51 protein-coding genes, 3 pseudogenes and 1 riboswitch (1 of these 55 only partly in view) are annotated in these 57,671 nt (G+C 42.3%); of the genes and pseudogenes, 44 read left to right on the top strand and 10 right to left on the bottom strand.

Translation table 11 applies throughout. The features are described 5' to 3' along the window. Positions 1–140 precede the first annotated feature (140 nt). From ACZ5N7_RS11690 to ACZ5N7_RS11620, 15 genes and pseudogenes are all read left to right on the top strand, one after another. Entirely contained in the window at positions 141–1,178 is a 1,038-nt protein-coding gene (locus tag ACZ5N7_RS11690; RefSeq protein WP_464654345.1) for a glycosyltransferase family 2 protein, read from the top strand. Positions 1,179–1,248: 70 nt separating this feature from the next. Further along, a complete protein-coding gene (locus tag ACZ5N7_RS11685; RefSeq protein ID WP_464654344.1) occupies positions 1,249–2,778 on the top strand; it encodes a lipopolysaccharide biosynthesis protein in 1,530 nt (509 codons plus the stop codon). 22 nt (positions 2,779–2,800) lie between these two features. Then, positions 2,801–3,064 (top strand): annotated as a pseudogene (locus ACZ5N7_RS11680) (LbetaH domain-containing protein); the annotation flags it as partial. A gap of 93 nt (positions 3,065–3,157) precedes the next feature. Beyond that, positions 3,158–3,310 (top strand): annotated as a pseudogene (locus tag ACZ5N7_RS11675) (DapH/DapD/GlmU-related protein); the annotation flags it as partial. Positions 3,311–3,493: 183 nt separating this feature from the next. Beyond that, positions 3,494–4,549 (top strand): UDP-glucose 4-epimerase GalE, encoded by a 1,056-nt coding sequence (gene galE, locus ACZ5N7_RS11670; RefSeq protein WP_464654343.1) that lies wholly within the window; start codon positions 3,494–3,496, stop codon positions 4,547–4,549. Positions 4,550–4,616: 67 nt separating this feature from the next. Further along, positions 4,617–5,213 (top strand): sugar transferase, encoded by a 597-nt coding sequence (locus ACZ5N7_RS11665; protein WP_464654342.1) that lies wholly within the window; start codon positions 4,617–4,619, stop codon positions 5,211–5,213. Continuing rightward, a complete protein-coding gene (locus tag ACZ5N7_RS11660) occupies positions 5,210–6,193 on the top strand; it encodes an ATP-grasp domain-containing protein (protein WP_464654341.1) in 984 nt (327 codons plus the stop codon). Before ACZ5N7_RS11665 ends, ACZ5N7_RS11660 begins: the two co-directional genes overlap by 4 nt. Continuing rightward, on the top strand, positions 6,190–6,858 hold the full coding sequence (locus ACZ5N7_RS11655; RefSeq protein WP_464654340.1) for an HAD family hydrolase: 669 nt from the start codon (positions 6,190–6,192) through the stop codon (positions 6,856–6,858). The genes ACZ5N7_RS11660 and ACZ5N7_RS11655 overlap by 4 nt, the downstream gene beginning before the upstream one ends. Positions 6,859–6,889: 31 nt before the next feature. Continuing rightward, entirely contained in the window at positions 6,890–8,050 is a 1,161-nt protein-coding gene (locus ACZ5N7_RS11650; protein ID WP_464654339.1) for a DegT/DnrJ/EryC1/StrS family aminotransferase, read from the top strand. Between the two features lie 251 nt (positions 8,051–8,301). Continuing rightward, complete coding sequence (locus tag ACZ5N7_RS11645) at positions 8,302–8,961, top strand: hypothetical protein (RefSeq protein ID WP_464654338.1); 660 nt, start codon at positions 8,302–8,304, stop codon at positions 8,959–8,961. Positions 8,962–9,160: 199 nt separating this feature from the next. Beyond that, positions 9,161–9,520, top strand: coding sequence for a cupin domain-containing protein (locus ACZ5N7_RS11640; protein WP_464654337.1), 360 nt, complete (start codon positions 9,161–9,163; stop codon positions 9,518–9,520). A gap of 9 nt (positions 9,521–9,529) precedes the next feature. Beyond that, positions 9,530–9,631, top strand: a complete 102-nt coding sequence (locus ACZ5N7_RS11635; RefSeq protein WP_464654336.1) for a VanZ family protein — start codon at positions 9,530–9,532, stop codon at positions 9,629–9,631. Between the two features lie 34 nt (positions 9,632–9,665). Beyond that, positions 9,666–10,538 carry a hypothetical protein gene (locus tag ACZ5N7_RS11630; RefSeq protein WP_464654335.1) on the top strand — a complete coding sequence of 291 codons (873 nt, stop codon included), beginning with the start codon at positions 9,666–9,668 and terminating at the stop codon, positions 10,536–10,538. 31 nt (positions 10,539–10,569) lie between these two features. Next, a complete protein-coding gene (locus ACZ5N7_RS11625) occupies positions 10,570–10,872 on the top strand; it encodes a helix-turn-helix domain-containing protein (RefSeq protein WP_464654334.1) in 303 nt (100 codons plus the stop codon). Positions 10,873–10,913: 41 nt separating this feature from the next. Then, a complete protein-coding gene (locus ACZ5N7_RS11620; protein WP_464654333.1) occupies positions 10,914–11,135 on the top strand; it encodes a hypothetical protein in 222 nt (73 codons plus the stop codon). On the opposite strand, the gene ACZ5N7_RS11615 is transcribed toward ACZ5N7_RS11620, so the two are convergent. Beyond that, the gene (locus tag ACZ5N7_RS11615) at positions 11,112–11,474 is read right to left on the bottom strand and encodes a metallophosphoesterase (protein WP_464659244.1); all 363 of its coding nucleotides are present in this window, start codon (positions 11,472–11,474) and stop codon (positions 11,112–11,114) included. The two genes, ACZ5N7_RS11620 and ACZ5N7_RS11615, sit on opposite strands and share 24 nt — an antisense overlap. Positions 11,475–11,650: 176 nt before the next feature. Then, a complete protein-coding gene (locus ACZ5N7_RS11610; RefSeq protein ID WP_464654332.1) occupies positions 11,651–12,343 on the bottom strand; it encodes an acetyltransferase in 693 nt (230 codons plus the stop codon). 269 nt (positions 12,344–12,612) lie between these two features. Here ACZ5N7_RS11610 and ACZ5N7_RS11605 point away from each other — a divergent pair, with 269 nt between their 5' ends. The 3 genes from ACZ5N7_RS11605 to ACZ5N7_RS11595 are packed head-to-tail and all read left to right on the top strand — an operon-like array spanning position 12,613 to position 16,006. After that, the gene (locus tag ACZ5N7_RS11605) at positions 12,613–13,320 is read left to right on the top strand and encodes a response regulator transcription factor (protein WP_464659242.1); all 708 of its coding nucleotides are present in this window, start codon (positions 12,613–12,615) and stop codon (positions 13,318–13,320) included. A 38-nt stretch (positions 13,321–13,358) separates the two neighbouring features. Beyond that, the gene (locus ACZ5N7_RS11600) at positions 13,359–14,687 is read left to right on the top strand and encodes a sensor histidine kinase (RefSeq protein WP_464654331.1); all 1,329 of its coding nucleotides are present in this window, start codon (positions 13,359–13,361) and stop codon (positions 14,685–14,687) included. 17 nt (positions 14,688–14,704) lie between these two features. Then, positions 14,705–16,006, top strand: coding sequence for an O-antigen ligase family protein (locus tag ACZ5N7_RS11595; protein WP_464654330.1), 1,302 nt, complete (start codon positions 14,705–14,707; stop codon positions 16,004–16,006). Here the strand turns inward: ACZ5N7_RS11595 and ACZ5N7_RS11590 are convergent. Beyond that, positions 15,975–16,739 (bottom strand): tyrosine-protein phosphatase, encoded by a 765-nt coding sequence (locus tag ACZ5N7_RS11590; protein ID WP_464654329.1) that lies wholly within the window; start codon positions 16,737–16,739, stop codon positions 15,975–15,977. The genes ACZ5N7_RS11595 and ACZ5N7_RS11590 overlap by 32 nt on opposite strands. 174 nt (positions 16,740–16,913) lie before the next feature. Here ACZ5N7_RS11590 and ACZ5N7_RS11585 point away from each other — a divergent pair, with 174 nt between their 5' ends. From ACZ5N7_RS11585 to ACZ5N7_RS11515, 15 genes and pseudogenes are all read left to right on the top strand, one after another. Then, a complete protein-coding gene (locus ACZ5N7_RS11585; protein ID WP_464654328.1) occupies positions 16,914–17,579 on the top strand; it encodes a hypothetical protein in 666 nt (221 codons plus the stop codon). Between the two features lie 274 nt (positions 17,580–17,853). Next, on the top strand, positions 17,854–20,271 hold the full coding sequence (locus tag ACZ5N7_RS11580) for an S-layer homology domain-containing protein (RefSeq protein ID WP_464654327.1): 2,418 nt from the start codon (positions 17,854–17,856) through the stop codon (positions 20,269–20,271). Positions 20,272–20,369: 98 nt separating this feature from the next. Next, a complete protein-coding gene (locus ACZ5N7_RS11575; protein WP_464654326.1) occupies positions 20,370–21,122 on the top strand; it encodes a YveK family protein in 753 nt (250 codons plus the stop codon). Then, positions 21,103–21,795 carry a CpsD/CapB family tyrosine-protein kinase gene (locus ACZ5N7_RS11570; protein ID WP_464654325.1) on the top strand — a complete coding sequence of 231 codons (693 nt, stop codon included), beginning with the start codon at positions 21,103–21,105 and terminating at the stop codon, positions 21,793–21,795. Before ACZ5N7_RS11575 ends, ACZ5N7_RS11570 begins: the two co-directional genes overlap by 20 nt. A 483-nt stretch (positions 21,796–22,278) precedes the next feature. Then, entirely contained in the window at positions 22,279–22,896 is a 618-nt protein-coding gene (locus ACZ5N7_RS11565; RefSeq protein WP_464659240.1) for a sugar transferase, read from the top strand. Between the two features lie 389 nt (positions 22,897–23,285). Further along, positions 23,286–24,593, top strand: coding sequence for an oligosaccharide flippase family protein (locus ACZ5N7_RS11560; RefSeq protein ID WP_464654324.1), 1,308 nt, complete (start codon positions 23,286–23,288; stop codon positions 24,591–24,593). Then, positions 24,584–25,540 (top strand): glycosyltransferase family 2 protein, encoded by a 957-nt coding sequence (locus ACZ5N7_RS11555; protein ID WP_464654323.1) that lies wholly within the window; start codon positions 24,584–24,586, stop codon positions 25,538–25,540. The genes ACZ5N7_RS11560 and ACZ5N7_RS11555 overlap by 10 nt, the downstream gene beginning before the upstream one ends. A 4-nt stretch (positions 25,541–25,544) precedes the next feature. Continuing rightward, positions 25,545–26,201: a CatB-related O-acetyltransferase gene (locus tag ACZ5N7_RS11550; RefSeq protein WP_464654322.1), complete on the top strand. Its 657-nt coding sequence runs from the start codon at positions 25,545–25,547 to the stop codon at positions 26,199–26,201. Between the two features lie 518 nt (positions 26,202–26,719). After that, the gene (locus tag ACZ5N7_RS11545) at positions 26,720–27,877 is read left to right on the top strand and encodes a glycosyltransferase family 1 protein (RefSeq protein ID WP_464654321.1); all 1,158 of its coding nucleotides are present in this window, start codon (positions 26,720–26,722) and stop codon (positions 27,875–27,877) included. Between the two features lie 46 nt (positions 27,878–27,923). After that, positions 27,924–29,390, top strand: coding sequence for an O-antigen polysaccharide polymerase Wzy (gene wzy, locus ACZ5N7_RS11540; protein ID WP_464654320.1), 1,467 nt, complete (start codon positions 27,924–27,926; stop codon positions 29,388–29,390). Between the two features lie 455 nt (positions 29,391–29,845). After that, positions 29,846–30,955, top strand: a complete 1,110-nt coding sequence (locus tag ACZ5N7_RS11535) for a glycosyltransferase family 4 protein (RefSeq protein WP_464654319.1) — start codon at positions 29,846–29,848, stop codon at positions 30,953–30,955. Positions 30,956–31,360: 405 nt separating this feature from the next. Further along, positions 31,361–32,452, top strand: coding sequence for a UDP-glucose 4-epimerase GalE (gene galE / locus ACZ5N7_RS11530; RefSeq protein WP_464654318.1), 1,092 nt, complete (start codon positions 31,361–31,363; stop codon positions 32,450–32,452). Between the two features lie 268 nt (positions 32,453–32,720). Further along, positions 32,721–33,732 (top strand): annotated as a pseudogene (locus ACZ5N7_RS11525) (IS110 family transposase); the annotation flags it as partial. 264 nt (positions 33,733–33,996) lie between these two features. After that, positions 33,997–34,488: a VanZ family protein gene (locus tag ACZ5N7_RS11520; protein ID WP_464654317.1), complete on the top strand. Its 492-nt coding sequence runs from the start codon at positions 33,997–33,999 to the stop codon at positions 34,486–34,488. Between the two features lie 206 nt (positions 34,489–34,694). Next, a complete protein-coding gene (locus tag ACZ5N7_RS11515) occupies positions 34,695–35,717 on the top strand; it encodes a copper amine oxidase N-terminal domain-containing protein (RefSeq protein WP_464654316.1) in 1,023 nt (340 codons plus the stop codon). Positions 35,718–35,790: 73 nt separating this feature from the next. On the opposite strand, the gene ACZ5N7_RS11510 is transcribed toward ACZ5N7_RS11515, so the two are convergent. Both ACZ5N7_RS11510 and ACZ5N7_RS11505 read right to left on the bottom strand, forming a co-directional pair. After that, a complete protein-coding gene (locus ACZ5N7_RS11510; protein ID WP_464654315.1) occupies positions 35,791–36,126 on the bottom strand; it encodes a transposase in 336 nt (111 codons plus the stop codon). Positions 36,127–36,249: 123 nt separating this feature from the next. Further along, positions 36,250–37,023, bottom strand: a complete 774-nt coding sequence (locus ACZ5N7_RS11505) for a metallophosphoesterase (RefSeq protein ID WP_464654314.1) — start codon at positions 37,021–37,023, stop codon at positions 36,250–36,252. Positions 37,024–37,224: 201 nt separating this feature from the next. On the opposite strand from ACZ5N7_RS11505, the gene ACZ5N7_RS11500 reads away from it, so the two are divergent. From ACZ5N7_RS11500 to ACZ5N7_RS11480, 5 genes are all read left to right on the top strand, one after another. Beyond that, complete coding sequence (locus tag ACZ5N7_RS11500) at positions 37,225–39,090, top strand: AfsR/SARP family transcriptional regulator (RefSeq protein WP_464654313.1); 1,866 nt, start codon at positions 37,225–37,227, stop codon at positions 39,088–39,090. Between the two features lie 126 nt (positions 39,091–39,216). After that, positions 39,217–39,639, top strand: coding sequence for an ATP-binding protein (locus ACZ5N7_RS11495; protein WP_464654312.1), 423 nt, complete (start codon positions 39,217–39,219; stop codon positions 39,637–39,639). Positions 39,640–39,644: 5 nt separating this feature from the next. Continuing rightward, a complete protein-coding gene (locus ACZ5N7_RS11490) occupies positions 39,645–40,016 on the top strand; it encodes an STAS domain-containing protein (protein ID WP_464654311.1) in 372 nt (123 codons plus the stop codon). A 153-nt stretch (positions 40,017–40,169) separates the two neighbouring features. Continuing rightward, positions 40,170–41,789: a stalk domain-containing protein gene (locus ACZ5N7_RS11485; protein ID WP_464659239.1), complete on the top strand. Its 1,620-nt coding sequence runs from the start codon at positions 40,170–40,172 to the stop codon at positions 41,787–41,789. An 18-nt stretch (positions 41,790–41,807) separates the two neighbouring features. Beyond that, positions 41,808–45,740, top strand: coding sequence for a YbhB/YbcL family Raf kinase inhibitor-like protein (locus ACZ5N7_RS11480; RefSeq protein WP_464654310.1), 3,933 nt, complete (start codon positions 41,808–41,810; stop codon positions 45,738–45,740). 11 nt (positions 45,741–45,751) lie between these two features. Here ACZ5N7_RS11480 and ACZ5N7_RS11475 read toward each other — a convergent pair whose 3' ends face one another. The 3 genes from ACZ5N7_RS11475 to ACZ5N7_RS11465 form a co-directional block, all read right to left on the bottom strand. Further along, on the bottom strand, positions 45,752–47,689 hold the full coding sequence (locus ACZ5N7_RS11475) for a PP2C family protein-serine/threonine phosphatase (RefSeq protein ID WP_464654309.1): 1,938 nt from the start codon (positions 47,687–47,689) through the stop codon (positions 45,752–45,754). A 382-nt stretch (positions 47,690–48,071) separates the two neighbouring features. Beyond that, positions 48,072–49,205 carry a hypothetical protein gene (locus tag ACZ5N7_RS11470; protein WP_464654308.1) on the bottom strand — a complete coding sequence of 378 codons (1,134 nt, stop codon included), beginning with the start codon at positions 49,203–49,205 and terminating at the stop codon, positions 48,072–48,074. Positions 49,206–49,385: 180 nt separating this feature from the next. Beyond that, positions 49,386–50,057: a L,D-transpeptidase family protein gene (locus ACZ5N7_RS11465; RefSeq protein WP_464654307.1), complete on the bottom strand. Its 672-nt coding sequence runs from the start codon at positions 50,055–50,057 to the stop codon at positions 49,386–49,388. Between the two features lie 227 nt (positions 50,058–50,284). Between ACZ5N7_RS11465 and ACZ5N7_RS11460 the strand changes: the two genes are divergently transcribed. The 3 genes from ACZ5N7_RS11460 (at position 50,285) to ACZ5N7_RS11450 (ending at position 52,232) form a co-directional block, all read left to right on the top strand. Then, entirely contained in the window at positions 50,285–50,755 is a 471-nt protein-coding gene (locus tag ACZ5N7_RS11460) for a polysaccharide deacetylase family protein (protein WP_464654306.1), read from the top strand. Positions 50,756–50,829: 74 nt separating this feature from the next. Continuing rightward, positions 50,830–51,042, top strand: a complete 213-nt coding sequence (locus ACZ5N7_RS11455; RefSeq protein WP_464654305.1) for a hypothetical protein — start codon at positions 50,830–50,832, stop codon at positions 51,040–51,042. Between the two features lie 104 nt (positions 51,043–51,146). Next, positions 51,147–52,232, top strand: a complete 1,086-nt coding sequence (locus ACZ5N7_RS11450) for a Gfo/Idh/MocA family protein (protein ID WP_464654304.1) — start codon at positions 51,147–51,149, stop codon at positions 52,230–52,232. 249 nt (positions 52,233–52,481) lie between these two features. On the opposite strand, the gene ACZ5N7_RS11445 is transcribed toward ACZ5N7_RS11450, so the two are convergent. Together ACZ5N7_RS11445 and ACZ5N7_RS11440 are read right to left on the bottom strand one after the other, a co-directional pair. Then, the gene (locus tag ACZ5N7_RS11445; RefSeq protein ID WP_464654303.1) at positions 52,482–53,540 is read right to left on the bottom strand and encodes a DUF916 domain-containing protein; all 1,059 of its coding nucleotides are present in this window, start codon (positions 53,538–53,540) and stop codon (positions 52,482–52,484) included. A 76-nt stretch (positions 53,541–53,616) separates the two neighbouring features. Further along, positions 53,617–54,276, bottom strand: coding sequence for a WxL domain-containing protein (locus ACZ5N7_RS11440; protein WP_464654302.1), 660 nt, complete (start codon positions 54,274–54,276; stop codon positions 53,617–53,619). Between the two features lie 28 nt (positions 54,277–54,304). After that, positions 54,305–54,390, bottom strand: a riboswitch (cyclic di-GMP riboswitch). Between the two features lie 154 nt (positions 54,391–54,544). Between ACZ5N7_RS11440 and ACZ5N7_RS11435 the strand changes: the two genes are divergently transcribed. The 3 genes from ACZ5N7_RS11435 to ACZ5N7_RS11425 form a co-directional block, all read left to right on the top strand. Further along, positions 54,545–54,712, top strand: a complete 168-nt coding sequence (locus ACZ5N7_RS11435; RefSeq protein ID WP_464654301.1) for a hypothetical protein — start codon at positions 54,545–54,547, stop codon at positions 54,710–54,712. Positions 54,713–55,227: 515 nt separating this feature from the next. Further along, a complete protein-coding gene (locus tag ACZ5N7_RS11430) occupies positions 55,228–56,451 on the top strand; it encodes a phosphodiester glycosidase family protein (RefSeq protein ID WP_464654300.1) in 1,224 nt (407 codons plus the stop codon). Positions 56,452–56,842: 391 nt separating this feature from the next. Then, positions 56,843–57,671: the start of a bifunctional aldolase/short-chain dehydrogenase gene (locus tag ACZ5N7_RS11425; protein ID WP_464654299.1), read on the top strand. Its footprint extends 1,241 nt past the window's final position; only the first 829 of its 2,070 coding nucleotides appear in the window; it begins with the start codon at positions 56,843–56,845; its stop codon lies off the right edge, out of view.

Below are 57,671 nucleotides of genomic sequence, written 5' to 3'. Positions count from 1 at the left end.
GAACAGAAGTAACGGCAAAAATCACTACTGAACCTGAGAAACATGTGATATTGGTCTTAATACTATAGTTGCAATTTTTGGATCAAATGGAATTTTGTATATTCCATAATAAATAAAATATAAGTAAGCGGGGCTAAATTATGAATCCATATTTAAGTATAATTGTACCAGTCTATAAAGTTGAACCTTATATCCACCAGTGTGTTGATAGCATATTAGCACAGACTTTTGCTGATTTTGAATTGATTTTAGTTGATGATGGTTCACCTGATAACTGTCCACGAATTTGTGACGAATATGCGGAATTAGACCCAAGGGTAAAAGTCATACACAAAGCTAATGGAGGTCTTGTAAGTGCACGTAAAGCAGGGCTAAGAGCTGCTCGTGGAAAGTATATAGGTTATGTTGATAGCGATGATTGGGTTGAGGCAAAAATGTTCGAGTTATTATGCAATGCAGCAAAGGAATATGACACCGATATTGTTATGTGCGATGTAATACACAGTTATCCTGATCAAAACATTAGAAGTCAACAAATGATAGAGCCTGGGTTATACGACAAAAAGGATATGACAAAAAAGGTCTATCCCATCATGCTGTATTCAGGGAAATTTTATCAATTTGGTTTGTATCCAGCAGTTTGGAATAAAATATTTAAGAAGGAGTTATTAGAAAAAAATCAATATAACGTTGATGACATAATAAAAATGGGAGAAGATGCAGCATGTACTTATCCTTGTTTATTAGATTCAAATTCAATTTATGTATTAGATAATAAATTCCTTTATCATTATCGTCAAATTGAATCTTCTATGACAAGAAAGTACGATGATAAATATTTAGAACGAGTTTTAGTTTTAAATAATCTATTAAAAGAGAGAGTTAAGAAAAACAGTGTATTCGACCTATCAGAACAGGTAAATTATTACCTTACTTTCTTAGTGATTGGGGCATTAAATAATGAATTTAGTAAACAAAACACAAAGAGCAACGGTGAAAAACGGAACTTTATTAAAAAAATGCTTTTAAATGATGATATAAACGAAGCATTAAATAATATTAAAATAAAAGGTATGTCTTTGAAATCAAAAGTATATATTACGTTATTAAGAAATCAAAATTTTTTAATGAACTTTTTGATTATGTTTAAGATGATTGCTAACAAAAAGAAAGTTTAATCTAAAAAATAAAAGAGAAAGAATTATAGCTCTGGTCCAATTCTTCTCCTTTGGAGTTAGGAGATCAAACATGAGAACAAAAAGAGCAATAATAAATCTTATTTCAAACCTTTTACTTCAAAGTGTATCTGTAATGATTGGTTTTATTTTACCCAGGTTTTTTATTACTAACTACGGATCATCTATATTTGGACTAACATCATCCATTAACCAGTTTTTGAGTTATTTAAAAATAATAGAAGCAGGTGTGGGTAATGCATCAGTTGCAGCATTATACAAACCCTTAAGTGTAGATGATCGGAGTAAGATCAACGGAATTCTGTCAGCGACAAACTACTTTTATAGGCGCTCAGGATATATATTTATTGTTCTTGTATTTATTTTATCCTTTTGTTTTCCACTAATTGCTGCCGACAAGGTAGATGTTTCTTTAGCTTTTTATTTGGTATTCATATTAGGGGTTAGTGGTATAGTTGAGTACTTTTTATTAGGCAAATACATAGTATTACTTACTGCTGATCAAAAAAGTTTTGTTATATTTTATATACGATCTGCTTTAAATATAATAAGTGCGATTTTTTCAATATTATTTATTAAATTAGGTTTTTCTATTGTCATGGTTATTGCTGTTTCAACTACTATCACAGTGTCAATCGTCCTCTTTTTAAGAATTTATGTAAACAAGTTTTATCCATTCTTCAATATTAAAGTTAAGCCTGACACTGTTGCGATAAAGAGTAAATGGGATGCGTTAATTCACCAAATTGCAGGTTTAGTTATATTTAATACTCCTATAATAATTATTACTATATTTGCTGGACTTGAGGAAGTCAGTGTATACACAATATACAATATGGCATTTAATGCAATATTATTAATAATCTCAACTTTTTCATCTGCAATGCTGGCCGCATTTGGAGATTTAATAGTTAGAGATGAAAAGGAAGTTTTGCATAGGCATTTTAGCAACTTTGAATATATATTTTATGCTGTTGTTGCAATTTTTTATACATGTGCAGCATTGTTAATATTGCCTTTTGTACAACTTTATACTTCCGGGTTTCACGATGCAAATTATGTTAGACCGTTGCTAGCTACTTTGTTTATTTTAGTTGGAATTGCAAACGCAATACGTATTCCTGCAAGTATTTTAGTTAATTCTGCTGGGCACTTTAAAGAAACAAAGTGGCGTGCAATCATTGAAGCAGCAGTTAACATCGTTGCATCTCTAATTTTTGTCCACTATTTAGGTGTTGAAGGTATTCTTTTGGGTAGTCTATGTTCTTATGCATACCGTACCACTGATTTTATAATATATGTATCTCGTAATATCTTAAAGAACTCTCCAAGGCATACAGTAAATAAACTTTTTCGTAATATGATTTTTTCAATAATCGCTGCAGCTCCGTTTCTTATTTTTGTTAAAGTTGAAGCACATAATTTTCTTGACTGGTTAAGTTGGGCGTTCCTTGTTGGATCATGGACATTAGTCGTTATTTTAATAGGTAATTCCATTGTGGACCCTAGGACAATGAGTGAAATCTGGAGACAAATTAAGAAAAATACTTTGAAGCGTAAAGAATTAAATAAGGCAGTTTGAAAAAGGTAAATGGAGATAAATTATGAAAAAAAAACTAATGCTTTATTTTTATAAAGTTTTCGCAACTTATTTACCTAATTCCGATTCACGATTTATAGGTGAGCCAAGTAAAAAAATAAGAGGTTTTTTATTTAACCATATAACAGAGAGCAATAGTTTTAACATAAACATTCAAAGAAAGTCCGTATTTTCATCAAATGTGAAATTAGGAGATAATTCTGGAATTGGCCCAAGATGCTATATTCAAGGACCAACAACAATAGGTAATAATGTAATGATGGCACCTGAGGTTTTAATCTACACCACTAATCATGAGACATCTGATGTAGAAACTCCTATGTGCCAACAAGGGACAACGGTACCTAAAGAAGTGAAAATAGGAGATGATGTATGGATTGGCTCAAGAGTGATTATGTTACCTGGCGTCACAATTGGAAACGGATCAATTATTGCGGCAGGTTCTGTCGTGACAAAAGATGTACCTCCTCACTCTGTTGTAGGAGGAAACCCTGCTAAAGTATTAAAAAACAGAAAAGCTTAGTAATAAGGATTTTTTGTATAAATATATTTTTAAAGTAATAACTTATGAAATCGAATTGTATCATGCAATCTCGCCCTAATTTAGAGCGGGATTTTTTGCTTTTCAAGGGGCTGTAGTTAATGTTTAAGCTTGGTAGATTGCTGTTTTGACACTTATTTCGGGAGGTGTATGCTCATGGTTATACTCGTAACCGGGGGAGCAGGTTATATTGGTAGTCATACATGTATCGAGTTATTAAACGCTGGTTATGAAATCGTTGTACTAGATAATTTATCGAACAGCAAGATTGAATGCTTACAGCGGTTGACTACTGTCACAAGCAGGAGGATAAAATTTTATAATGTAGATCTATTAGATGTAGAAAGTGCAGAAGCCGTTTTTTTAGAAAATAAGATTGACGCTGTAATCCATTTTGCCGGATATAAAGCGGTTGGAGAGTCCGTTGAAATGCCTCTGAAATATTATCATAACAATGTAACTGGTACATTAATTCTATGCCAGCTTATGCAAAAGTACGGTGTAAAAAGGATGGTGTTCAGTTCTTCGGCTACTGTGTATAGTACAAAAACAGATGGTCCTATTTCTGAGGATTTTCTTCTCAAAGCATCAAATCCCTACGGCCGTACGAAATTGATGATCGAAGAGATTCTGCGTGACCTATATATTTCGGATAATGGATGGAGTATTTCCCTTTTAAGATATTTTAACCCGGTTGGTGCTCATCTTAGTGGTTTAATCGGAGAGGATCCCAACGGCATTCCGAATAATTTATTGCCCTACATTACTCAAGTAGCAGTAGGAGAGTTAAACGAGCTTCGTGTGTTTGGAAATAATTATCCTACTCCTGACGGAACCGGGGTTAGAGATTATATCCACGTAGTGGATCTTGCAAATGGTCATCTCAAGGCAATCGAGAAGGTGATGTCAACAAGCGGTGTAAATGCTTATAATCTTGGCACAGGGAAGGGGTGTAGTGTACTTGAAATGATTCATGCTTTTGAAAAGGTATCTAACAGGAAGATCCCATATAAAATTGTTGACCGAAGACCCGGTGACGCAGCAGTGTGTTACGCCGACCCTTCAAAAGCAAAAAAAGAGCTGGGTTGGGTTGCAGAGAAAAGTATTGAAGAAATGTGCGCGGATGCTTGGAGGTGGCAGTTCAACAACCCAAACGGATATATTGTAAAAGATCATATTTCGCAAGAGAAAGTGAAAGTAGAGATAAGATAGTATCTGTATTTTAGATATAATCTTATCTTTTTTAATTTATAAAAAACCAAAGTGGGGCCGAATTAACATGAAAAGGTTTTGTGATCTGTTAGTTTCTACAGTTCTATTGCTTGTTTTATCCCCTGTGATCCTTATGGTTTATATTATGGTACGTTGGAAATTGGGAACTCCCGCCATATTTAAACAGCAACGTCCGGGGCTAAATGGACAACCATTCTATATATTGAAATTTCGTAGCATGACCGATCAACGAGATCAGGATAGTAACTTATTGCCTGACGAGGTTCGTTTAACACCCTTTGGAAAGATGTTAAGGAAATTCAGTCTAGATGAATTACCTCAGTTATTAAATGTAGTACGGGGAGACATCAGTTTGGTGGGCCCCAGGCCATTACGAATGGAATATCTTCCGTTATACACGCCGGAACAAATTAGACGTCACACAGTAAAGCCGGGTATAACGGGTTGGGCACAAGTAAACGGAAGAAATGCGATTACTTGGGAAGAGAAGTTTGCTCTAGATGTCTGGTATGTTGATAACCAATCCTTTTTATTAGACGTTAAGATTCTATGGTTAACCTTCTTAAAAGTAATTCGATCAGAAGATATTAATCAGAACGGGCATGCAACAATGCCCTTCTTTAAAGGAGTTGAAAAACAATGAATACACTAAACATATTATTTACAAGTGCGGGTAGAAGAGTCTCGTTGATTAAGCATTTCAAAAATACTTTGGATCAACTTGGAATAAGGGGACGCATAATTACTACAGATATTAAAAGAAATGCACCTGCTGCTTTCATATCGGATGTGCATGAATTAGTTCCAAGAGTAAATGATCTTAATTACATCTCTACATTAAAAGAGTTGTGCATTAAATATGAGATTGGCCTTTTAATCCCATTGATTGACACTGAACTTAACATATTGGCATCAAATAAGAAAGAATTTGAGGAAAGTGGTGTAGAAGTATTAATTTCTTCACCAGCAGTAAATGAAATTTGTTTTGATAAGAGAAATACATATAGCTTCTTTAGAGACATAGGAGTTGATACGCCTGAAATTTTAAACCCAGATGTCATTTTAGGCGAATCTAACTCTAATTATCCTTTTCTCATTAAACCATCTAATGGCAGTTGTAGTGTTGGCGTTACAAAAATTAATAACGAACGGGAATTACGTTTTTTTAAAGATTATATTCCTAATGCAATCTTACAAGAGTTCATCACTGGTGAAGAATATACATTAGATGTATTAGTGGACTTTGAAGGAAATGTTCGTTCTATAGTTCCCAGACTACGCTTAGAGACTAGAGCTGGGGAAGTGAGTAAAGGATTAACAGTTAAAAATTATGACATTATAAATGCTACAAAAAAGGTAGTAGAAGCATTACCGGGAGCATTAGGATGTATAACTGTTCAGTGCTTTTTAACAGCAAATAAAGAAATTAAGTTCTTGGAGATTAACCCTAGATTTGGTGGTGGATTTCCTTTGTCCCTTGCAGCTGGAGCTGACTTTCCTTTATGGATCATTAAAATGCTGCTCAATGAGGAAATTAATATTGCTCTTGATGAATGGAAAGAGGATGTTGCCATGTTAAGATTCGATGATGCCATCTTTACTACAAAGGATATGATAGTGTGATCAATGTTGTCGTATTTGATTTGGATGATACATTATACCCCGAACATGACTATGTTCGCAGCGGATTTACAGCTGTTAATAGTTGGATAGAGGAAACTTACTCTACTATTGGATTTTATGATATAGCTTCCAGTCTGCTTAAATCTGGGCAGAGTGGCAACATATTTAATCAGACCCTTGATTATCTGGAAATTTCCTATGACGGAGAACTTATTAATACACTCGTCAACATTTATAGACGACATTCACCCAAGATTAACCTATATGAAGACGCAACATGGGCTATTAATCATTTTAAGAATAAAAAGCGTCTGGCAATCATCACCGACGGTTATCTTGAGGCTCAGGAGAATAAAGTACGATCACTAGGTTTAGAAAGTTTGTTTGATTTAATCATCTGTACTGATAAGTTTGGACGCGGGAATTGGAAACCTAGTCCAATGCCGTATGAAAAGATTATGGAAACATTTGAATGTGAAGGCACTGATTGTATCTACATTGGTGATAATCCTAGGAAGGATTTCATTGCAGCGAAAAAACTTGGATGGAAAACGATACAAATCAATCGACCTAACGGAGTATACAGCAATCTTGAAGTAGACATCACATATCGAGCGGACATTCAAATAAAATCGTTAATGGAATTAGATTATATAGTTAGTTGATTTTAAAGAAAAAATACTAGGAGTGGGTTTTATGTCACTTAATCAGAAAAGAATCTATCTTTCATCTCCCCATATGGGCGGTGATGAGCAGCAATTTGTTTCCGAAGCCTTTGAAACCAACTGGATTGCGCCTCTTGGCCCAAACGTTAATGCTTTTGAGGCTGAGTTAGCGAATTATGTTGGAAGCAAAGGTGCTGTAGCCCTAAGCTCTGGAACTGCGGCTATTCACTTATCGCTTCGTTTGTTGGGTGTTGGACCGGGAGATTTAGTCTTTTGTTCATCGCTTACCTTTATCGCTAGTGCTAATCCAATTCTATATCAGATTGCCGAACCTGTGTTTATAGACTCAGAACCAGAAAGCTGGAATATGTCGCCACAGGCACTGCAGCGGGCATTTAATGAAGCCGAGAAGTCGGGCAAGCTGCCCAAGGCTGTCGTTATTGTTAATTTATATGGTCAGAGCGCTGACATGCAGCCATTGTTAGAAATCTGTGACCATTATAACGTGCCTGTTGTTGAGGATGCGGCTGAATCATTAGGTGCTAACTATAAAGGTCAAGCAAGCGGCACCTTTGGCAAATTTGGCATTTATTCGTTTAACGGAAATAAAATTATTACAACATCCGGTGGTGGAATGTTAGTATCCGATGATTTGGAGGCTCTTAATAAGGCTCGATTCTGGGCTACGCAAGCTCGTGATACCGCCAGGCATTATGAACACAGCCAAATGGGCTATAATTACCGCTTAAGTAATATCCTTGCCGGAGTAGGTCGGGGACAATTACGGGTATTGAACGAACGCGTAGCGGCGCGCCGGGCTGTTTTTGACCGTTATTATGATGCGTTCAATCAGATTGAGGGTATTCGTTTTATGCCGGAACTTGATTGTGGTCAATCAACAAGGTGGCTTACGGCTTTGACCATAGATCCGCAACATTGTGGGGTTAGCTCCATTGAAATTGTAGATTATTTAGCAGAGCAAAACATAGAAGCACGGCCTGTATGGAAGCCATTGCACTTACAACCTCTTTTCAAAAATAATCAATACTTCTCTCATACACCGGATTATAGTTTTTCAGATCAATTATTCCAATATGGAATGTGTCTTCCATCTGGCTCTAATATGACCTTAGAAGAACAAGAACGAGTAATAGATTCTATGAGTAAGTGTTTAAAAATAGCGGTGCTTTAATGAATGCTTAGGGAAAAGGTTTATATTATTTCTCTCGTTTGTTTATTGCCTATAATTTTAGCGATGTTGTTTGCTGGGCGATTTTTGGTATTAGATGAAAAACCCGAACGATCTGATTACAATTGATGAATACATTAAACTTGCAGGAAATGCTTTTGGTTTTAATGGCCCGGATGCAAAGAGAGTGCTTAACAAAGTAAAACTATAATTATAAGCATAAAGGAAGCGTTAATTAAATAGGTGATTATCTTATGAAATCAATTAAAAAAAAGTGGATTTTTATTTGTTCAATACTGCTAATCATTCTTATTTCCGGATATTACGTATTGGACAAGTCAGCCAATTACATTATTCATTCCTTTCTAATTCCCAAAAACACTTCAACACAGCAAAGTTTAAAGAAAGAAACATCCAAGGCTAAAGAGCTAACGCCAACCGAAGCTTCATCAGAAAGCCAATCTCAAGAGTCACCAACCACGATTTTGAAAACAAACAAAGATGTTGAGGCTCAAACACCAGCAGCAGATGTCTCACCAAATAGCAGCCCAAAACAAGAACCTGGCACACTAAGTACATCCAACCCAGCTGCTAAACCACCAGAACAACCAAAACTTAAGTATGAAGCGGAGATCTCACCGGAGAAAGCTCAAAGTGCTGAAAACTCAGTGTCTGCTAAAGATAAAGCCAAGATAATGTCAATTTTACTTAGTAAATTATCCGTAGAGGAAATTAAGCTATTTACGCAATTAGCCGCAGGCGGTCTTTCGGTTGAGGATAAGAGGCAGGCCAAGAAGGTATTTTTAGTGAAGCTTTCAGAGAAGGAATATAACGATCTCATTGCCATAGCATCCAAGTTAGGCTTGAGTGAAGGAAAGTCGTATCAAGATTCGCTGAAAGAAAATCTAAAATAACAACTGATCTTGAAAGAAGATTTCTGGATTGGGAAATATATTGAAGTATGTCATTTCATTGAGAAACCCCGCGATGAAGAAGCACATGCCTTGATTGAGGCAAATGCGCTTTGGAACAGCGGGGTTTTTGCATTCAAGCTGGATTATTTCATTAATGTGTTAATCAATAGAAAACTATTGATAAAGGGGATATATAGAAATGGAGAAAACAGAAATCGTAAATTTCACAAAATTAAATGAAGGGGAAGAAGTGCTGACCAGCGTTGTTAAAGTCCAAGCAGGCCATAACCTAAGTTATTCTATGCATAAAAATCGCGATAAATGCTGGATTGTCGTGTCCGGCGTCGGGGAGTTCGTGTTAAACAACGGGTTTCTTCATGTCAAGGCAGGAGATGTGCTGCAGATCCCCTCAGGTTCGATTCACAGCATGAATGCTATTTGCGATATGGAGTGGATTGACATCCAGACCGGCAAAGATCTTGCGCTGGATGATAGCGTGTGCCTTCTCAAACAATGGGATGAGATCGTTAAGTACTGCCGCTTGGTGGGGGTTGGCTAAAAGCCGAACATGAAGCATCAGACGTTTACTGTTCACCGAACACCGCTCTTTGCTGATGTCATTCTGGACACTTGTGGAGCGGCATTACGCATTATGTCTCTCTTTACTTGATCAAGCATTTTAAGAAGACGGACGGTGATTGTGTATGAGTAAGAATTTCGATTCATCACAGAGTGGGGCGTGGTTGAAATGTGGCGGGATTGTCGTTCTCATCGGATGTATAGTTTTTTTAAGCTATTTTTACTGGCAGCGTGAAAACATCACTGCGGCAGAGAATAGCATCAAGCTTGTGGACAATCACCAGCAGCACACCAAGGATATCAAGGAGCAAGGGGACCCGCAAAAACAGCAAACTATAGTGGAGAAACCAATGCATAGCAAGACGGAAAATACGGCTACCTCTATTAGTACCCCAGTAAACCAGGGTCCGCCATCTGTGAAGGATGAAAGCAGCACCACTAAGCAGACGAACTCTCCAGCAGTCCAACAGCAAGAGATTCAAACAGATAATCAGGCAGTAAACTCGGTCCAACCTAGCAATCCTGCTCCAACAGAAGAACCATCGCAGAACAATCCTGCTCCCGCATCAGCGTCTAAACCAGCGGCAGATTCAACTTCCAGTGGAACACCTAAGCCGGAAGCAGATTCTACACCCAATAAACCCGCAGCAGCTAATCCGGATATAGAAGCAAAATACAGAGCGCAGCTGCTAAGCCTTAAAGGCCAGTGCGAAGCCCAGGCGAGCTCCATTGTCGGAGAGATTGCTGCCTACTTGTCCAGCCAGAATTCCACGGACGGCATTAATGGATCAAAATCAAAATACCTATCACGAATCTCGGCAGCCGAGGCTTCCTGCGACCGGCAGGTAGGCTCGATTATTGAGAAGGCTAAAGATGAGCTTCGTCAAGCGGGACTGGATGACTCCGGACCGGACGGCTGGCGTCAGGAGTATGAGGCGGTCAAAGGAGCTGCACAAGCAAGGGCTTTAACCGAATTGGAAAAACAACATCCCAAATAGGGTCGATATTATATAAAATAAGGTGATCTAATTGATAGGCAACCGTATTCAAAAGCTGAGGCAGCAAAAGCGTTTATCCCTGACTGAATTATCACACCGCTCGGGTGTGGCTAAATCTTATTTGAGTTCGATTGAGCGCAATCTTCAGAGGAATCCGTCTATTGAAATTCTTCAAAAGCTGGCCCCCGAGCTTGGGGTCGATATACATAGTCTGGTTAGTGAAGAGTATTCACCCGAATTTTTGAGTAAGGAATGGATTGAGCTGGTCCAAGAAGTGAAGGCTTCTGGAGTGAGCATTGAAGCCATACGTGGGTATCTGAAAAGCAATAAATAAATGCAAGCGCTTTAGTTATACCTAAAGATAAGGGTGGAAATATGGCGGCAATTAAAATGAAACTGGTTTGCAATCTCAGAGAGCTTTTGAAGCGGGAAGGAAAGTCGATGAACTGGCTCGCTAAAATTGCCGGTGCTTCTTCGCGTTCCCAGGCGCAGCGCTGGTGCAGCGGCGAAATTCCCCATCCCGGTTATCTGCTTCGAATCAGTAAGGAAACCGGTTGGACGTTGGAAGAGATGCTAGAGGAAATAGTAGAATCTTGACAGACTGGCGGTTAAGCGGTAAAGGCAGTAGTTTACAAGTAATGCATAGTAGCCTCGCTGCGGACTAGGAATCTGATGTTGATACCGGTTTGGCCCATTCCTTTTGAAATGTAATAAGTGCCATAGGGAGTGCTGTGCAGACCCGTGTAAAACGTGAATAAGCCTGCGGAGTTTTAGTTGCTGATGATCATGGTTGCCAAGTACGGCGTAGGTGGGGATTTGGGAGTCCCTAACAACGGCCAAATATTCTTTTAACCTCGGGAGTCTGCCCGGGAGCTTGGTAAAATCGCCAGTGATAAAGATATAGTCTGGTTTTTCTTTTCCAATGACCGCTTGCAGTTTCTTCGTATTAATCCTCAGTCTTTCCTACCCGAAAAATTCATTTATTTGATACGTAGTGTACCATATAAAGTAGCCCTCTGCCTGTAAGGCGGATAAGAAATAAATAAGGATTAACCGCTTTAATTATAACGGTTAATCCTTCATACATTTTTGAAAGATGAGTGTCACAAAATTTAAGAAGTAATGGCATTCAAAGATAGATTTGACTTTATAGGTTTTGCGGGTGATCCCACTGCCGTACAATTTGCAGGGATATTCTTAACGGCGGTAGAGCCCGCACCAAGGATTGAATTTGATCCTATCACCACGTGTGGTAATATGGCGGCACCCAATCCAATAAAGACCCCTTCTTGAATATGGACATAACCGCCTATATTGACGCCAGGAGATATTTGCGAATAATCTTCCAACAATGTATTATGGCCAATTGTCGCAGTTTTATTTATAGTTACATGACTTCCTATTTCAACTTCCGGATCAATAATAGCGCCAGGTAGAATAATGTTGCCTGTTCCCATTTTAGAAAATGGAGAAATAATTGCTGTTGGGTGTATAGCATTAATAAAATTAAGATTTGAATATTTAGCAGAAATTCTCCTTCTTAAATTAGTATTCCCTACTGCAATGATAAACTTGTAATGTTGAAGTTCATTTGATGATAAATTATCAAGAAACGTTTCAATTGGTCCATGAACCGGAATAGTGTGCTTATTTTTATTAATTAGATTTTCATTATCATCAATAAACGCGATATTTTTAATATCTATTTGATTATCAATCAAGATATTAACTGTCATTAATCCGAGGCCGCCTGCTCCAATAATAAATATTTTTTCTGAGTTTGCGTTTACTTCTGTTTTGTTCATTAACTACCATCCTTTGATTTCAAAATAGAAAAAAATTATGAGACACTGGAAGAAGAAATGGAAAAATGTTAAATACTTGCTATTGTCCGAATATAAGATAAAAATGTGGCAGAAATATGATACAAACTGTATCATCCAACATTTTCTAATCGTTTCCAGCGAGAATTTAAGACAATTTTGGTGTGCTCTGGTAATATTAAATTATGCAAAAATACAAGCTTGATAGTGCTGGTAGGATACGGAGTAAAAAAGGATGTGCAGAATGCAAAATGTCGACGCCTACAATAGCAATAGTTGAAGACGATACGAATATTCGCAATCTGGTCGAATCGTATTTGCTTAAGGAAGGGTATGAAACGATTGGCTTAGTATCGGCGGAAGAGGCTGAGGATCTATGGCGGAAGGATCCGCCTGATCTATGGGTATTGGATATTATGCTGCCCGGAATGGATGGCTATGAATTCTGTCAACGGCTTAGAAAGAAATCGGAGAATCCGGTCATCATGATTTCCGCGCTGGATGAAGAGATGAGTAGAATTAAGGGGATTAAGTTAGGCAGTGACGATTATTTAACGAAACCTTTTAATCCGCAGGAATTGGTCGCAAGGGTAAATCGATTGTTATATCGCTGGAGAATGTTCAGTAAACACGAAGAGGTTTTATCGAAAGGACCAAGTCAAAACACGGGCGAAACTTCTGTTCCAGGACTCCAAATTTTTGAAGACGAACACCGGGTGGTTTGGAAAGGAAGCGAAATTGAGGTAACCACAAAGGAATTTCAATTCCTTCTTTACATGGTGCAGAATATCAATCGTCCTTGTTCTCGGGAAGCTTTGCTGGATAAAGTGTGGGGATACGATTTTGCCGGCTCGGACCGGAATGTCGACCATTTTGTGAAGAGACTGCGTAAAAAGATGGATGGACTTATTCTTGAAACCGTATGGGGATATGGCTATCGCTTGAGAGGCCAAGTATAAACGAGTGTGCGTGGGCATGTTGCTAAAAGGAGTACGAAATGAAGGTGAAGCTTTATACGTCGAGAAATAAACTTTTTATTGGATTTGTCATTATTGTTTTCATTTGTATCCTTGTCATTCTCGCCAATCAAACATTGAAAGATAAGCAGCTTCAAATGAAAAATGAACTGTTGGCGGAAAAAAACATATTGATCGAGATACAGAAAATCAACCGTCTTGGTCTTGTAGCGGACAATGAAGGAGCTTATTACTTTTTAAGTACTGCTGCTCGGGACAAAAACGGGCATCTGCAAAAGTATAAGAATAATGTAGAAGCGGTAAATAAAGAGCTGGAGCGTTTTCGAGCTTTACTAAGTCGGCCAGAGAATATGCAGTCATTATCCGTCTTCGAGCAAAATTGGAACAACTACGTGCAGGATAACGAGAGAGCGTTCCAATTCGAAAAAGAAGGAAGGGTGGATGAATCAAGGGCTGCCTTTATTGAGATCAGTTTTAATGAAACCAGACAAAGCCTTAACAGCATGAGAGAGCAGCAGAAGGAACTCGCTGACAAGAAAGAGCTTTATATTAATCGGACTAATTTTATTATCCAGCAGGTAGATACGGCTATCACGGTGGCTTTTATCTTATTTACGATTGCTTTGGGGTGGATTCTGTCGAGAAAAATTGAACTGGAACATCATATGAAAGCTCAAAAGCAGTTTTTTCAAAACACGTCACATGAACTTAAGACTCCGCTGATGTCGATTCAAGGCTATGCTCAAGCCATTCTTGATGGAACCATAGATGGTGAACAAGCGGGTGATTCTCTTAAGATTATTATAAATGAGAGCGACAGGCTCAAAAAGATGGTCACCGACATGATTCTTCTTTCCAGGATAGAGAACGAAGAGAATAGCTTTGAATGGCAGGCTGTACCTTTAGAATATTTACTGGAGGAATCGATATTCCGCATTAACCCGCTGCTTAAAGAAAAGGGAGTAAGGGTTGATATACATCAAACTTTTTTAAATGGTACAAGGTCGCCTTTGGTTAAAGTGGACTCGGAAAAATGTTTGCAAGCGCTCCTGAACATATTAAGCAATGCCCTGCGGCACGCAGCTCATGCGATTGATATTTCTATATTGGAAAGAGAACGGCAGGTTTGGATTGACATCAAGGATGATGGTGAAGGAATTCCTGAAGAAGTGCTTCCAAATCTTTTCCAGCGGTTTTTCAAGGGGAAGAATGGAGAGAATGGCTTGGGACTCGCTATCTCCCGCGCAATTATCGAACAGTCTGGTGGAAGTATTGCGGCTTGGAATGATCAGGATGGAGGCGCTGTTTTTCGGATTATGCTGCCGACCATTCATGAGAAAAGAAAGTGAACAAAGGAGTACACACGGTGCAAAAATTCATTCGATCCCTTTTTTTTATCTTCATCTTTTTATTTCCGTTTCTGATCTATCCCTGGGGAGCCGAAGTTTATTATGCGAACGCTAAAGCTTATTATTTTATTGGGATTCTCTTTATAATATGTACCGCAAGTATATTCAACGGTAGGAGAAATGGACGATCCTTTCGTAAAGTAACCGGAATAGAGTGGCTCCTGCTTGTTTTTCTATTACTCAATGCTTTGTCTACTTTTTTTTCGGTGAAAATGTCACTCGTAGGTTATCTAACCGAGCATCAAGGTTTTCTGGTCATGACTTCTTATGTGGCTTCATTTGTCTTTGTTTCCCGCACAAGTGCGTACATAGAACAGAGAAAGATCTTTTATTTCATGTCAGTATCCGCCTTCATTGCGTCGCTATATGGTATTCTTCAGCATTTCCATAGGGGATTTTTGCTGCAAGATCATATGATGGAATTTGGCTCGAGGAATTTTTCCTTCTTTGATAATCCCGATTATTTCGGGTCTTATTTAGTCCTGATGCTTATTATAACGATGGGCTTATTCTTATCGGAGAAGGAGTGCAAAGGAATCGCCCTTTTATTGGTCATCCTGTGTGTTCTATATATTGCCTTGCTTGAATCCGAAACACGGAGCGCGTGGCTGGGAACTGGGGTCGGTTTGTTCATCCTAACCGTATTTACTGTAAGACAAAAAAGATATTTATGGAGAAGGTTGGGCGTTATGTTTCTGGCCTTCGGGTTAATCTTTACCCTAATGAATATCGTTCAGAAGCATGGATATGTTCAGCGTGCCGTTACGGTTGCAGACGATGTACAAAAGATCGTAGTCAATCAAGACAGGGGTTCGGCAGGAGCAAGCCGTTGGTTTATTTGGCAGGAATCCATGCCGCTTATAGAGGAGCACTTTTGGCTAGGTACGGGTCCGAATACATTCCGGGAAGTGTTCAAACCGCACGATCTGCCTGCTTACAATAATTACATTGGGAACAGCATTATTTATGATGAAAATAATGAGTATTTACAAATTGCTCTAACGATGGGAGTCCCTGCACTACTTATTTATTTGATGTTTCATTGGATGATTATTTACAGGGGATTTAAAAAGGCACAAGAAGGGAATGGAGAAGCACAAATCTTGAAGTATAGTTTATTAGCCGCAGCAATTGGTTATATGGTACAGGCTTTTTTCAATATTAGTGTTGTATCTGTTGCCCCTTATTTCTGGGTTATTCTTGGTCTGCTTGCGAATAGGGAATATATCAAGACCAAAAACGATACCATTGTTTCTTAGTCTTCTCCGGCTCCCGTATGGATAAAGGTACAGAATCAAGGATCTGCTGTGCATTGTTTTTATAGTAATCGGCGTAGTCGGGACCTAATCGAGTGCCGATCAAGTCAAAGGCTTGCTGCAGCCCATAATCTCGGGGGCCTGTATTGTGTACGTCTGAAGCAATCACATGCGCCAAATTTCTCTCACAAATATCTAAAGCCGCCCGCTGCACCTTCTTGCCAAAAAGGCCGTTAATTGAATGCGCCGTAACTTGGGATCTCGCCCCTGATTGCACTAATTCCCATAAACGATCCGGGTTATTCGCAAGTTCGAGATTGCGTTCCGGATGTGCCATAACCGGTGTAATGTTGAGAATCTGAAGCTCATATAATAAATTTTCTATATTTTGCGGTACACGATTGGAAGGAAACTCCAAAAGTACATAATGAGAATTCGCCAGCGTCAGGAGTTTTCCCGCCTCGTAGTCTTCCAATAAATCCGCATATACTCGAATTTCCTGGCCGGTCCGCACAGAGAGCTCTATGTTGTTTATCTGCAGCTGTTCCTGCAGGGACAGCACCTGATTATTCACTAACTCAGCTTCATTGTAGTATTGTCCGTTCGCATGGTGAGGGGTTGCAATTATTGTGGTAATGCCCTCTGTAACCGCCATTTCCGCGAGTCGAAGCGATTCTTCCATGTCCCGCGAGCCATCATCCAAGAATGGGAGAATGTGTGAATGAATGTCAATCATGAAGTCTCCCCCTTTAATACCGCCTCTTGCTCATTGTAAACTATTCCCGCCTGACTTTCATTATTTATTTTTAGATTTTCGACATTTAATTTGAGATTTTGACGAATCTTGTCGACAGTTTGTTCGCTGTCAAGAATTATGATAAAATTACCTGCACTGGAAGGAGGAATAATAATGAGAAAATTTACAAAAATTGGTATTATTGTAACTTCCCTTGTCGTCCTTGGCGGCGCAGCGTGGGGAGCAAAGATCTATGTTTCTAACAAAATCTATTCGACGATAACCAGTGCAGCTTCATCGCCGGATTTTCAGAAGCAATTAAATTCAGCAGTGGACTCTCTTAAGAGTGACCCGTCGGTGGAGAGTATGATCAATAATGCAGCTGTCGGCGATTTATCTAAATCGCTCCCGAATTCAGCCGATAAATCAGTTCAAGGCGGCTCCAATTCGACTGATAAATCAAGTCAAGAAGCTGCTTCTGCTCCAGCAACAACAGGAACCGCTAACGCACAACGAACGGACGACGCTCCGCGTTCAACCCAAGAACAGACGGACAAAGCTCAGAATTCAACCCAACCGAATGCAGCAGGAAAAACGTCTCCTTCCAACTCAACTGCACAGAATGAAAGCCCCAAACCAGTCCCGCAGTTTAAAAACCAGAACGATGCCATGAATTACGCGATAAAGAAATTCAATGCCCAAGAATTGACACATTACATGGCAAGCTATTCAAACAAAAATGAGCTAAGCGCGAAAGAAAAGGAACAAATTAAATCAGAGGTTCTTTCCCGTTTTTCTGCAGAGGAACTAAAGGCGCTTATGAAGGCAGCCAATAAATAAACCGGATTTTCTCCCAACCCCTAATAAAAGTGCAAGCTGCACCGTTATTGTGAAAACGGCAGAGCTTGCACTTTTTTTTGGTATCAGGGCAGCCCTTTCTTGCTTCAGATCGGACAGATACTGTATGTATCATTAAACTTTTAATAATACAAAACGTATCTTGTTCTACTTTTTCTAGCTATGGTATTATTTGCAAGGAAGTTAATTCGATTAAGTATTACATATTTGATGTTTATAAATATACTTACCACAGCAAAGGAGAGATTAAGAAATAATGAAGAACAAGATTATCAAATCGACACTGGCAGCAAGCTTGGTGTTCGGTTCATTGGCGGGCCTTCCTTTAAGCGCCAAAGGTTTTGGTGAAAAGCTAGGTCTCGTATCGACTGCATCCGCAGCAGCATCGGATTACGGCTCAACCAAGGGATTAGTAAACTCTGTTGCCGGCAAACTGTGGGAGGAACAAGCTGCGGTTGACGCTGCTCTCACAAAATTGAGTTCGGTTGACGAAAACGATTATCTTCTGATCGATGCTGTTTCCGGCAAGATATTTAACAAAAAAGGTTTCAGCTCCACTAAATACCCTGATGTTACCCATCAGAAAATGATCAAATTCATCAAAGCAATGGGTGCGGGCTATGATACCGACTTCACGAAGTGGGATCAACTGCGAGTGGATCCAACCTTTAGACCGATGCTGCAACAATTGTCACAATTTGCAGGTACAGGCGACATCACATTTAATGATCTTGCCGAGTTCCAGGCTGCTTACCAGACTGCCGTAACGAGCGAGCTTCAGAAAAACACATCGATCACGGATCTCCTGGCGCTTGCCAATGGAACCGGCATGACAACCGTCTCTAAAAATGCGTTGGATAAAGTCCTCACCGATAATAAAACAAAATTTGCCCAGTTCTTAAATTTCTTCTCGATAACTTCCACTGATATCATCACTGTCAAAAATAACTTCGCCGCAAAAGTAGATACTCAGGATCGCGCTGCTCAGAAGGCTTTGGCTCTTGCTTTCGTGCGTTCACAAACAACCGCCGTTGCGCCTGTTGTATCTTCGAATGGACGCATCATGACTCCACCGGCATTGAAAGTATTGGGCTACGATGTACCTGCTGAAGTTGTAAAATGGGAAACGGTAAACAACTCCAATATCTCGGTTGATAGCTCCGGCAAAGTCACATTGAACAATACCGCAACTTCCGGCTCCGGAACTTTGCAGGCGAGAATATTGAACAAGCTGATTTACAAACAAGACATTTCGCTGAAAGCAGTTGACGGCGGAACTTCCAGCGGCAGCGGAAGTGTAACTCCTTCTTCTGGCAGTGTTGGGGGCGGAGCCGTAATTCCTTCTTCTGGTGCAACTCCTGCTTTGGATGTAACCAAGTCTGTTGAGAAATTGAATAGTGTAACTCAAAAATTGGCAGATCTTCTGAAGGATAATTCGAACAGCGGTCTTGCCAAAGTGGTTGAAACTGTTACCGCAGCACTCCGCGAAGCGGCAGTCATCGATCTTTCGAAGACCGTTATTGTGCAAGGCGATGTGGCCAAACCTGCTATTGATGTGAACAAGATGGCAGATGTCTTTAAGAACGTGAAAGATCTTGCGCAAAAAGCGAATGAACTGCTAAAGGGTTCTGTACCTGATGCTAAACCAGTCAAGGTTATCGCGACATTGGACTTGGGAACCGTTAATGCCAAGACCTCTGAAATACCGATTTCCAAAGATTTGTTGAACAAGGCGAAGGAGAACGGGATCGATGCACTTGCAATCCAGGTGAATGGAGTTTCCCTTACTGTTGATGTCGACCAATTAGCATCGGATACCACACTGACTGTTACCAAGCAAGATAAATCCGTTGCTTCGAGCGTAACCAATAAGACCGTAGCTTCGGACGTGTTTGAATTTGATTTCACATCAGGCGGACAGAAAATCAATAACTTCAGCAAACCGGTTGAAGTTCGTTTGCCGGTCACTAACGCCAATCTGGTGGATACTGAATTACTAGTGTTAACCAAGATTGATAAGGGCAGCCTTATTTTTAAGGGCGGTAAATATAACCAGGCCAGCAATGAATTTATCGCACCGAACAAATCTTTTTCAACTTACGCGATTATTGAAAATAAAGTGCAGTTTGCGGACACTGCAAGTGTGAATGACTGGGCAGGGCGGCAAATCACCGTTTCCGCAGCCAAAGGAATTCTTGAAGGTCGGGCTGACGGGGTATTTGTGCCAAATGCACAAGTAACCCGTGCGGAATTTGCGAAAATGATCGTCAAAGTATTCAATCTTGAGGATGCTTCAGCTACTCAGAGTTTCTCTGATGTGAAAACTTCTGATTGGTTCCAAACTTATGTTGCTGCTGCGGTGAAGGCCGGGATTGTAGACGGACGCTCTGCTGACAAATTCGAACCAAACGCTTATATCTCACGCGCCGAGATGGCTACAATGGCCTCCAGGGCATTGGTGAAAATTCGTGACTTTAAGAAACCGCAGAACCTGGAAGCGGCTTTGAAAAGCTTTGTGGATGCAGGCGTAATCCATTCTTCGCTTAAGGAAGGCGTGGCTCAGGCCGCTGCAGAAGGAATCGTAGTTGGCGAAGAAAACAACAAATTCAATCCAAATGCAGATTCGACCCGTGCTCAAGCAGCGGTTGTGATTTACCGGTTACTAAATAAATAATACAAACACCCAGACATGTCCTCCTCTCACATTCGCGGTTGGGAGGAGGATTTTATATTTACTAACTTTGGGACTTACTTCAAGAGTGGAGGATCATAATGGAATCAGATTTAAAGGATTATCTTCAAGTAATCCGTAAAAGATTGTGGCTTATTGTTAGTTTGGTGCTAATTTCCACTGTAACATCCGGGGTAGTGAGCTTTTTTGTTATCCAACCTGTGTATGAAGCCAGTACCAAATTAATTGTGAACAAGTCTAATGATCAAGTAGGAGTTAATCAATTGAATAGTGACCTTATCAACACCCAGATTCGATTGATTGAAACGTATAAAGAAATAATTAAAACTCCGGCAATAATGGACATTGTAACTAAAGAGCATCCCGAGTTTAACCTTACTTCAGATCAATTAAGCAGTTTAGTGAAGGTTAGCACCGTGAACAATACACAAGTAATGACACTGTCCGTACAAGGTAAAGACCAGGCGAAAGCAGCAAATATCGCCAACGCCATCTCCAATACTTTTAAGCAGGAAATACCGAAGATTATGAAGGTAGATAATGTCTCGATATTGAACGAAGCGAAGATTGAGAAACAGCCAGAGCCCGTTAAGCCAAATAAAACATTAAATATCGCGATAGCATTTGTCGTTTCCTTAATGGTCGCTGTCGGATTAGTCTTCTTGCTTGAATATTTGGATGACACAATTAAAACCGAAGCGGATGTCGAACGTATTCTCGAATTGCCAACCTTAGCCGCTATAACAAAGATGAAACCGGAAGACCTACAGGCAGCAAGAAGCACACAAGCAAAGCAGATCAGGGGAGAAAATCATGTCACAATCAACAGTTAAAAGGCCGATCATTACGCACGAGAATCCAAAGTCCCCAATTTCCGAAGCTTATCGCACTTTAAGGACGAATATTGACTTTTCATCTATTGATGATCAGCTGCAGGTATTAATGTTAACCTCAGCCGGACCAGGGGAAGGCAAATCGACGACTGCGGCCAATCTGGCTGTGGCCTACTCGCAATCAGAAAAGAAAGTCGTCTTGTTGGATGCCGATTTAAGGAAGCCAACGATGCACCATACCTTCCAAAGGTCTAATCGGCAAGGACTAACCAACATATTAGCAGGTCAATCGGACTGGCAGGACGTGATCACAGCCACGGATGTCGATCGACTGGAAATTATACCCTCAGGCCCTATCCCGCCGAATCCTTCCGAAATGTTATCTTCCAATAGAATGACTATGCTGCTTAACTCTCTGAAAGAAAATTACGATGTAATCATCATAGACACACCACCCGCTTTAGCTGTGACCGATGCGCAGGTTGTGGCTACTAAATGTGATGGCGTTATTCTGGTCATCGATTCGGGTTCAGTGAAAAAAGAAGCTCTGCTGAAAGTAAAAGCGAATCTAGAGCATGTCAAAGCACGAATTCTAGGTGTCGTTCTCAATAACCTGGATCGTAAAAATAGTGGAGCTTATTACTACTATTATTACGGCAATAGAGAGAATTGATTTTTGGTGAACTATTGGGGATCGGTTCCCGAAAATATTTTACTAATTCCTCAAAATATTTACTTTTATGGTAATGTCTGCTGCACCTTTATCACTGCGGGCACTCGATCAAGCTGTGGGTGAATCACCTTAGACGTTAATCGTCAAGGGTTTGATGTGAGGATGGGTTTGATGCCCTTTAATAATTAACCATTTAATAATAGTTTGAAACACTCAAATGTTATTTTTTTAGAATTACACGTATAGACACACTAAGTGAGCTAATTTTAAAACCTGTGGTCTTCTGTTCTAGGGATTTTAAAATTAACTCATTTAGGGGATCATTTAGGGGAGTGTCTAATCAAGACAAATGTTGATTAGTTCTATTATTTACTAAAATCAAACCAATAGAACTAAAACTTTAATAAATAGGGGCTGGAGGTATGGGTGGAAATGTTGGCTCAAAAAATTGAGGGAAATTTCTATAGTGATTATGCTGCTATAATGGAGCAATCAAATGTACACAATGGAATTGGAAAAGTAGGATTTTACCCATACATAAAAAGGACCATGGATATTTTTATGGCTTTAACTGGGTTATTTCTATGTTTACCTGCATTAATATTTTTTATCATAGCTATCAAGTTAGAAACTCCAGGTCCAGCTTTTTACTTACAAGAGAGAGTTGGACTTAATGGCAAATATTTTAAAGTGATTAAACTGAGATCCATGCTTATTGATGCGGAAAAAAATGGTGCCCAATGGGCTACAAAAAACGATAAAAGAGTAACAAAAATTGGTTCTTTTATTAGAAAAACTAGAATTGATGAAATCCCGCAGCTAATTAATGTGCTTAAAGGTGAAATGAGTTTAGTTGGACCACGTCCAGAAAGGCCGGTGTTTACTGCTCAATTTAATGAGGAGATCCCGGGTTTTATAAATCGTTTATTGGTGAAACCTGGGCTGACTGGATGGGCTCAAGTTAACGGTGGGTATGAGATCACACCTAAGGAAAAATTAGAACTTGATTTATACTACATTAGAGAGCTTTCCGTTTGGTTAGATTTAAAGATTATTATGAAGACGGTTAATGTTGTTTTAACAGGGGATGGAGCGAGATAAAAGGGCAATATACATATTCGAACTTTTATGTTGGTGCTTCTCGAAAGATTAGTGACGGTAGACTATTTGATTGAGTGATAAATTTTTAGAATAGTTTTAAGTTAAACTAATAAGGCTACCTTCAAATGCAAAGGCGATAGATGATATTTATTAGATTTTAAATAAAGTTATCAATGAAGGCTTGAACTTTTTTACGGATCTCTGAGGTGATATCGTGCGACAAACGCTGAGTTTTCCCGTACTTTAAACACGTTTTAACTTCTTGTAACTGTTGAATCATTGTTTCGATGACACTTTATCCATCCACAGGTGATCATAACATATCAGACGAGTGATAAGTAGGAATCCTTTCAGATGCAAATAGATAATCAGTTATAGGGTGTGGGAATATGTTTTTACATATTACAAAGAGTAAATTATTGATCAGATTTATAGATGGTGTAAAGTGGAGTTTTCTCGCTTCTGTGATATCTCAAGGAAGTGTATTTGCCAGTTCTATTATTGTCGCACGATTACTTGGGACAAAGTTATTTGGAGAAATTGGAATAATTCAAAGTACAGTTGGGATGTTAAGCGCAGTTGCTGGTGTAGGATTAGGTTCAACTGCTACTAAATATGTTTCTCAATTTAGAATCAGTGATCCTAAAAAAACAGGAAAAATCATTGGATTGTGTTCTACAATAGCTTGGGTAACTAGTTTGTTATTCTCAGTAGGATTATTATTCTTTGCACCTTTATTAGCTACACATAGTTTAAATAATCCAGACATCACTAACCAACTTCGTATAGCTTCAATATATGTTTTATTCTTTACGATTAATGGTTATCAATTAGGAGCATTAATTGGGTTTGAATGTTTTTCATCAATTGCAAAAATTGGCGTTTTTCAAGGTGTTACTTCATTAATTATCACCTATATATTTACGTCGTCATTTGGTTTAACGGGGGCTTCTATTGCATTGGGGATTTCAGCATTTGTAAGTTGGATTTTATATCTAGTAAAGTTACGAAACGCATGTAATTACTACCGTATAAAAATACAATATAACCGTTTGTGGTCCGAAAGTTCTATATTTACTACTTTTGCTATACCATCCGCAATTTCAGGAATTATTGGAGGAATTGCAATTTGGGAAACAAATGCACTTCTTGTACAACAAACTGATGGATTTTTACAAATGGCAATTTATAATGCAGCAAATAACTTTCGAATCATTATCTTATTTGTTCCAGGACTTATATCACGTGTTGCCTCACCTATTTTGTCAAATCTTATCGGTCAAAAAAATAATGCTGATTATCAGAATATGTTTTGGATGAATTTGTGTGTCACGGCTGGGATATCTTTAATAGTTGCTATTTTAATTTCAATTGGTGCACCTTTTCTATTAAACATCTATGGACGAGATTTTGTGGGTGGTAGGACATTAGTAATGCTTTTATCTTTCTCAACATTTATAGAAGTTATTGCTACAGCTTTGTTCCAGACACTATTCGTACATGGAAAGATTTGGTGGCAAGCATTGATTTCTTTTATTTGGAGTATGATACTTGTTGGTTTTACCATAGTAACTATAAAAACAATGGGTGCAATGGGATTGGGATTTGCCTTTTTACTAGCACATATGTTTAGTGCAGCATCATATTATTCAGCTTCATTGCTTATTAATAAGAAGGAGAAAATTAAATGCAGTTAATAGAGGAGTCTAATGATTTAAAAACTTACTTTAGTATTATTATACCAATGTACAATCGTGAAAAGGAGATAAAGCGTGCAATTCAAAGTTGTTTAACACAAACTTTTAGGGATTTCGAAATTATCATCGTTGATGATGCTTCCTCAGACAATTCTATACTAGAAGTAAATAACTTTGATGATCCCAGAATTAAACTTATAAGGCATGATGTAAATAAAGGTGTATGCCCTGCAAGAAATACTGGAATAGAACATGCTAGTGCAGATTGGATTATATTTTTAGACAGCGATGATGAATTTCTACCTGGTGCTCTTGAGAATATAAGTACAAAAACAAAGGAAGTTTCCGATGATATTGACCGAATAGGCTTTATGTATCAATGGGATGATGGAAGAGTTTCTCCTGATCCAATACCTAATAATGAGATTTTTGATTATGAGGGGTATATGAGATGGACTGAAAGTATTGGTTTGTCGGATTTTAATAATTGTATAAGAAAGAAAACATTTACCCATGTTAAATTACCTGAGGATCGAAGTTATGAGAGTATATATCATTTGGATTTTGCAAAAAATTATAAGACACTTATGGTACCTGAAATAGTTGCTATTGAGCATACAGATGCAATAAATCGGACAAGTAATCTAAATAAAAGGAAATTAGTTGACAAAACGTTGCTTGATGCTCCGGATAGCGCGAAAGGGATTGAACTATTACTTTTAAGACATGGAGATGCTCTGAAAAAAGTAGCTCCGGTTAGGTATAAAACGTTTTGTAAGATGAGAATTTTGTTTTATTTGTTAGCAGGGGATAGGTTGAAAGGGATAAAATTTTTTATCAAACAGTTAACCTTTAATCCCTTCTCGTTATCGGTATGGATAATATTAATATCGGGGCTAATAAGTTCTAGATTATTGGCATGGGTTTTGGTAATAAAAAGGGGCTGATGAATTGTTAATTAAAGATTTGATTCCCAATGGAATAAAAGAATATATTAAGCTTCTCAAGCTCAAAAGAAAATATATTGGTAGAAATATTGAATCTCACTTGATAGAGGGAAATGTTAAATTAGGGTTAAATGTTTCGATCTCTAGGGGGGTCGAAATAAATGAGGGGGTAAGTATAGGAGAGTGTTCTTATATAAATAGGGGATCTATTATTGCATCAGGTATAATAGGTAAATTCTGTTCTGTAGGATATTATTGCCAAATCGGACTCCCAGAACACCCTATAAATTATATATCGACCTCTCCGTATACTTACGGAAAAAAGAATATATTTAAGATGCATCAGCTTTATGATGATTATAACTCCCCGCCAATTATTGAAAATGATGTATGGGTGGGAAGTCAATCAGTAATACTACAGGGAGTAAAAATAGGTAATGGGGCAATTATTGCTGCAGGGGCAGTTGTAACTAAAGACGTTACACCGTATACAATAGTGGGAGGAGTCCCCGCAAAAGTTATTAGAAGTAGATTTAATGATGAAGAGATAGAGTATTTACGAACGTTGAATTGGTGGGATAATCCATGTGATAAAGAAAAATTACTTAAAGATTTGCTTACTTCAAAAGAAAAGTGGTTTTCTAAAATTAAAATACAATAATTTTTTTCACCAAATTCTTAGGGATAATCGCGGATTTTTATTTGCTTTTAACGAGGAAATTAAATACTTTAGGACTTGGGTTACTGTCTTTCTATATGGCTATAATAACAAGTTATTAAAATATTTACCTACGCTCAGGGGATAAAGTTTATGATAACTCGAATTAATTATATTTAAAAACCAATTGGCTCAGTATGTTGTTGCAGTGCTAACTTTTAAGAGAAATGATGATTTGAATCATCAGGCTACGAAGATAAGTTCCAGATTTATTGGTAAATGGTTTTTGTTGCACCCAAGCGAGTATTATTACGAGTTTTAGGTTGTAATAATAGTGTGTTCACCGTGGATAATCCTCTAAATGGTTGATATAACATAACTGAGAATTAATGGATTTTTCATATGGTAATAATGCGAAGATCCTTATTTTTATAGGCAAGTTTGAATATAATATAACAACAGCAGTCGACCATTATCAAGATTTCTTGATAATGAAAATATGTTAATAATGGAGTAATGGAGTGAAGATATTGAAGAATAATTGCGTTCGAATTCTTCATGTTGTAAGTGCCATGAATCGTGGCGGTGCAGAGACATTAATTATGAATTTATATCGCAATATTGATCGGAGTCAAGTTCAATTTGACTTTGCAGTGAATAGCAACCAGCCTTGTGATTTTGATAATGAAATTTATAAACTTGGAGGCAGGATTTTTCCGCATTCTAGTCCTACCGATGTTGGATTAATTGCTTATGGAAAAGTTTTAGCACATATTATAAATGAATATGGACCTTTCGCTGGTGTACACAGTCATGTACATCATTTTAGTGGATATGTTTTAAATATTGCGAATAAATCGGGTATATCGCTTCGTTTGGCTCATAGCCATACAACTCAAGATGATAAGAAAGATACATTGCTACGAAAAGTTTATCGATGGTATATGACTAATATGATATTAAAAAATGCTACTCATTTACTAGGATGTTCTCAAAATGCCTGTGAATCATTGTATGGTATTAATTGCCGGAATGATCTTCGTACCAAGGTATTAAATAACGCAATTGATTTAATTCCCTATAACATATCTCCCCCTGAGAAAAAAGTATTACGAGAAAAACTTAATCTTCCAATAGACGTTCCTTTAATTGGGCATGTTGGTCGTTTTAATTCAGTTAAAAATCATCGCTTTTTAATTAATATTTTTAAAAATCTTTTAAGAAAGTTACCTAACGCACAGTTAATATTAGTAGGAGACGGACCATTGAGAAATGAAATTGAAGATCTAGTGAAAGACAATGAAATATGTTCAAATGTTCACATGCTTGGTGTCCGTACTGACATTCCACAAATCATGCATTGCTTCGATGTATTTGTATTTCCGTCTCTGTATGAGGGAATTCCATTAGTTACTATTGAAGCGCAGGCGGCAGGAGTACCTTGTGTGATAGCAAGTACAGTTAGTAGAGATGTAGATATTAACATTGGTCTAGTACAGTTTGTTGATTTGCAGAGTAATATTGACTTTTGGGTTAATCAAATTTTAAAAAGCCTTGAAACAGATCGACCAAATTGGTCTGTTCGACAATTTGCTTTAAAAGCAGCGGGTTATGATATTACCGAAGTATCGCTGAAGATGCAAAGTATTTATACTAATGAAATTAGCTATCAAAGATAATAGATCAAGTTAAGAAATTTTATTTGCATTCAATTGGAGGCTTTTTATGCTCGATAATAAGAAGTACGAAACAACAATAGACAATAATTTTAATAATCCATCCAATATTAATAATATTTTCCGGTCAAATTTTGCTTTTTCAATTCTATGTAGGTCATCATGTTTAAAATGGGGATCTGCTTTAACTACATTGAGTATAGTGATTGCATTGATTAGTTTATGGTTATCAAACATAATCCAATCAAGTGGTGTTTTGGCAATAAGTTTCATCCTTACAATTGTAAACCTATATATCATATATGTAAACGTAAGGAAGAATGCTACCGGATCTATATTCACAAACCTTCTCGTATTGTTTATTTTGTCTTTTACACTATACATGATGACAACACCACTTGATTTTGTAACCGGGGCCTTAACAAACACTTCAAAATCAGATTTACTCAGTGCACTCACGCTATATTGTGTAGCGGACGTTTCACTTATTGCGTCGATATGGCTCTTCGGAAACATAAGTATGTCTCAATTAAAAGAACAAAACATAGAGTTTACGCCAAAACCTAATAGTTCGCGAAAAGTTGCAATATTTTTCATTGTCCTCGGATTAGTATTGATGATTTACACCCAAATGATGACAGGAGGTCTAGCTACATTTGGAATAACCAATCGTCTGAAAGCAATTTCCGATTCTCTCCAAACGTCTGGCACCTATTTATGGGTCCCCTGGCAAGCAGTTTTAGAAGTAGGACTGTTTTTATTAGCCTTTACAGTTAACAATAAAAAAGATACACGACGGTTCTTGCTATTGTTAGCAATGTTAGCCGCATTTTTCTTTTTGGGTTTTGGAAGTCGGTCAACTATTTTACTAGTTTGTTTTCCTGCTGTCGCCCTACTAATTGATCGTGGAGTTGTTCGTATAAATAAAATATGGACAGTTATCGTTGTTGTTCTGATACTTGTCACAGTTTCGCCAGTAATGACCAATTTTCGGGATGCACTTATGTCGGGTCAATCCCTTTCAACGTTTCCGGCGAGTGCTTGGGCATTTTCTAGTGGAGAGACCGGCGGTGCATTTCAAGTCACAGAACAAATCGCCCAAAGTAACGACTATTATGGCTCATATCCGTCATATATCCACGCGATTCTGTATGTGATTCCATCATCGATTTATACGTTTTTCTTTGGTCATGAAAAACCGCCTACATTGGAATTGTGGTACGTCGCACACTATTTCTATAGTATATTTATCAGCGGAGGCGGGCTTGGCTTTTCTCCAGTAGCTCAGGCTTGGATGAATGGAGGGTATGGTGGAATCATCGTAGTGTTCGCACTCATTGGTTTTATCTTGACCAAGTTACGCTCGAATTCACCAATGAAGTATTTTGCACTTCCGGTGATCATGATATTTCAGCGTGACTCATTGTCTCAAGTCGCAAATAACATCATATTTGCTTTAGTGTTCTATTGGATTGCTCTGTTGATAATCACACTGATTAATCGTCCGATACGGTGACAACAGTAGTTAAATGAATTCGAATGGCTTACATTGTTAATTCAGCCGATTAATGCAATATGTAAAAAAACATTGAACTATCGCTAACGGGCGCCCTTGCAACAAGTGAAAGAGGATCTTTAAACGCAAAAGACAGAGATACACCAACAGGAATAAAATAATCCAATAGTTGGAAGTATTTTTTTATATATCCGGTTCAAGTATTTTCTGATTAAAAAAAAGTGATAAATTTTTAATTATTATATAGATCTTAATCTCTTGTACATCATTAATTTCCTCATTATACATTAATAAATCTATATTATTTTCTATATTGTTCTCAAATTTAAAATCCATTTTTAATAATCTTGATTACCTTCAAAGACGATAATCTTTGCAACAAAAGCTAATTTTAAAAAATGTAATATTTCATAATAGAGAGGAGTAGAACTTTAATAAATAAAGTTCTTAATAAAATGAAAAATATAAGACTCTTAGTTATTGTTCTGAATTCAAGTTTCGGTGGAACAGAAAAACACGTGATTGATATTATTAGAAATATTGATAAAACTTTATTCGAGCTTAATGTTGTTATCCCCAGTCATTCGGAGATCTGTACAAGGCTAAAATCAATTAGTGGAATAAATGTGTTCGAAATTGATAGAGGTATAAGTTCGATATTTAAGATAAAAAAAATAATAAAAATGATAGAACCCGATATCGTACATCTACATAGTCCTAGAGCAACTTTTTTAGGTGGTATAGCGAGTTTCTTAGCTGGGAAGAAATTTAAAATAATGTCTACTGCACATGGTTGGATTCCTGAAAGATTGAAGTTAAAACGTCTCTATCAGTTTTTATATATTAATCTTCTCAAATATAATGATAAGATTATCGCAGTGTCTAATAATGTAAAAGAACAGATCATCTCAACAGGTGTTAATAATGAAAATGTTGTTGTGATATATAATGGTATTCCAATAGACGGTGAAACAACTCTTACTATAAAGAGAAACGATCCCAAAAAATTCATTTTCCTTGGAAGGTTTATTGAAGAAAAAGGATTAGTTTACTTGATTGAGGCAATAAAATATTTAAATAACAATTATAATAATAAGTATTATGTTGATTTGTACGGTGATGGACCTTTAATTGATGATATTAGAAGTTTAGTAAATTCATACAAATTACGGAATGTTAATTTAAAAGGCTTTGTGGAGCCTAAAAATGTTTTTAGCATTCTAAAAGAGTATGATTCATTTTTAATGCCATCCATTCAGGAAGGTTTTCCATATACCTTAATAGAGGGATTCTCTGCAGGGTTAATAGTAATAGCAAGTGAAGTTGGAGGTATTCCTGAAGCTTTAATAGATGGTGTGAATGGTTATTTAATTAAACCTAAGGATTCGCTTGATTTAGCTGCTAAAATGGAAAACGTTATAAATTTAACAGAACTTAAATATGACCAACTAATAATGAATTCAATAGAAAGTAGCAAAAAGTATAGTATAAAAAAAATGATTGAATCTTTAGAGAATCAGTATATAGAGATGTTAGGGATAAAACTTAATTTAATTAATCAATAAATCCCATGTTTGAATGCAAATCAAATTTTTGAGTCTTATCTCGAGTTTGGAACCATATATACCAGGTCCTTTAGCTATCTTATTTGATAATTGAGCGGATAATGTAGATAAAATTTCGTTCAACACTATAAGTATATTTGCAAATTCTATTTTGGTAACGATTATAATCCTAAGGCGTTATACATGGTAGATTGTGTATCAATGTCCTGTAATTGTAGATTCTCAATTGTTGTTTTCATTAAACATTACCTGTCCATATATTCTGCCACAATATACTTGATGTGTGATGCTGGTTAAAAATTATTTCTAGTAGCTGTTTACTTTAGTATTCAACAAATAAATTAAAACAAATTAAAAAGTTTCATAGATTACATATATTCAAAAAATATTAATGGAGGAAAATATATGTCAATTTTAGTAACAGGAGGAGCAGGTTATATTGGAAGCCACACTTGTGTGGAACTCTTAAATTCAGGTTTCGATATTTTAGTTGCTGATAACTTTTCTAACAGTAAACAAGAATCATTGAGACGTGTTAAAGAAATAACTGGAACGGATTTTGCAGTTTATGACATTGATTTATTAAATCAGCAAGAGTTAGAAAAGATTTTTATGGATAATAACATTGATGCAGTCATCCATTTTGCAGGACTTAAAGCAGTCGGTGAATCAGTGCAAATACCGCTCAGATATTATCATAACAATATTACTGGGACTCTTATCCTATGTGATGTTATGCAAAAATATGGAGTAAAGAAGATAGTATTCAGTTCATCGGCCACCGTGTATGGGATGTCGGAGAGTGTTCCCATCTCAGAGGACTTTCCATTAAGTGCTACTAACCCTTACGGACAAACCAAGCTCATGATTGAGGAGATAATGAGAGATATACAGAGATCTGATAATGAATGGAGCATTGCACTTCTCCGTTATTTTAATCCTATCGGAGCGCATAAAAGTGGGCTTATAGGAGAAGATCCGAATGGCATCCCGAACAACCTTATGCCATATATCACACAGGTAGCAGCTGGTAAGTTGGATAAACTAAGGGTATTCGGAGGTGATTACCCTACAATTGACGGCACTGGAGTGAGAGATTATATCCATGTAGTAGATCTAGCGAAAGGGCACTTGAAAGCCCTGGGAAAAATAATGTCAACTAAAGAAATTGCTGCCTATAATCTGGGTACAGGAAGAGGATATTCTGTGCTTGAGATGGTTGCAGCATTTGAAAAGGCTTCTGGTAAAAAGGTTCCCTACTCCATCGTAGAACGAAGACCTGGTGATGTAGCAATATGTTATGCAGATCCAACAAAAGCAAAACAAGAGCTTGGTTGGGTTGCTGAAAGGGGAATTGAAGAAATGTGCTCAGATTCTTGGCAATGGCAGTCAAATAACCCTAATGGATATAATGAATTTCTAGGAATTCCTATTAAAGTTGGAAATTTATTCACTACGAGTAAAGGGAAATTGTCGTTTAGTAAATCTTTTACTTAAGTTAATATAGTTACTACATTGTGATGTGCTGTGTTTAACATCTATAGGATCTTCATTGTGAGGAACGCAGCTTTTATCGTAAGCGCACATCGCATATGGCAACTATTTGATCATAGTAAAGAGAAGAGATTATAATTAATATGAGAAACCATATATATATGGAGCAATTCCTGTAATGAAGTAATTTGGGCTTTGAACGAAAAAAGCGCCTCTAGTATACTGGGATACGTTCAGGCAAGAACAATCCCATACGAAAAGAGGCGCTCACATGAAGTATAAGATGAAGCAGAAACAGATTCAACGCATTACACGAATTACCGAAAAAACGCTGATCGTCGGCGCGGACATCGCCAATAAGATACACGTAGCTCGGGAAGTGGATTTCCGCGGCATTGAGCTCGGGAAGGACTACGTGTTCCACAACGATCAGGAAGGGCTAACGAAGCTGGCATCGTTGATGAAGGAGCTAGGCCAAGCTCATGAGAAAACAGACATCGTATTTGGTATTGAGCCTAACGGACACTACTGGTTCCCGTTAGCGGTGTTTCTGAAGGAGCAAGGCATCAAAATCGTCGTTGTCAATCCGCATCATGTCAACAAAAGCAAGGAGCTAGAGGACAACTCACTAAGAGCGACTATAAGGATGCGAAGGTCATTGCCGACCTCATTCGGAACGGGAAGTATTCAGAGCCCAACTTACCGACTATGGAAGTGCAGAACTGCGCATTCTGATGAATTTTCGCGAGAAGATCATGGTGAGTTTGAATCAAGTGAAAGCTCGAATCGCAAACTGGTTTGACCGCTACTTTCCGGAGTATCCACAGGTGTGAAGGACTGGGAAGGCAAAGCATCACTCATGACCATGCGTCAGTTTCCAACTCCAGAGGAAATCATCTCTACAGGCGCCAAAGGCGTTCTCGCATATTGGAAGACGGAAATCAAGCGTGGAGTGGGCATCAAGAATTGAGCTTGCTGGCTTGCTGCAGCAGTTCGACCTGTTGACTGACCAGGAAGAAACCATCATGTCAGAAGTTTTGTGGATTCTTGAGAAAATCCCCGGGACGGTGCAAATGCTGAGCATCCCCGGGATTGGCGTACTAAACAACTACGACCACGGACAGCAGATCATCCGCTTGGCCGGACTGAATCTGACAGAGAACAGCTACGTAAAACGGAAGGGAAAGACCGAGTTTAGCAAGCGGGGGCGTTCTCGACTTAGAGGCATCTTGTTCCGCGCTATGGTGGCCAAGAACGAAGAATTTAAAGCGCTCCACCAATACCCCTTGAGAGATAGAACGAAGGAATGTAAGAGCATAGACCCAGCGTGATATGGGAGGGTAAACCCCGAGGGCGGATGTGGAGATCCACTGTGCGATCCCACCTTTTTATCCACAGTCTGGAATCTGGTAATTACAGGCTCTATTCCCGCCACCGGCCCTTACAGAAAAATATGTATCTACATCAATTCTCATCCAATACCCTCAAGGCGTCAAAGTCGAAAACCTAAGGATAAGTGAGAAAACAGGAGAAAACAATACTTTATAGTGGGAGGATGTTCTGCTATAAAATTTCTAAAATATTGGTTTCCAGTTATCGTTTTTATGTTAATTATCTTTTATTTTTCTTCTCAACCATATCAGAAGCAAGATCTTAGACCAAGATTACAAAAAGTGATTTCCCAAGAATTTGTTCAAAACCATTTTTCTTCTGTACAAATCCGTTACGGTCATGAAATAATTAGCGTGAATAATAATGGGCCCTATGGATTTATTGAGTTTTTTATTCGAAAAGGTGCCCATTTGATGTTATATTCTTCATTAGGTTTTTTAGCTGCAAGGGCTTTATACAATGCTCGTGTGCGGCATGCATTTTATTTGGTGCTTTTTGGCTGCTTTGTCTATGCGGGGTCTGATGAATTTCATCAATACTTGACCGGGAATAGAACGCCTTTGTTTGCAGATGTGCTGCTGGATACCTGCGGGGCATTAGTAGGTGCCTTTTTTTATTTTGGAACTATTAAAACTCGAGCTGTATAGTTCCCCTGGATCGTAAAAAGGATTGGGGATGATGAATACGGTGAACAAACCAAATGGCTTGGATTTTTCGAAAGGTTGTTTATCCGGGATACTTCTCAGTCTTCCATTGTGGATTCTAATAATCTATCTTGTCTATAGATTTATACATAAATGAGGGTTTAATACGTTTAAGAGTGCTTGTTAAACTACAGAAAAAGGTGAATGAATTGAAAGCCCATTATATCAGAAGCGCCGCTCTTTTACTCATTTTGTCCACGTTCTTGATCGGTACTGCGGATGCCGTACAAAAGTCCAGGCCGGTTGATGTTTACTATCCCTCTATGCATTTTATATTTGACGGATCCGAGTTGGTTCCATCTGATGGTCAAAAAGGTTTTATTTACGAGGGGAGCACCTATGTGCCTCTGCGGTTTGTGGCATATGCATTGAATTATTCGGTGCAATGGGATAACGACACGTACACTGTATCCTTATCGAAGCCAATTGCCCAGGACAAGCAACTGATCGATGAATATCGGATCAATCATCTTAACCGGGATGTCACCAGCGTGAAAAGGGATAATAGATATCTGACGCCTCAACAGATTGATGTTTATTTTGAACAGGTATCTTACCGTTTTCAAGGTGAAGCTAAACAGCCTTCTTCCGGATTGCCGAGCGGATTTATCTACCAGGATACGCTTTATGTTCCAATTCGCTTTATCTCGGAAATGGTGGGCCAAAAGATCGAGTGGGATCAGGAAAGCTATTCTGTTATTTCCACATCAACGGATAACTCCAAACAAGAGAGGGTTGTCGCGGATTCCGCTCCGCCTGCTCAGAGTGCGGCCACTCCATCTCAACCAATTGCACCGTCTGCATCCAGCTTGGCTGCTCCATCGTCTTTGCCTTCGATAGCTGGAGGCAATGGAGGAAGCACAACTAAGCCGACTTATGATTCTATTGTCGCAAAGGCAAATTCTCAAATCAGTGACTTGAAAAACAGGGCTTCTTCCCAATTGTCCAATTTGGTCATGCAGTATATTTCCAGTAAGGATGCGCAAGTGAGAACCAATATGAAGCAGCAGGCCGAATCTGCCCTGAATGGGTATGACGCCGAGTTCTCCACAATTATGGATACCTTGGAGGGGCAACTTCGGAGTAACGGCTATGATACTGCTATCATTGGCACTTACCGACAGGAGTATGAATCGCAGAAAGCTGCGGCGCGTAAAGCCTTGAGTAAATAAAGCAAAGATATATATAAAGTAAGGCAGGCAGTCGGGTATGAAGTGACCCCATAAAGTTAGACAGTTAATTTCGTTAGGCGGCCTGTTGGGCATGAGCTCGGTATTGTACTGGGCTCATGCCTTTTTTTCTAATGATCCCAGGAGAAGGAATATTAAAAATGACGGCTGTTTCATTTGGAGACGTCCCATTCTCACTCATATATTGGAGTACGTCTGGTTTATACCGCCTAGTGTAAGCTGTATAGCTTTTTTCAAAAGCCTTTATACCGTGATATTCATATTGTTTAATCCACATACGTACCACTTCATGATTAACCCCTAATGACTTTGCAATGCATTTCACGCCTTCATGTCCTGCCTGATATCTGAGAATGGCTTGCATTTTCAGTTCCATATTAAATTTTGTCATGAAAAAAACTGCACCCCCAATGTTAGTTGTGCCTAACAACCGGGGGGCAGTTCAATATCCTATGCCTGTCTTTTATTATCTCACGTGGTTTCCGGCATCGGGTGTTGGCAGCCAAGTCAATATCTACAAATAATGCATAGTTACCTCGCTACGGACCAGGAATCGGATGTTGATGCCGGTCTGGCCCATCCCTTTGGAAATGTAATAGGTGCCATAGGGTGTGCTGTTGAGACCCTTGTAGATCCCCATGGCGGGCAAAGGACCCATTGGCCTTATTTTATAGAAGTAAGGAATATTGAATTGTTTTCCGTGGAGATGGCCTGCCATTAAATAATCATATTTTCGGGTAAGCACCAGTACGATATTAGGATCGTGGGTTATCACAATCTTCGGAATGGACGAGTCTACACGGGAAAAGGCTTTGCCGATATTGCTCTTGCCGCTGTCATAATCATCGATTCCGATAAGCTGAAAGCTTCCCAGAACAAGAGATTCGTTTCTAAGGATACGGATGCCGAAGCTTTCTATGAGCTGAATGAGTCTGCGGAGTTTTAGCTGCTGATGATCGTGGTTGCCCAGCACGGCGTAGGTGGGGATTTGGGAGTCCCTAATAACGGCCAAATATTCCTTTAACCTCGGTAAACTGCCGGGCAGCTTGGTAAAATCGCCTGTTATGCAGATATAGTCTGGTTTTTCTTTTTCAATCACCGCTTGCAGATTCTTCGTACTAATCCTCAGTCTTTCCACATGCAGATCACTCAGTTGAAGTATTTTTAGCCCAAGACCTAGGTTGTACTTTACCCTTTCCACCTTTAGCCATTGAGTCGGCAGGATTAGCAGCAGGTACCCTATTAATGCCGACGCAAACGCCCCCAATAAAATCAAGGTGATCATCATCTGGGCATAATCCCCTATTCGGAAGAATTTAATGAAACCTATTGTAACATAATGCAACCCTGCCCGGAATTAGGTCTTAGGACTCGAGTTCGTCGGGGTTATTTTTATAGACAGCTCATTTTTTATAATTTTTTTTACGCTATCGACACCATTCGCGTTTACGCTAGTTCTTGTGTACTGTAAAATAAACAGCACCGATAGATGATGGAGATGGTGTATTTGTACGGGCAGCTGCAAGAATGGATACGTTCAGGACGCGTACAACAAGCGATCATGTGGTTGGAGAATGAAATATTACAGGGACGGGACGCGGGAGAGGACATGCTGTCGCTTCTTCCCAAATCCCGGCTTCAAGGGTCTCCGCTGCTGCTGAAGGCCGGCGGCGAGCATCATTATCGGTCCGGCCGGCTTCTGGAGGCCAAACGCGATTTGGCTTTAGCCGTCAAGGGCTTTGCTGTACAGAACTTCCGCAGGCCGCTCTTGTCAGCCATGGGACTTTGGGCTGACCTTCTTTTGCGTACAGGGAACCTGAGCTCGGCCGAGACGATTCTTCAATTTCTGAAGCAGGAATATGAGCGGGGTACAGGAATGGAGCTGGACGGTCAGGTCCCTTACGCTTTGGGCCGGGCGGAGTGGCTGCTGTGCGGTTCTTCGGGGGCTAAGGCCCTGCTTCTGGAAGCTTTCGATGCCTTTGTACGGGACGGAAGTGCAGAACAAGCCGACATGGCGGTCGAGCTGTTCATGCTGGAAGGGCGGGAGCAGGACACCGCACTCGAGACAGCGTTAGTGATGCATGTACAAAAGCTGGCGGCGGCAAACGAGAGATTCAAGCCCTATGATCTTCTGCTCCAGGCGCTGAGGCTGGCAAAGCAGGAAGAGTGGGAAGCAGCGGCAGGGATCCTGATGGGAATTCCATTGGAGCATCTGCCTTATAAACTGGCTGCGGCGGCGGAGCTGCAGTTGATTTATGCCTTGAGGCTTTCGAACAATCGGGCTTATTTGCAGCAGCTGGCCCGTTTGGACCGGTTGAAGATAAGCTACGTTTCTGATTGGGAGCTGCAGTATTCGGTTCGTCTTGCCCTGGCGGACGGGTATCAAGCCCAGGGGAACCATAAAGCCGCAGAGCAGGCTTTTCAGGAAATGGATGCCATCGGCGGCATGCTGAAGTTTTCCTATATGAAGCGGGAGCGTGAAGAACAAAGGGAACAGCCGTCTCTGGAGAAACCGGCGGAAGGCCCGTCCATCGTCATTAGCGAAGAGGCCTCACCGGCAGCGGGCGGTCCCTTGACGATTCACTGTTTCGGGGGGCTGAGGCTCATCGGCAGGCAAGGCGAGGCGGCGGACATTCCCTGGAAACGGAAGAAAGCCAAAGAGCTGTTCATCTATCTGCTGTTAGAGCCCAATTATTCGGCGGGCAAAGAGGAGATCGCGGAGCTGCTGCTGCCTGGAAATGAGCCGGAGCGGGCGCTCAAGCATCTGTCTGTTATTGTTCATCAGCTCAGGAAGGTCTTGCAAAGCGCATTGCAAATCGACAACGGCGTACTCATAAAGGACGACCAGATTCGGTTGAACGAATCAATGATCGAGTTTGTGGATGTGGAGAAGTATATGAACCTCATTCGGGTGGCCGATCGACTGTGGCTTCAGGATCCCGGTATGGCGGCCGATCTGTACAGCCAGGCGAATGCGTTATACGACAAGCTGCTTCCTGAGCTTCCTTACCTGGATTGGCTGGAGCAGCGGCGGGAGTATTTATTGGAAAAGCAAACCTTCGTCCTTCACAAGCTTGGAAAAGCGGCGGAGAAGGAGCGGCAGTTCGACCAGGCCGAATCGTATTACCGCCGCTGGATTGAGCTCAGACCTTATCAGGAGGATGCCTATCAAGCGATGATGAAGCTTCTTGTTCTCATAGGAAGACATAAAGAAGCGGAGCGGTGGTACGGCAAGCTCGCGGATGTGTGCCGGATGGAACTGAATGCATCCCCTTCGGAAGAAACGAAACGCATTATATCCTACCAGCAGCATAAAGCTTTTAACACTCCTCACGCGAAAGACGAAAGCGATTAATCCCATGCCAGAAGGCAAGGTGTTTCTCGACTGGATTCTGTAAGTTTTTTGTAATCGATAGAAGCTATAATAGACAATATATGTTAAGCTCTTAGTGCTTGGATCAGATAGAAGGTGATGTTTTGTATGGAAACCAGGGTTCCTTTTGCCGCCAAATGGGTTTTATCCAGTGAATATGGGCAGGAGAAGAACGTCTTAAGCGAGATCTCTGCTATCATCGGAAGGTTGGATCCGCTTTCCACCCGATTGGATGACATGCTGACGGCTGTAGCGGAGGCCTGCCTGAACGCGTTCGAGCATGGGAACCGGTTGAACATAAATCTGCCCGTACGGGTTCGAATGAAGGTGGATGAAATCAGCTATCTCTTTCATATTTCGGACGAAGGAGAAGGGTTTAATTCCCCTAAGCGGGAGGCAGGCTCCCCAGAAGGCGAAGAGGAATTCCGAGGCTGGGGGCTGCTCTTCATTGAAGCGTTGGCCGACCGTTGGTCGTATGGTCGCAGCAGGGGTAAATTTTATATTGAAATGGAATTTAAACGATCGGGGTGAGAGGCTTGGACACCGGTTTTCATATGGAGGTTCGGGAGCATCCGGAAGCCGTCCTTGTAGATTTGGTCGGCGATTTGTCCAGAAACGCGCAAGAGCCCATCCTCGGTTTTTTGCGTGATTGGGAAGAAAAGAGAAGCCGCGGAAGCGGGTTCATGGTGCTTAATTTTACCGGGGTCCCTTACATTAACAGCTTAGGAATCGCACTGCTGATCCGTCTTGTTCGTACAACCGCCAAAGCAGGGAACCAAACCTTCGCTTACGGAATTACGCCGCATTACCAGAAGCTGTTCCTCATGGTCGGACTAACGGAATACATGATGGTTTATCCGGATGAATATTCGATTTTGCAGCGGATCGAGGCGTTAGCATCTTCTTGACCTATAGATCTTGGCGATAACAGCGCCGGATCTATTTTTTTTTGCCAATTAGGAGAACCGGCTTTGTTGAGAATTTGTAACCGTCTTGTAAGTTCGGCTCCTTATAATAAGACCCGTAATTAAATAAACGAAGGAGGGTCTTGTTTGAAGGGAATGAAGAGAAAGGGAGCTTGGCTGCTGGTACTGTGCCTGATCGGCATGATGTTTACGACTTCGGCGCTGGCAGCCGAAACCAGGCTCAATTGGGGATCGGCGGTTGAAACGAGCTATGACATGGATATTCCGGGCACCATTCTGGTGTACAAGAACGAATTAAGCCAGGGAGGGATGAACCTCTCTACGAAAGCCATGGTCGATTTTAAACAGGCGAGTCAAGTGGATATTGTATTTGACACGGGCGCAGGACTCGGAGCGAACGGGATCATCGATTTGGGAAAGACGGATTTCGAAAGCGTGAACGCCATTCCCGCCAGCGGTTATTCCACTTTTATCAGTAAAACGGCTCCTGGAAATCTGTACCTGATTGCAACGCATGACGGGAACTTCGCCAAGCTGCTGATCAAGTCGATTATCGGAAAAAAGGTGAACATTAAATACTCGCTGCTGAGCGCTGCCCCCGTGATACCGCCGGCAAACAGCACGACGGAACCGGATCCTGCCAAGAACCCGGCCGGAGCAACAACCGGCGGCACAAGCAATAACGGAACGATTAACAACACAACCAACAACATCAACAGCGGGAATACCACGACAACCAATACGAATTCCGGCAATGTCTTCAACATCATCAATAATAATACCAACAGCAATAACACGGTAAACAGCAATAACGGAAACAACAGCGGAAATACAACGATTACGGGCAATAACAACCAGTTCGCGAACAACAGCAACAATACCAGCACAACGAGCACCAACAGCAATAACACGAGCAGTACAAACACGAACAGCAATAATACGACTGCAACGACCACAACAACGATCAATAAATCGATTGTACTTAAGGTGGGGGCCACCGATGTTAGAGTAGGGGATACAACCTCTTCGCTGGAAGTGGCGCCGCGTATTTCGGAGGAAGGAAATACCATCGTTCCGATCCGTTTCGTTGCGGAATCGCTCGGAGCAAAAGTCGCGTGGAACGGCGAAGAACAAATGGTCACCATCTCCTTGGGAAGCGACACGATTCTGCTTTGGATCAACAAAAAATCAGCGCTTGTCAATGGTGCCGTCATTCAGTTGGAAACACCGGCCCGGATCATTCAAGGCAGTACCTTGGTACCCCTGCGTTTCGTCAGCGAAAACCTGAAGCAAAAGGTAGATTGGGAGCCTCAAACCCAGCAGATCACGCTAACTCCACTGGATAGCTCCGCTCAAGCACCCAAGAGCAGCGAGAATGCAGCTGCGGCAGGTTCGGATAATGCGGATTTGAACTATTTTTTCAATAGCTACCAGCTTCTCGTCCCCGGTGTGGCCTACGTTAACAACTTTGGAAACGGACTCAGCACGCTGAACATTTCCTCCGGAGCCGTCGCGGGGTCCTTCACCATCAACAGCAACGGCACCTGGGACTGGAACAGCAGCTGGGACGGCAAGATGCTCCACGGCCAGTGGGTCCGCAGCAAGGACAGCAGCTACCCGATCACCATCCTCAAGGGAGAGGAAGGGCATGATTGGTACATTACAGCTGGGACGAAGCAATCGAAGAGCGACATCATTGCTTGGGACAAAACCGGCTCGATCTGGAAATACGGGTATAAGCTGCCGGTAAAATAACCTCTGGAGGGTGTAACTATGAACAGTAGGATAAGGAGCCTTTGGGCAAGAAAAGCAGTGGCCGTTATCTTAAGCTTATGTTTAGTGTCCCCCTTCAGTACAGCACTTGCAGCTGGGGAAGGGAAGGATATCCAAGGCCATTGGGCGGAAAAACAGCTCAAGGCCTGGATTGACAAGGGATATATCCAGGGCTATGCCGATGGAACGGTCAAACCGGATAATACCGTTACCCGGGCTGAATTTGTGACTTTAGTGAACCGGTCCTTCGGACTTAAGGAACAAGCCGAAGTGAAAGCGAAGGACATTGATCCCAAGAGCTGGGAGTACGAACAAATCGCCATCGCTTTGAAAGCGGGATATATCAGCGGCTATGAAGACGGGACCATGAGACCCGGCAATCGAATCAGCCGTCAAGAAGCGGCTGTGATGCTGGCGAATCTGTTGAAGCTGGATATTACCAAATCCATTGATCTCAGCCGATTCAAGGATGCGGGAAAGCTTCCGGAATGGAGCAAGGGCGCCCTAGGTGCTGTCGTGGCGAAAGGCTTGTTCGACGGATATCAGGACGGCTCGCTTGGTTTCGAGAACCAAACTACACGCGCAGAAGCGGTTGTTACGCTGGAACGCGCCAGGGCAGCAGGGCAAACTACATATCAAACTACATATCACACAGCCGGCACCCACGGTCCTGCATCCGGCAGCCAAACCATCGAGGGTGATGTGCTCATAGATACGGCAGGCATAACACTGCAGAACGTGACGATTACCGGAAACCTGACGCTGGGAGCAGGCATAGGCGAAGGGGATGTTACACTGCGCAACGTAACGGTCAAAGGAAATACGTATGTCAACGGCGGGGGCGCGAACTCCATTCATCTCGTAGACACCGTACTTGTTACCTTGGTGGTCGATAAGAAAACCGGCGACGTACGAATTGTAGCGGAAGGCAAAACCTCCGTGCAACAGGTGGATGTTCAAACCGGAGCTAAAATAGACGATACCCAAGCGACGGGGAATGGTTTTGCTAATGTTAAACTGACGACAGCACTTCCCGCCGGCTCGAACGTTACTCTTCTGGGCAGCTTTGAAAACCTGGAGATCCTGTCCAAGAGCATAGCCGTCGAGATTCCTGCCGGGTCCGTCAAGAACGTAACCGTGGCCGACAATGCTGGGGATACGACGTTAAATGTGGGTAAAGACGCCAAGATCGTCGATCTCGTATTGAATGCCGTTCTGAAAGTAATTGGTGAAGGCAAAATCGACAAAGCAACGATCAACTCCGCTGCGTCAAATACGACTTTCCAGACGCAGCCCGGTTCCAAGACGGGTTCCGGCACCGGTGACGGCGGTGGCGGTGCCGGTGGCAGCACCGGCAGCAGCAGTGGCGGCGGAAGCACCGGCAGCACCGGCAGCAGCAGTGATGACACCAGTGCAAGAACGGCCGCACCAACGGCCAATCTGCCGGCAGGTGAAGCAACCGCAGGCACCCAGGTGACTTTGAGCACAACAACGGCAGGAGCGACCATTTATTATACATTGGATGGCAGCCCGCCTACTACCTTGAGCACTGCGTATTCCGGTCCGATCACAATCAACACGTCATTAACAATAAAGGCCATTGCTGTCAGGACGGGGATGACGAATAGCGTAACCGCGGAGTTTGCTTATACCGTAAGGAATACGCCGTTGACACCGGAAGTAAGTTCCGTGAAGGTTGCTGCAAATGCCGATCGTTCCATTACCGTTTCCGGTATGGCGAGTAATGCCACAGACTTGAGAATCACATTAATCAGCCCGGACGGACAGCGATACCCTCATTTGAAGAAAGATGGTATAACGCTGAATGCTGACGGATCCTTCACCTTTACATCAGGCGCAGACTTGTATGCAGGCGATTGGGGCTACAGCGTCATTGCACTTAATAGCACCACAGAATCGGCTGAAAATACAGGGACAGTGAAGATCATTTCTCAGGCTCCGCAATCCAATCCGGTTACAGCAGTCGTTTATGGCAATTCGGAATTGACCATGGATACACCGACAACGCTGGCAACGGGGTATTGGTTGTTCAAGATTACAAATGCCGTGGCCAAAGAGGATATGGGCAAGAATGATGTGATCGTCACAGGATTGCCTGGTGGACTGGGCTATGACGCCATGATCATGAGAGAATCGAACGGCAGTCCGGCCGGCGGCGGTACGATCATTATTGTCGACGTGTTCGGAACAGCAAATGCCGCAATCCTGTCTCCGGTAACCGTAAATGTTGCTATTAAGGGCGGCGCCGTAACAACTCCGAATTTGTTGGATTCCGATCCGATCGCGGTGAGAATTAACCCGGCAGGAGCTCAAAGGGATACAGTGCCTCCAGAAACCGTCACCAATCTGGTTTACGGCGATGTAACCTCTCACTCCTTGCAATTAACGTGGAACGCTTCAAGTGATAATGTGGGGACAGTAGGATATGCTGTTTATCAAAATAACTTACAAATCGGAACGGTGACCAACACGGTTTATAAGGTTTCTGGGCTTTCACCGGCTACATCTTATTTGTTTGGAGTTAAAGCGTTTGATGCGGCAGGTAACTACAGTAATGTAACAACGGTTAATGCTGTAACCAAAGCGCTTTCTACCTTTACTGTAAGTTCAACAGGCTTTCCTAAAGGCGGAAGCATTCCGCTTAAATACGCCTTTAATTCCTGGATCGGAGCTTCCAATACCAGCATTCCTTTACGCTGGAACCACGCGCCGGCGGGCACGCGATCTTTTGCAATTATTATGTATGACTCCGACGCTTCCAACTGGTTGCACTGGGCTGTTGTTGATATACCCTCCACAATAACGTCCCTTGCTGAAGGCGCATCGGGTTCGTCCATGCCGCCAGGAAGCAAAGAGCTGTATAGTGACTTCCTTTCTCCGGGATACGGCGGACCGATGCCTCCTTCCGGTACACATCACTATCATGTAGTAGTGTATGCCTTAAATACGAATAAGCTGGACGGACTGGACGCCAATCCTCCTTATTACGGCTACGATGCGTTATTAAGCAAACTGAAAGGCAAAGTGCTTGGGCGAGCTGAAACGACGGGAACTTTCACATTTAGTAGTGAGCTAGTCCCGCAACCGTCCGTTCAATCCGTGATGGCGGTTGACGGCACGACGGTGCATGTAACCTTTAATCAGCCTGTCGGCACACCGATATTGTCCGCTGATTACTCGCTGGATCAAGGGCTGAACGTCACTTCCGCATACTTGTTTAATCTAGATTCTTCAAACCGGACGGTCGAGTTAAAAACAGGTCCACAGGACTCTACGAAAACCTACGCGCTTAGATACAAAGGAATCTCCACCGGCAAAAGTTTTCCGGGATTCTTCGATGTTGCCCAGGCTGTAGCTGCGGATAGCGCATCTTTAAGGGTTGAGATCATGCCGGGAGATTCCTTGGAAAGCATTACCAAAGATGTGATGCTGCCGATCAACGGCAGGAACGGTACTACGATCAGCTGGTCCTCCGGCAATCCCGGTGTTATTGCGGACAATGGAGTAGTGAAACGGCCAAATATGTATGCCTCAGACGCAACCGTAACCATAACGGCAACTATCAGCAAAGGCGGTACGACTGAGAAAAAAAGCTTTGTTTTGACGGTAAAACGGTTTAGTCCTAAATTCACTATCCAACCTGGTAATTTACCGGTGGGTTACAGCAGCCAGGATTTATTGATCACGGCAACCGATACCCATTTTGTACCCGGGGGTGTATTTCCGGCAACCATTTTTTCCATTAATCAACAGGACTACAAAAACGTCACAGGAGCCTCCACTTTAACGGTGCTAAACGAAACCAATGCGATTTTACATTTAGCAAGCGGCCTGGCAGCAGGCACTTATAATGTAAATCTGTATACAGAAACGGAAGACGTTCAAGCTAAATTGATTATCACTAATCCTTAATATTATTAAAATCAAAAAGGGACAGACGAATCCAGGATTCTAGCTGTCCCTTTTTGATCCCGTCGATAATATCCTGTCAACTTAATAACCACCAAAGTCATGTCATCCTGATTTGCACCTTGATCCGCGAAGGTCTTGACATCGGATAAGATTAGCGATTGGAGGTCCTCAGCGGAAGCATTCATCGAAGCCCCGGCCTTCAGGATGAGTTCCAGCCTTTCAAACCCGTACATTTCCTCCATCGAATTCCGGACCTCGATAATGCCATCGGTGTACAACACAAAAGTGTCGTCCGGGCGGACAGGCATGGTTTCGATAAACGGTTTAATGTCCGAATCGACCCCGATAGGAAAGGAAGAGGAAGGTATCGTTTCAACCCGTCCTTCTTTGATCAAATATGGAGAGACATGTCCGGCGCTCGCATAGGTCAAAGTATCGGACTCCTTATCCACCAAGACGAGCCCTAACGTAACCAGCATGAAACTGGAATCGGAATACAGCACGCGGTTTAACTGCTTGATCATATCCGGCAGTGTATGGTTATGATAAGCTTCCGAACGAATCAATCCGATGACCTTGGACATGATTAACGCCGCGGGCAGCCCTTTGTCCGTTACATCTCCAATTACGAACAGTACACGCTTATCATCCAGGGCGATCACATCGTAAAAATCTCCGCCCACTTCCCTCGCTGCGGCCAAAAATGTGGATGTCTCAACCCCCTCCGGAAGCTTCTTCCGGTCAGGGAGCATTTGCTGCTGGATCTTGCCGGCAAGCTTAAGTTCCTCGTCCTTCTCATTGTAATAGTCTGATAATTCCTGGAACAAAGCCTTCTTCTCCATTTCCTTCGGCTCGGCGTCACTCAGCCAATGCACCAGCAGGAAGCTTATCAATAAGATACATAATGCGATCAAGTAAGTGATCTTGTAATTCCCGACCGAAGCGGGTACGACCACGGCATTCAGAATAAGTCCAACCCGGATGGAAAACAGATACAGGCCAAGCCCCAATCCCAGAAAAAGAAACGGCCGTCCGCTGCCTATCCAGGTCGCCAAGGCATAAAGCACAAAGACGTCAAGAAAGGCAAAACCTATCTGCATCGCGGTACTCCCCAAGAAAGCGGCAAAGAAGGAAGAAGAGAACGCATAGACCGTATAAGCCAGACCCAAGAACGCCATTCCGTAAATGACGGCACGAATGCCCTGCCGGTCCATTAAACGGCCAACAATGGGCAGGGCCAACAAATACACCAGCTTTTCATAATAATTCGGGATGGCTGGAAATTGGGCCAGGAACGGATTGACAACCTGGTACATGATGCCGCCCAGCAAACAAATAATAAAAATGAACAGGTAGAGCGGGATCGGATTGCTCCGGTGTTCTCTGGTTTCCTCTGAAGATTGATGTATGACAGGTCCGAGCTTATATATCCTTGGAATCGTGAGTAAAGCGATAACAAGCATGGTCGATCCCAGAAGCAGACCGGGGACAGGCGAGAATTGAGAAGCTTTAAAGGTATAGTTTACAACGGTGACCAGAACTCCATTGAAGGCGAATGCGAAGCCGAGACGGTTTCCGGGGATCATTTTCTTTAACAAATAAAGCCAGCTGAGGGACGGAAGCGAAGCGAACAGACCAATCCCGGCGAAGACGAGGCTCCATCCGCGTGAATGTACTCCTAATAAAGATAGATTGAGCAGCAGACACAGCAAAATACTGATGAAATTGATGGTAAGCAGCAGTTTCCAATCCGGCCTGGCCTTGTATAAGAGAACACCCCACAGGACAAAAGAAAGGGAATAACAGTTCAAAAACAAGGAAGCCGTTTGAACCGGATCTTGGCCGGAATGCGCTGCAAGCTTAAACAACACCGGACCGAATAACGGCAGGGAAAGAACCCAGCCCTGAACGCCGGTCATAAATAACAATAATGGGATTGCTGCTCTCATGATGGGCCACCTTACCGGAAAATAATTGAATTCAAGTAAAGTTATTCAACATGAATAAAGAAATTCCTCTCCCAGGAGACATTATCCAGAACATTAACGGGAGTTTTACCCGCAAAAAGATCCTACAGAGCGACAACAATCAGCAAAAGTGCTAATCTTCAAAAAATTTTCTCTCTTTGCGTGTTTCTGGCTTCATTTTACCTCTTGGTACATCTAATCCCTTCTTTTTGCGATAATTATCTACGATTATGGATAATCTCTCTTTCCTCTTTCTTTCATTCTCTGAGCCCTTGGATTTATCCGGGAAAAAGAAAATGGACACATCAATCACCTCTAAGTGATTATTGTGTCCATTTTTGATTATTCTATAACGAACTAACTATTAGATGCTGCGTATTTTTTTGACAAACCGGTCATATGAGGGATCACGATCTGAAAGAACTGTAGGACTGTTCTTCACTTTACGCTCGATCAATTTCTGTGCGGCACGGCGTCTTTCTTTTCGTTGCTCATCAGTAGGCCGAGCAAAAGTAACATTCAACATACGTTTTCGCCTCCTTGCCTTTATCATACTACGTCTCCATTTGCTTGTCCATCCGCTATATCCGACTTCGTTTTCCGCTCTAGCAATATGCATATCCAATATGGTATGAACAACATTCAACATCACGATATCCGCTCCAGAAAACTCATATTCGGAACTTTCCAGATAAAGAATAAAGTATGGATCCTCTGTTTCTCCTACAGTCATCGGGACACAAATAGCATGACTGTTTGTATTTGTAAAAGGTTTAAGCGATTGAGGAGATGTATATGTATGATAGACCGATTCTTTGATAAATTGAGGAAGAAGATCATAATATTCTCGATTTAACTGTCCCGTGACAACCGGTACCAGCCCCGCATTAATTTGAATGTCCAGCTCTTTTTCATAGAACAATTCGATCACATTCAGCACTTCCAGCAAAGCTGCATGACCATTTACAGTGTTTCCTGCCAACCACTGTTTTACAGACTGGTAAACCTCATCTGAAGCGATTAAATCAATAATTTGTAACCGTAGGATACCCAACTTTTTGACATCATCAAATACTTCTTTCGCACTTTCTTTTATTTCTTCTATCTTTCGTTTGTATTCAAACCCGAAAATTTTCACTTGCTCCCAATTAGCAAAAGGCATACGGATTACAAAAGAAAGCATACCTGCCAAAGCAAAAAATGCGCTGATGGAGATGAGCATAATATTCGCTTGTGATTGAAGCAGCGCTCTTTTAAGATCGTCAAAGGTCTTGATATCAAATTTGCCATTGGTGGGATCCATGATCACTTTCAAATTGCTAAAAAACAGGTATACGACCATGAGGACGAAAGTGAACCACAAAAAATACTGAGTCCATTTCATAGCATTTTTTGCAGCTGTTTTGAAGGATTCTTTTTTAAAAATTTCCACAGCAACAATCCCTAGTAAGAAGGCCAAAACAAAAACGAAATAAAATTGTATGATTGTATACGCCATGGCTGCACCCCTGCTATTATCATATACACAGGAGTATACCATTCTTTAAACAATTTAAAAGAATTCTTTATCTCCTTTATTACCGAATTGTTACCCGTTATGCTGAATATTTTTTCAATACAAGGAAATGTAAAGAGCCACCTTACTGCTATAGGAATGTGGCTCTTCTCGTGCGACTATTTACTCCAAAATTCCTAGCTCCAGGTAATCATGCTTGCTCATAATTCCGTCCACCGGAAGCTTATGGGCTTTTTCAAATGCTTTAAGCGCGAGCTCCGTTCCAAGGTCGAAGTTTCCTCGGCATCTGCCTTTATAGTAGCCGGCGCTCCTGAGCCGGTTTTGAAGCAGCTGCACGTCTGCCCCGCTGTCTCCTCTTGCTAACCGGCGGATCTCCATATGCGGCTCTCCGAGCACATGGCCGAGAATGAAAACCGGGGTCCCCACTTCCACCAGCTCATAGAGCTCTTCCACATGACGGTTCAACATCCGTATGCACCCATGGCTTGCGTCATGGCCGATCGAGTAAGGCCGGTTCGTCCCGTGGATACCATAGGTGCCCCAGGGCACGTTAAGTCCTATCCAGCGGGTGCCGAAGCCGGAGCCCCAATTTTTATATTTGTTGATCACCTTCAGATCCCCAACTGGCGTCGGAGTATCGGGTTTACCCAGAGCGATGGGGTAAATTTTGTATTTGGCTCCATTTTTATATACGGTGAGCTTGTTTTTTAGCGGATCGACCTCAATGGCTATGCTCGGTTTCGGGATGTCCCGTGCTGACGGGTGTGCTTTTGACTCCACAGGCAGGATGAATAGGCACAATATAATTAGCAGGCAAACACTGGTCTTTTTCATGCTTCATGCTGCTCCCAAGAGAAAATTTAGTCTTCGTTTAGTATCCCTCTAGTTCAGGTAATTATCGCTCGTATGCCACATTTTATCCAAGTAGGCTGGGCAGGAACCCTCCTATATGTCAGAACATAGGCTAAAAGGCAGGGAAGTGGAAAACGTTCGCGGGAATGCGGATGGCTTCTTGTTCCGAAATCGGCTTTACTCACGAAAAGCATGCAGGAGTGATAAACATGTATTACCCACCAGCCACGGTCTGCTTGATGAGCCTACGCGCGCCCGTGGAGCCGCATAGCGGGGGACCTCACACCCCGGAGGAACGTCCGCCGCAAGCCGAACATGTAGATTGGTCGTCCATGTATCCGGATGAGGTTATTCTCAGCGGTCCGGAGCGCAAGGAAGCAGCCCTTACGTTCGATGACGGTCCCGATGACGAATGGACACCGAAGGTGCTTGATGTGCTTGCCGGCTTCCATATAAAGGCGACGTTCTTTGTCGTTGGCCGCAGAAGCGAAAGAAATCCCGATGTGCTGCAGCGAATGGTGCGGGAAGGACATGTGATCGGCAACCACAGCTGGGACCATCCCAATCTGGTGAAGCTGACGACGCTGGAAATCCGTTCCCAGATTCAGCGGACTGACGATACGATATTCAAACTCACGGGAAAAAGCCTGCGCTCTTCCGTCCGCCTTATGGTGCACTAAGTGAAACGGTCGTTGCTGAAGCGGAAAGGGCGAAGAAAAAAATAATATTATGGAACGTAGACAGCCTGGATTGGATGCAGCTGACCGCCAAGCAGGTTGCGACCAATATCCTGTCCCATACCCGTCCGGGTTCCATTATTCTAATGCACAGCGCAGGCGGCGTGGGCCAAAGCCTGCAGGATACGGTGGACGCCCTTCCGATCCTCTTACAAAGGCTTCGCAGCAGAGGGTATAAGCTGCGTACAGTGCCGCAGTTGTTGAATATTGCTAAAGACGAAAACACGTAACACAACTGTTCTCGTTTTATGATTTTTATGTAAAGGTATTTTCTCGCGCTTGTGGAATTAATATTCGTCTGACTGATTATCAAACGAAGGAGGCGAATATGGAGATGGAACGTACTATTTTGAATGTCGGGATCATTGGCCTTGGGGAAGTGGCGCAGGTGATTCACCTGCCTGTATTAAGCGCTATGCCGGAGCAATACAGAATCGCGGCCTTATGCGATATTTCGCCGAAGCTTGTCCGGTATATGGGAGAAAAATATGGCATTGCCAATCTCTATACCGAAGCTGCCGAGCTGGTGAAACAAGAGGATCTGGATGCAGTTTTTGTCCTGAACAGCGATGAATATCACGCAGAATGCGCTATCGCGGCGGCCGACTGCAGGAAGCACGTGCTCATAGAAAAGCCAATGTGCCTTACAGAGGCGGAAGCGGATGCCGTCATTGAAGCTCAGCAGAGAAACAACGTGAAAATGATGGTCGGTTATATGAGACGCTTTGCAGCATCGTTCGAGGAAGCGGTGAAGCAGATCGGCGGATTCGACCATATTGCGTATGCGAGAGTGAGAGATATTATCGGGCCCAACAGTTATTTTGTGAGGCCGACGAGTCATGTGGTGTCCTTTAACGACATACCGGAGGCGCTAAAAGAAGACAAAAGGCAGCGCGCGGAGCGAATGGTAAAGGAAGCGACAGGATTGGAAGCGGATTCACCTTACTTTAGCTTCTATCGATTCCTTTGCGGCTTGTCCAGCCACGACCTATCGGCTATGCGGGAAGCGATCGGGATGCCCAAAGGGGTTGTGGGGGCGAAGCTTTCGTCTAATCAAGGGAGCTTGTTTTTCACGGCTATTTTTGATTATGATAAATTTACTGTGACCTTTGAAACCGGTGTGGATGGCCAAGGACGTTTTGATGCGCATGTGGAGGTCTATTCGGGCACTAAATCCGTAAAGGTGCAGTATGACACGCCTTATATCCGCCATCTGCCGACCAAACTGTTCATCAACGAGACTGTGGGCGAAAGGTATACGGAGTCCGTCATTCGGCCGACTTTTACAGATCCTTATTCGCTTGAGCTTCGGTATTTTTATGATGTCATTGTGCAAGACCTTGTGCCGAAGACAGGACCGGAGGACTATAAAAACGATTTGGCCATTTTCAAGATGATTATCGAGGCGTTGAAGAGGTAAGCGATGTCATAGATTCGCCCGATGTGTGACTCTCCAGGTTGCAAGTTGCGGCGCTGCACGGCGCACGTTACGGCACTGTGCCAACTGGTTGCATTTCATACAATGGGGAGACGAGATAAATCGGCAATGAGAGTGCTCCGTTTCCATTGTTCTGTTGTACAAAATACAATCGAGCGGTTCCGCCGAAAAGTCTAATCGCAAGCCGGCTTTGGTCTTGGTTATATAAACTAAAAAAGACGTCTCCGGCTCTTAACCGGACACGTCTTTGCTGCGTTTGTTGCGCGTGCCGAGCCAGTACACAAAGTATAGAATGCCTGCGAGGAATAATGCAACCACGGCGTATACCCACCAAGGAATGGTGAAGGGGATGGGGTTTCGGCCGGTGGCGTCATGGAATTCTTTGAGCTCCTTGACTCCTATGGTAAAGCTGGCATCCTTCGAAATTTGTTGGGAGCCGTAAGCGGCATTCACTTTGGCATGGTAAGTGCCGGGAGCAAGCGTGTTGTCCCAGAAAATCGGATAAGCGATCTCCGTCCGAGGCGCCATATTGAATGGGCCGAACTGGCCGTGCATGACGCTTTTTCCCGAATCTGTCAGGACTTCATAGGTACCTTTATATTCTTTAGCTATTTGGGGGGCATCGTTGCTCATCTTGATGAACAGCTGGGACCCGGACGCGATGGATTGGACGCCGACTTTCCCCAACTCGGGTTTGGCTTCGAAAGATTTGGGCAGGTTCAATTGGACGGCGATAGCGATGACCAGCCGGTTATTCATTATAAAAGTGGCGTTTTTGCTGTCAGGGTTGGCGGTACTGGTCGAGTTGGCCTGGTCCGAGCTGAACAGCAGCCCGCCGAGGTAGGTCCCGGTGTCGGTCTGTGGAACGCTGACGGTAACAGGGACTTTTTTGGTGGAGCGGGGTTCTAAAGCAATACTGGAATCCGTGCTAAAAATACCGCGAATGGCGAAGGAAGGGTCCGTAAAGCGGGTTTTCTCGCTGCCGTTATCCGGTGTATATTGAATGCCGCCGTACTCGGAAGTTAAAGCGTTAGCCGGAGTTACGTTCATGGTCAGCGGGCTCTCGGTTTCATTGGTAACATTAAAATAAATCGTTTGCTTGGCGTCGGGCGAGACGTTTAAGTTAAAATAGCCGGTTACGCCTTGGCTTTGGTTGTCCGGGTATACGGGAGTGACGGTGAAAGGAGTGCCCAGCTTATTATCCTGCGCGTGAACGGCAGAAAGGCTGGTAGGAGCGGCTGCAAGCAGTAGAAAAATAAGGATAGTTCTCAATAATGTACGTTTAATCATGGTTACCTCACTTATGTAAAAGATTGATAAAAAAATTCCCGATGCCATCAGACGGAAGGCACCGGGAGGCAGGAGCTTAAGGTCCTACGGAAAGTGTCCAGGTCAGTGCGGAAGTATATGGCGTTGCTGTTGAAGGATAATTTACGGAGTCCGTGTAAGTTGTTGCCGGGTTTAATGTTAAAGCAAGGGCGTTGCTTGGAAATTTGATCTGGTAGCCGCCCATTCCTTTGTTGGGATCGGCGCTGACAATCTTGACAGAGCTTCCATTATCAATGGCAGCTGTAGCGGGAGCGACCAGATTAGGAAGAGGAGAAGTGGTAATTTTCCCACCAGCGACAGCGGCTGCAATGATTGTGGAAGGAGCAGTTAAACTTAAAGATCCGAGCGGCAAAGTGCGTGCTGTTGTTCCGGGTTTAAAGCCGCTGGCAGGAGTGTCTTCGGTGAATTGTTTGGCTTCAACGGAGATTTTCCATCCCGCCCCGGTACCGGTCGCATCATAAGCAATAATTGGGTCAAGATCGGCTTTAATCGTTTGCTCGTCCCCTGACAGCGTCGTGTTGAAGTTAATATCACTAGGCACGGAGTAAAAGGCGAGCAGTCCGGGTGTTAATCCCGCTTGTCCCTTGTTGGTGCCGGTTGGACTGAGCAGAGGGGTTGGAGCTGCGGTTGCGAGAGAACTCCCCATCAACGATACCAGTGCGGCTGCGATTCCCAATTTCCTGAGCTTGCTTTTCATTTGTTAATCCACCTTTCAAAATAATTGATAGAAAGATGGTCGGTTGCACCACTGGCTCCATCAAATTCTAGTGCCCAGAATAGCGAATTTGACTTCTACGCTCCCATATACGTCTCGACAATTATTATAAGATACAATTTGTATCATCACAATATGCGTGAAGGGTTTTTTTGTAACGATTTTGTAATGGCGCACTGCTAATATGGTTAAAAAAGCTGACAAGCATTGCGGAGCGACCAATAACATTTCTTACAAGGAGGGCCTTAGCATGGAGGATGGCAAATCAGTGATCTCCTTAGATATCCGGATGATCCTGCGTGAGCTTGGGTTGGATGGCTCATCCCAACGGATTGGGGATATTTTAACCCGTAAGCCTAATGCGGAGCGGATAAAAAATGAGGCTGTAGAAAAAAAGTCACTACCTGAACAAGAATAGAGAGGACTGCAAATGCATTTACGGTGATAACGGATTTCTTCCGTTATTCTCAGATTTCCCGCTCCCCGCTTGACAATAACGCAATTCAATTCCTCTATTTTGGGCAAACAGACTATTTACCCATCCAAGCCAGCGTTTTTGGCCATAAATAACTGCCGCTCAACCTTACCGAGGAACAGGAAGCCAACAGCCGCTGCGACCCCCTACCTCTTTCTTCCCACTGTCAGTGGTCCCCTAACCTTTTATTCCCATACTAGCGGCTGGAACCGCCTGCCTTGTTCTTCCCCCACTCCATAGCTTAAATTTGGGGAGCCTTAGGGTTTCCTTTTTTATTGGACGGATCTTGCTCAGAGTTTTTTAAGCTGGATGTTTAGACAACGATCAAAACGGTTTATTTTCTTGTAGAAGCAAAAGTTCCAACAATAAGCAACAATTACCGACAGGTTTTAATATTATTTTAATACAAAAAATATTTATTCATGTTAAAATACATCTTTGGAGGGGAGGACATACAAGTGGAAACGACCTTAGCTCCTTCAAGCCGGAAAATCCGCCCGCGGAAACGCCGGTTGAGAAGGTTTTTTACAGTTATGATGATTTTGTTTACTGCAGGATTAGGCTTTCTATACTTTACCGGACCAGGGTCGGATATCCGTATGTTTCTGGCGGAAACGGTGATCACCACCCAGCACAGGCAGTGGGCCTGGCTTCTGGTGGGTACGGCCAAGCGTGATGAAATGATTCAAACTCTGCTAACCGATAACGATACAAAAGCAAAGGATCCGCTGAACACCAGCCTGATCAAGCTTGGCAAGCGCCACGCCGGGGAATTGGTAAAAGTGGAGGATATCTCCGGGAAGATGTGGCAGGGGAAGATGATGACTGTTTTCGATCCCAAAAGCATCCGTGTAGTGGTTCCAGCTAAACAGGGCGAGGGCGAGAAGATTACCGATATGGTGAAGCGGACAGGCGCAGTGGCGGGATTGAATGCCGGAGGCTTCGATGATCCTCAAGGCCTGGGCAACGGGTTCGCACCGATCGGGATTGTGATGTCGAAGGCTAACGTGCTTTACAGCGATCTGGAGGGCAGCACTCCTCAACATATAGTAGGTTTTGCCGAGGATGGTACTTTAATTATTGGTAAATATACCCTTGATGAGCTGAGAAAGCTGAAAGTAAGCGAGGCAGTTTCGTTCTATCCCCGCGTGATTGTAAACGGGAAACCATTGATCACGAGCGGTGACGGGGGATGGGGAAGAGCGCCGCGCACGGCAGTCGGACAAAAAGCGGACGGTACGGTTATCTTTATTGTAATCGATGGACGTCAGACAAGCAGTGTAGGGGCAACGCTCAAGGAAGTGCAGGACCTATTCCTGGAGCAGGGAGTGATCAATGCTGGATTCCTGGACGGGGGCGCTTCCTCCGAGCTGGTTGTGAACGATGAGCTGGTCACCCATCCTTCCAGTAAATACGGGGAACGCAGGCTGCCATCGGCATTTCTTGTGTTCGACCATCCGGAGAAAGTGGCTGTAACCAGCCCTTGGAAGGGCTTGTCTTACATCGATCCGGGCGGTCCTGAATCGCATCCTGAGTATCAGGCAGAGCTGCGCAAAAAGGAGGAGGCCCAGGCGAAGGCCGACACGAAGAGCTCTAAATCGGGTTCGCATTCCAATAATTCGGGCTCTTCCAATTCCGGTTCGTCTTCGGTATCCAGCAACTACGGTACCGCCCACAAATAAAGGTTATGGCAGCTGGGACGGATAGTCGAGGATCGACTTCCTAAAGGGTACCCGAAGCAGTCTGCATGGGAGACACTGAAGTGGAAAAGCACGTTCTGAGCGAATTTGCTGGCGTGTGAAAGATGATGGAAAGTGAGCGGATTTATTCCTTTATAATGAATGGCCAGGCCCTTGCTTTTAACCAGCAAGGGCCTTCTGCTGCGTTACTGGTAAATCCACCACACGATCGCTTATTGCTTCTTCAAACGATTGATTTCCAGGTGAACGATTTACGGACACTGATTTTCAAGCTTCGGACGAAAAAACAATACCCATATAAAAACAGATGTGATATAGTGAAAACAAACATAAACAAAAGGCGAAAACAAAAACAAACAAAGGTGGAAACGCGATGGCGGCAAATCTGTGGAGCAATGATAAAGCATCGATATGCGCGAGCGGGCTGGAGGAACTGGTCTACCGCTCAAATCTGCTCGGGACCGACCGGTCAGTGGCGAACTGGGGCGGAGGCAACACGTCGTTGAAGACGATGGTCCGGGATTTTCGCGGGCGTGATGTGGAGATCATGTGGGTCAAAGGCAGCGGCTCCGACCTGGGTACGATGAAGGCGGGACATTTTACGGCGTTAAGGATGGAGGATATCCGCCCTCTGATCGAGAGGGAGGGCATGTCGGACGAGGAGATGGTCGCGTATTTGAGCCACTGTATGATTGACATCAAGCATCCCCGCGCTTCGATTGAAACGCTGCTGCACGCTTTCCTGCCTTTCAAGCATGTGGACCATACCCATCCCGACGCGATTATCAGCTTATGCTGTGCCGACAACGGCAAGGAGCTCGCCAGCGAGATTTACGGGGACCGTTTCGTGTGGGTGCCTTACGTCCGCCCAGGATTTACTCTTTCCAAAATGATCGCAGAAGGCGTGCGCAGAAACCCCAAGGCGGAGCTTGTACTGATGGAAAAGCACGGGCTGGTCACTTGGGGAGAAACCTCGGAAGCCTGCTATCATCAAACATTATCCATTATCGGAGAAGCGGAAGCTTTTATTGAAGCGAGAGTGCAGGAAGCGAACCTGTTCGGCGGACCAAAAGTTGAAGCGCTTACAGAAGCAGACCGTCAAAACGCGGCGGCCGATATCATGCCCGTCATTCGTCAGGCGGTAAGCGACGGCAAGCGGATGATTCTGTCCTTTGACGATGCGGAGGATGTGCTGCAGTTTG

It is taken from the genome of Paenibacillus sp. JCM 18996 (assembly GCF_055392555.1).
This window is presented reverse-complemented; position numbering and strand designations above follow the sequence as displayed.

Excerpts from the sequence above, each read along its gene's own strand:
- ACZ5N7_RS11635 (WP_464654336.1), top strand. The coding sequence starts at position 9,530 with ATGAAGCATCAGACGTTTACTGTTCACCGAACACCGCTCTTTGCTGAT.
- wzy (WP_464654320.1), top strand. The coding sequence starts at position 27,924 with ATGCTCGATAATAAGAAGTACGAAACAACAATAGACAATAATTTTAAT.
- ACZ5N7_RS11575 (WP_464654326.1), top strand. The coding sequence starts at position 20,370 with ATGGAATCAGATTTAAAGGATTATCTTCAAGTAATCCGTAAAAGATTG.
- ACZ5N7_RS11660 (WP_464654341.1), top strand. The coding sequence starts at position 5,210 with ATGAATACACTAAACATATTATTTACAAGTGCGGGTAGAAGAGTCTCG.
- ACZ5N7_RS11440 (WP_464654302.1), bottom strand. The coding sequence starts at position 54,276 with ATGAAAAGCAAGCTCAGGAAATTGGGAATCGCAGCCGCACTGGTATCG.
- ACZ5N7_RS11535 (WP_464654319.1), top strand. The coding sequence starts at position 29,846 with ATGAAAAATATAAGACTCTTAGTTATTGTTCTGAATTCAAGTTTCGGT.
- galE (WP_464654318.1), top strand. The coding sequence starts at position 31,361 with ATGTCAATTTTAGTAACAGGAGGAGCAGGTTATATTGGAAGCCACACT.
- ACZ5N7_RS11570 (WP_464654325.1), top strand. The coding sequence starts at position 21,103 with ATGTCACAATCAACAGTTAAAAGGCCGATCATTACGCACGAGAATCCA.
- ACZ5N7_RS11650 (WP_464654339.1), top strand. The coding sequence starts at position 6,890 with ATGTCACTTAATCAGAAAAGAATCTATCTTTCATCTCCCCATATGGGC.
- ACZ5N7_RS11585 (WP_464654328.1), top strand. The coding sequence starts at position 16,914 with ATGAGAAAATTTACAAAAATTGGTATTATTGTAACTTCCCTTGTCGTC.
- ACZ5N7_RS11555 (WP_464654323.1), top strand. The coding sequence starts at position 24,584 with ATGCAGTTAATAGAGGAGTCTAATGATTTAAAAACTTACTTTAGTATT.
- ACZ5N7_RS11600 (WP_464654331.1), top strand. The coding sequence starts at position 13,359 with ATGAAGGTGAAGCTTTATACGTCGAGAAATAAACTTTTTATTGGATTT.
- ACZ5N7_RS11445 (WP_464654303.1), bottom strand. The coding sequence starts at position 53,540 with ATGATTAAACGTACATTATTGAGAACTATCCTTATTTTTCTACTGCTT.
- ACZ5N7_RS11685 (WP_464654344.1), top strand. The coding sequence starts at position 1,249 with ATGAGAACAAAAAGAGCAATAATAAATCTTATTTCAAACCTTTTACTT.
- ACZ5N7_RS11495 (WP_464654312.1), top strand. The coding sequence starts at position 39,217 with ATGGAAACCAGGGTTCCTTTTGCCGCCAAATGGGTTTTATCCAGTGAA.
- ACZ5N7_RS11560 (WP_464654324.1), top strand. The coding sequence starts at position 23,286 with ATGTTTTTACATATTACAAAGAGTAAATTATTGATCAGATTTATAGAT.
- ACZ5N7_RS11450 (WP_464654304.1), top strand. The coding sequence starts at position 51,147 with ATGGAACGTACTATTTTGAATGTCGGGATCATTGGCCTTGGGGAAGTG.
- ACZ5N7_RS11620 (WP_464654333.1), top strand. The coding sequence starts at position 10,914 with ATGGCGGCAATTAAAATGAAACTGGTTTGCAATCTCAGAGAGCTTTTG.
- ACZ5N7_RS11455 (WP_464654305.1), top strand. The coding sequence starts at position 50,830 with ATGCAGCTGACCGCCAAGCAGGTTGCGACCAATATCCTGTCCCATACC.
- ACZ5N7_RS11510 (WP_464654315.1), bottom strand. The coding sequence starts at position 36,126 with ATGACAAAATTTAATATGGAACTGAAAATGCAAGCCATTCTCAGATAT.
- ACZ5N7_RS11480 (WP_464654310.1), top strand. The coding sequence starts at position 41,808 with ATGAACAGTAGGATAAGGAGCCTTTGGGCAAGAAAAGCAGTGGCCGTT.
- ACZ5N7_RS11460 (WP_464654306.1), top strand. The coding sequence starts at position 50,285 with ATGTATTACCCACCAGCCACGGTCTGCTTGATGAGCCTACGCGCGCCC.
- ACZ5N7_RS11435 (WP_464654301.1), top strand. The coding sequence starts at position 54,545 with ATGGAGGATGGCAAATCAGTGATCTCCTTAGATATCCGGATGATCCTG.
- ACZ5N7_RS11590 (WP_464654329.1), bottom strand. The coding sequence starts at position 16,739 with ATGATTGACATTCATTCACACATTCTCCCATTCTTGGATGATGGCTCG.
- ACZ5N7_RS11690 (WP_464654345.1), top strand. The coding sequence starts at position 141 with ATGAATCCATATTTAAGTATAATTGTACCAGTCTATAAAGTTGAACCT.
- ACZ5N7_RS11630 (WP_464654335.1), top strand. The coding sequence starts at position 9,666 with ATGAGTAAGAATTTCGATTCATCACAGAGTGGGGCGTGGTTGAAATGT.
- ACZ5N7_RS11565 (WP_464659240.1), top strand. The coding sequence starts at position 22,279 with ATGGAGCAATCAAATGTACACAATGGAATTGGAAAAGTAGGATTTTAC.
- ACZ5N7_RS11505 (WP_464654314.1), bottom strand. The coding sequence starts at position 37,023 with ATGATGATCACCTTGATTTTATTGGGGGCGTTTGCGTCGGCATTAATA.
- galE (WP_464654343.1), top strand. The coding sequence starts at position 3,494 with ATGGTTATACTCGTAACCGGGGGAGCAGGTTATATTGGTAGTCATACA.
- ACZ5N7_RS11645 (WP_464654338.1), top strand. The coding sequence starts at position 8,302 with ATGAAATCAATTAAAAAAAAGTGGATTTTTATTTGTTCAATACTGCTA.
- ACZ5N7_RS11610 (WP_464654332.1), bottom strand. The coding sequence starts at position 12,343 with ATGAACAAAACAGAAGTAAACGCAAACTCAGAAAAAATATTTATTATT.
- ACZ5N7_RS11640 (WP_464654337.1), top strand. The coding sequence starts at position 9,161 with ATGGAGAAAACAGAAATCGTAAATTTCACAAAATTAAATGAAGGGGAA.
- ACZ5N7_RS11470 (WP_464654308.1), bottom strand. The coding sequence starts at position 49,205 with ATGGCGTATACAATCATACAATTTTATTTCGTTTTTGTTTTGGCCTTC.
- ACZ5N7_RS11465 (WP_464654307.1), bottom strand. The coding sequence starts at position 50,057 with ATGAAAAAGACCAGTGTTTGCCTGCTAATTATATTGTGCCTATTCATC.
- ACZ5N7_RS11475 (WP_464654309.1), bottom strand. The coding sequence starts at position 47,689 with ATGAGAGCAGCAATCCCATTATTGTTATTTATGACCGGCGTTCAGGGC.
- ACZ5N7_RS11665 (WP_464654342.1), top strand. The coding sequence starts at position 4,617 with ATGAAAAGGTTTTGTGATCTGTTAGTTTCTACAGTTCTATTGCTTGTT.
- ACZ5N7_RS11485 (WP_464659239.1), top strand. The coding sequence starts at position 40,170 with ATGAAGAGAAAGGGAGCTTGGCTGCTGGTACTGTGCCTGATCGGCATG.
- ACZ5N7_RS11580 (WP_464654327.1), top strand. The coding sequence starts at position 17,854 with ATGAAGAACAAGATTATCAAATCGACACTGGCAGCAAGCTTGGTGTTC.
- ACZ5N7_RS11605 (WP_464659242.1), top strand. The coding sequence starts at position 12,613 with ATGTCGACGCCTACAATAGCAATAGTTGAAGACGATACGAATATTCGC.
- ACZ5N7_RS11500 (WP_464654313.1), top strand. The coding sequence starts at position 37,225 with ATGATGGAGATGGTGTATTTGTACGGGCAGCTGCAAGAATGGATACGT.